We start from the raw sequence: 57,671 nt of genomic DNA on the forward strand, positions 1-57,671 counted from the left end.
GATCATGTGGTCGAACTGCTCGTCAGGCACCAGAAAGGCATAGTGCTGCGACTGGATCGGCTCGTCGCGCTTCTCGTAGTAGTCGAGTGTCACGCCGTTGCCGAGGTCGACGGGTAGGAACGGCCCGAAGGGAGCGCCGACCTTCAAGCCCAGGATCACGGCCATGAACTCGGCCGACAGTTGACGGTCCCTGGCGTAGACGACGGTGTGGTTCAACTGGACGGAAGTCGTCGGCAGTTCGGATTCATACGGGTGCTGCTGTTGGTTCGGCATGTGTGGTGTGTCTCCGGGTCTTGGGATCCGCTGGGATGGGCGCCCGCATGCGGGTGCCATTCGGAAGGACTCGGAGGGGGGCGGGGCTCTTGCCCGCCGCGCGCTCACGCCGAGACCGGGAACCTCACTCGTGAATGGCCCATGGCCGACCCGGCAGTCACCCGGACGACTTTACGCGATCGGGTGCTGTCAGCGGTGCGTCAGTCCGGCGTCAGTTGCCCTCGGGAGAATCCGGGATGTCCTGACGAATGCATTCATCTGGAGGCGATATGACCAACGCGGTCACCATCACCGGCGAAGGGCAGTCTGCGGCATTCCATTCCGGTTCTTGAGCATGGTGGCCCCCACCGTCCTGCCCAGGTGTGCATCAGACGAGAGGGAATGACCGTGTCCCAGGAGACCCTCCAGCACGGCACAGCACCCGTCGCCATCCGCAGCGCCGCCTGGTATCTGCCCGAGCACACCCTGCCGATCACCGAGGTACGGACGCTAGACGAGACCGAGCGCGCCACACGCGACGGTCTGGGCATCGAGACGGTCCGGGCGGACGACCGGCTGAACTCCGTCACTCTCGCGGAACGCGCCGCGCGCCGGGCGCTCGAACAGGCGGGCATCGAGGCCCGGGACCTGGGCGCCCTGGTGATGGTGGAGTCGCGGGTCCAGGAGACGTTCCTCAGCTCCGAGGTGACCAGGCTCCAGCACCTGCTCGGCGCCGACAACGCCACCACCTTCTCGGTGGGCGGGCTCGGCTGCGTCTCGATCACGCCGGCCCTGCTGACGGCCCGAGGGCTGCTCGCCGCAGACCCTGCCCTGGACCATGTCCTCGTCGTGCACGGCAGCAAGCCGGCCGCCGCCCTGCGCTACCGCCACCCCGTCACGGTGAACGGCGACGCCGGGCAGGCACTGCTGCTCTCCCGCAGCGGGAGGACACGGGTACTCGACATCGCGCAGCTGACCAACGGGCGCTACTGGGACCTCTTCCACATCGACTACCGGGACCGCCCCACCGCTCAGTGGCGCGAACAGTGCACGGAGCCCCGCACCTACTCCTTCCGCCTGGCCATGGAGACGCGCAACCGCCTCTCCGCGATGTTGGGCGACCTGCTGCGGCGCAACGGAATCGGCCGGGGGGACGTCGCCGGCTTCGTCAGCCAGAACCTGTCCGCCGGGAGCTTCACCTTCCTCGAGGACTCCCTGGACATCGAGCTGCTGCCGGCGTGCCGGGAGAACCTCCGTCGTTACGGACACCTCGGTCCCAATGACGTCTTCCTCAATCTCCGCACGGCACTCGATCGCAAGGAGCTGGCCCCCGGCGACCTTGCCGTCCTGATCAACGTGAGCCCGGTGGCTGCCTGGAGTCTGCTGCTGGTCGAGGCAGGTTCACAGGAGGAATCGGCATGAACGACATCACCTCGGAGATCACCGGGTTTCTGAGCGCGGCTCTTCGTCGGCAGGTGGAGCCGGACGACGACTACTTCGCACAGGGCCTCGCCGACTCACTGTTCGCTCTGGAGCTGGTGACCTTCGTCGAGAGCCGCTTCGCCCTCACCGTCCAGGTCGAGGACCTGGATCTGGACAGCTTCAGGACCGCCAACCGCATCACGGAGTTCGTCCGGAGCAAGACCGGAGCGACCGAGTCGGGAGAGGCACATGGCGAGGGTTCCTGAAGGCGGCCCCGACGCTGCGACGACGGATCCGCCGCCGGTGGAGCCCGTGGAGCCCGTGGACCTGTCCCGGGTCGCGGCCGATCTGGCGGCCAACGCACATGACCGCGCTGCTCGTTGGGACCAGGACGGCGGACTGCCCGATGCGGTGCGCAAGGAGGTCGCGGCGTCGGGACTGCTCGCCGCGGACCTGCCCGCGCGGTACGGGGGCGCCGGCCTCCATCCGCTCACCCTCGGGGAGATCACCGCACGGATCGGTGCCGAGTGCAGCGCCCTGCGCGGGTTGTTGACCGTACAAGGCATGGTCGCGGCGGCGCTGCTGCGCTGGGGCACCGAGGCACAGCGGGCCGACTGGCTGCCCAGGCTGGCCGCCGGCGAGCTGACCGCCGGCTTCGCGGCGACCGAGCAGGGCGCCGGCAGCGCGCTGGGGTCGGTGGAAACCCGTATCGAGGCGTCGGGCCGGTCGGACCACCAGGAACTGGTCGTGAGCGGCCACAAGAGGTGGGTCACCTTCGGTGCGGTCGCCGACGTGCTCTTGGTTCTCGGCAAGTACGAGGGAAAGCCGGCCGCCGTGCTCGTGGACGCGGACCGCGCCGGTGTCGAGCGGGAGCCGGTGAACGGCCAGCTCGGCATGCGCGGCGCCCGGATCGCCCATCTGTCCTTCAACGGTGTGCGGGTGCCCCGGCATCAGCTCGTCGCCCCTCCCGGCCTCGGGCTCTCCCATGTCGCCGGCACCGCGCTAGACCACGGCCGGTTCACGGTCGCCTGGGGATGCGTGGGCATGGCGGAGGCATGCGTCGAGGACGCCGCCACCCACGCCGCGGTCCGTCGGCAGGGCGACATCCCCCTGGGCGACCACCAGTCGGTCCGGTCGCTGCTGGCCAGGGCGGCGGTGGACGCCGCCGGGGCTCGACAACTCGCCCGCGCGGCTGCGGAGGCACGGGCCCCGGGCCCGGGTCACGGGGTGTCGGAGACGCTCATGGCCAAGTACGCGGCGGCTTCCGCGGCGGCGGAGAGCAGCCGCGCCGCCGTACAGGTGCTCGGCTCGGCCGGCTGCGCGCCCGACAGCAGGGCGGGCCGTCACTTCCGGGACGCCAAGGTCATGGAGATCATCGAAGGAGCACAGGAAGTGTCCGAACTTCACATAGCCGAGCGGTTGTTACGCCGCTTCGGTGATGCGGCGCACGGCACGGACCGCCCCGTCGGGCCCCGACTTCCCGGAGAGTCGCCGTGACGGCGGCAGCGGGCGCGCCCACCGTCAAGTGCCTGGTCTGGGACTTGGACGACACCCTGTGGGACGGGGTGGTGCTGGAGGGCGACGATCCCGCCCCCTTCCCCTCGGCGCTGGAGACCCTGGCCGAGCTGGACCGTCGCGGCATCCTGCATGCCGCCGCCAGCCGTGGCGAACACCAGGTCACACACCGCCATCTGACGGAACGCCGACTCGCCGACTGGTTCTGCGCGACAGAGGTGGGCTGGGGAACAAAGTCCGCCGCGGTGCGCCGGATCGCGAAGGCCCTCAACATCGGTCTGGACACCATCGCGTTCGTCGACAACGACCCGGTGGAGCGGGCGGAGGTCGCGAGCGAACTCCCCATGGTCCGCTGCTACCCGGCGGAAGAGGTCGAACAGCTCCCGGAGTACCAGGAGTTCCAGCCTGAGCACGTCACCGCGGAGGCCACCGGGCGACGCCGGCTCTACCAGGCCGAATGGCAACGCCAACAGGCCGAAGAGGAGTTCACCGAAGGACGCCAGGCATTCCTCGACTCGCTCGACCTGGTCATGGAGCTGCGCCCGGCCACCGAGGCGGACCTGTCCCGGGCCAGCGAGCTGACCGTCCGCACGCACCAGCTCAACAGCACAGGACTGACCTACGACATCGACGAACTGCGCGAGTTGAGCTCCGCACCGGACCATCAGGTGCTGCTGGCCACGCTCCGTGACCGCTTCGGTGACTACGGGATCATCGGCCTGGCTGTCACCGAACTCGTCGGGCGGGACTCGGTTCTGCGGCTGATGCTGATGTCCTGCCGAGTCGCCTCGCGTGGTGCGGGGAGCGTGTTGCTGCACCATCTGATCCAGCAGGCCCTGGCGGCCGGCCGGCGCCCCGTCGCGCACTTCATCCCGACCGAGGCCAACCGGAACTTGCTGGTCACGATGCGTTTCGCCGGCTACGAGGCGACGGTGACCGACGAGAACCGCCTCGTGCTCACCGTGGACCCGGAGCGCCCGCTGCCCAAGGCCCCCGGCCACACGCGCGTGATCGCCGGTGCGGCATGAACGGCACAGGAAGCGAGGCCGAGATGACCCGACGTCCCGGTGGCACCGATGAGTTCGCCCCCGCCGACGCCCCCGCGCAGGTACGGCCGGTGTGGGCCACCTTCCGCAGTCAGGTGGTCAGGGCGCCCGAGGCGACCGCGCTCATCATCGGCGGGGTCTCGCTGACGTACCGCGAGCTCGACCATGCCTCGGCCGGTCTCGCGCGACTGCTGTGGCAGCACGGGCTGCGACCGGGGCGGGTCGTCTGCGTCCGGACGCAGCAGAGCGCCCTGTCCGTGATCGCCATGCTCGCCGCACTGCGCACCGGTGCCACCTGGGCGGTCCTGGAGCCGGACCTGCCCGTCACGAGGTTCGAGGCACTGTGCCGGGACGTCGACTGCGCGGTGGTGCTGAGCGAGGGCGGCGACGCCGTGCCCGCCTCCGCGCTCTCGGCGATGCCCGCCCCACCGACGGTCCTGGACGCGGCGGACCTCCACCTGACACGGCTCGTCGAGGCGGGTCAGGAGCTGCATACCGACCCGTACCCACCGGTCCCAGAGCAGAGCCCCGCCTACGTCGCCTACACCTCGGGATCCACCGGTGTGCCCAAAGGCGTCATGGTCAGCCGGGGCCAGCTCGCGGCGTCCATCAGCTGCCGGGGGCCGGTGTACGGCACCGAGCGCTCCGTCTTCCTGATCGCGTTGCGGCTGTCCTTCGACGGGATTCTCGGCGGCATGTTCTGGTCGCTCACCGACGGTCACACGCTGGTGCTCCCCGACCCCCGACAGCTCGTGCAGGTGGCGGAGTTCACCCGGCTGGCCAGGGAACACGGTGTGACACACCTGTTCAACATCCCCTCCTACTACCGGGCGGTGCTCCAGGATCCCGGCGGTCTGCCCGACACACTGCGGATGGTGGTCGTGGGGGGCGAGGCCTGCACCCCCCAGCTGGTGGGCGCGCACCACGAGCGACTGCCGGGGATCCGGTTCGTCAACGAGTACGGGCCCACCGAGACGACCATCGCCTGCACGGTGGAGATCGATCCGGACCCGACCCGGGACCGTATCCCCATCGGGCGGCCCTGGCCGGGAACGCAGACCCTGGTACTGGACGAGCGGCTGCGTGAAGTCCCAGCCGGGGAGCGGGGCGAGCTCTACGTCGGTGGCTCCCTCGTGGCACATGGCTACGCGAATCAGCCGGCCCACACGGCCGAGCGATTCGTCGCGGACCCGTACGGGCGGCCGGGCGGGCGCCTCTACCGCACCGGGGACATCGCCAGCGTCGATGAGCGGGGCGCGCTGCACTACCACGGCAGATCGGACGACCAGGCCAAGATCCGCGGTACGAGGATCGAACTCGGCGAGATCGAAAGCGTGCTGGAGCGCCACGCGGGCGTGGAGCAGGCCGTGGTGCTCTGCGAACGTGCCGGGCAGGACGAGCCGCAGGTGATCGCCTTTGTCCTGCCGACGCCCGGCAGCGGGCCGCCGGACGCCTCGAAACTGCGCGAACACTGTCGAGGCCGACTGATGGAACAGGCCACACCGACCCTGTTCGTACCGGTCGACCACATGCCGCTCGACCGCAGCACCAAGGTGGACCGGGCCAGGCTCCGCACGTTGATCCCGACAGACCGGCAGGCGCCCGGGGGCACTACGGGCGGGGACTGGAGCGGGCACCGGCTCACTGTCGGCCGGATCTGGGCGGAGGTCCTCGGGCACTCCGGCTCGGCCCCGGACGACAACTTCTTCGCCGTAGGCGGGAGTTCACTCAAGGTCGTCGACCTGCACGACAGGCTGGACAAGCGATGGCCCGACGCGCTGCGGGTGGGCGAACTGTTCGACTACATCACCATCGCCACCCAGGCGCAGCTCATCGCCGACCGCCTGGGCGAGCGCGCGCAAGGCGACGAACACGCCCCACCGGCCACATACGAACTCTGACACGCGTGAACGGAGAGGTGAGGTGACATGAGCGGCACGGGCGTGACCCACGGCAGGCCGGCCGTCGCGGTGATCGGCATCGCCACGAGATTCCCGCAGGCGGATTCCCTCGCCGCCTTCCGGGCGAACCTGCGGGCAGGGAGGGACTCGGTGCGCCCGATCCCTCCGGAACGGATCCACAGCACCGGGCTCGATCCCCGGCAGGACTATCCGGAGCAGGGCTACCTCGACCGGATCGACCTCTTCGACCACCAGCGCTTCGGGATGTCCCGTCGCGAGGCGGAGGTGACCGACCCGCAGCACCGGCTGGCACTCCAACTTACCCAGGAAGCGCTGGAGAACGCCGGATACGCCCCGGCCGGGCTCCGGGACAGCCGAACAGCAGTGATCTTCAGTTCGCCGAACAACGGCTACGCACCGCTGGTGCGCGAGCAGGGCACGCTCAGCATGAACGGGAACATCCCCTGCGCCCTGCCGGCCAGGATCTCCCACGTCTTCGGTTTCACCGGCCCCTGCTACGGCGTGGACACCGGCTGCAACGGCTCACTCGTCGCCGTCCACCAGGCGTGCCGTGAACTCGGCGACGGCGACGCGGACCACGCCGTCGTGGGCGGCGTGAGCCTGCGCCACATCGTGCCGCCGGCGGGCACGATGACCGGCTTCCCCGGCATCCTCTCGACCACCGCCCGGTCCCGCGCGTTCGACCGTGCCGCGGACGGTGCGGGCTGGGGCGAGGGCGGTGCGGTGGTGGTCCTCACCACGCTGGAACGGGCGTTGGCGGAGGGTGCGTTCATCCACGCCGTGATCCGCGGCAGCGCCGTGGTGCACAACGGTCGGCACTCCGCGACCGTCAGCACACCGAGTGCCCGCTCCCAGGCCCAAGTCATCACCAAGGCGTGGGGCAACGCCTCGCTGGACCCGGCGACCGCCGGATACATCGAGACGCACGGTTCGGGCACCCGGCTCGGCGACGCGGTCGAGGCCGAGGGCCTGGCCCTCGCCCGTCCCGACGGCGACCGTACGGTGAAAGTGGGCTCGGTCAAGACCAACATCGGGCACCTGGACCACGCCGCGGGAATCGCCGGGCTGGTCAAGGCGGTACTCAGCGTGCACCACGGTGAGCTGTATCCCTCGCTGCACTTCGAGGAGCCCGCCGACGAGGTCGATCTCGAAGGCGCCCGCCTCGAGGTCGTCACCTCGCTGGAGCAGTGGGACGACGAGACACGCCGGGCGGGCGTGAGCTCGTTCAGCCTCGGCGGTGTCAACGCGCACTGCGTGGTGGAGCAACCCCCGGTGACCGCCCCGGCACGCCCCGCCGCCGGCACTCCGCAGCTGGTCGCGGTGTCCGCCCGTAGCCGGGCGGACCTGCTCTCCCAGTGCGAGAAGCTGTCGCTCGAACTGCGTCACACCGCTCACCCACTGGCCGACGTCGCGCGCACGCTGAACGAGGGCAGGGACCACGACGCCCACCGTGCGTCCGTGGTCGCCCGGGACACCTCCGAGCTCGCGGCACGCCTGGCCGCCGAGGTCACCTGGCGTCGGCTTGAGGCGGGAGAGGCGGGCGAGACGGCTGCCACCGACTCCATGGCCGCACCCCGGGTGGTCTTCCTGCTCTCCGCGGACGCCACTCCCGCCGAGCCACGCGATCAGCTGCCGGACGAGTTGCCCGTGCCGGACGACCGCGCCGCGATGGTCGGCGGACAGCTCGCGACGTACCAGAGACTGGTCCGGGCCGGCGTCTCGCCGGACGGGCTGATGAGTTCGGGGATCTCCCGCTACACCGCCCGGTATCTGCGGGGCGATCTCAGCGCCGAGGACACCGCCACTCTGCGGCGCGCACGCAGCGGGCAGGACCCCGCGGTGGCGGGCAACCCACTGCGGGTGGAGCAGCTTCACGCGGCGGCGGACGAGCAACTCTCGGACGGCCCCGTGGTGTTCGTGGAGCTGGCCTCCCGTGGCGAGATCAGCGACCGGCTGACGGTCCACCTCCACGACCGCGCGGACGCCCGCGTGTTCCGTCTACGGCCCGATGCCGCCGACGCCGCCGTCCTGGAGCTGCTGGGCAGGTTGTACGAGGAGGGCGTCGACCTGGACTGGTCGATGCTGCGGGCCGACCCGTCGGCGGGCCGGATTCCGCTGCCGGGACATCCGTTCACCGGCGTTCGCTGCTGGGCCCGGCCACTGGGTGAGGTGCTGTCCTTCGACGAAGCGCTCCATCGGCCCGCTGCCCCGGCTCACAGTCCGGCGCCCGTCCCGGCGCCCAGTCCGGCCCCCGTTCCGGCTACGGTGGCCGCACCCGCACCCGCACCCGCACCCGCACCCGCACCCGCACCCGCACCCGCACCTGCTGCCGAGGAACCCGTCCGCGCCCCCGGCGAGCAAGTGACCGAAGAATCCCGGACCGTACTGGACTGGCTGCGGGACACCCTCGTCGAGCTGCTGCACGCGGAGGAGATCCCGGCCGACGCGGACTACTTCTCCATCGGCGGCAACTCCGTCATCGCTCTCCAACTCCTGGAGCGCGTACGAGTGCGGCACGGGGTCCGGCTCAAGCTGGCGGACATCTACGACCACCCCGTCGTCAGCTCGCTCGCGAAGGCCATTCACGACCGGGCGCCGCACCCGCCCACTCCGGAACCGCCGAAGGCCGCCGTCGCGCCGACGGCCCCGGCCGTCCCCGAGGTGCCCGACGCCGAGTTGCCGCCGATCGTCCCGGGCGGCGAGCCGGTGCTGTCGTACGGGCAGGAGCGCATGTGGTTCCACCACCAGCTCGACCCGACGACCACGCTCTACAACCTCCCCGGCGCCTCCCGCTACCGCGGTCCCCTGGACGTCGAACGGTTCAGGCTCGCCTGGGAGGACCTGGCGCGGCGCCACGAGGTGCTGCGGTCCAACTTCGTCGAGGCCGACGGCAGGCCCGAGCTGGTGATCAGGCCCGAACTGGGCGACTTCTTCACGTACTTGGATGTCTCGGGCGAGGACGACCCGGACACCGCGGCGGGTGCGGTCATCACCGCCGCCACGCGCTGGGTCTTCGACATCGCCGACGAACCGCTCGTACGCGTCACCCTCGTGCGGCTCGGCGATGACGACCACATCGTCTGCTGGTGCATGCACCATGCGGTGAACGACGGCTGGGCTCCGCAGATCCAGATGCGGGACCTGCTGGAGTTCTACACGGCCCGCCTGGAGAACCGAGCCCCCGACATCGAGCCGCTGCCGGTGCAGTACGCGGACTACGCGCGTTGGCAGCGCAAGCTGATGGCCGACTCCCGCCTCGACGGTGAACTGAGCTACTGGCGCGAACGGCTGAGCGACCCGCCCGCGCTGGAGCTGCCCACCGACCGGCCGCGTCCCGGCCGGATGGACTTCGCGGGTGCGACCCACGGGTTCACCATCCCGGGCGCACTGGTGCAGCGGCTGCGCGAGGTGGGCGCCCAGGAGACGGCCACCCTGTTCATGGTGCTGCTCACCGCGCTGAAAGTGCTGCTCGCACGCTGGTCGGGCCAGCGGGACATCGTCGTCGGCACCTCGACCATCGGTCGCAGCCGGCCCGAACTGTGGAACCTGCTCGGCTTCTTCAACAACACCATCGCGCTGCGCTCGGACCTGTCGGGCGACCCGACCTTCCGCGAGCTGCTGCGCCAGGTGCGCGGGGTGGTGCTCGGCGCCCTCGACCACCAGGAGATCCCGTTCGACAAGGTCGTGCGCGAGGTCGAGATCGACCGTGATCCGAGTCGTAACCCGCTCTTCGACGTGATGTACGTGCACCAGACGCTGCCACCGGCCGCCGCCTTCGGCGAGGTCGTCACCGGACCGGCGCACGACCCGGAGGTCATCCCGCATTTCCCCGGGCTGCCCCCCGGCACCGCCAAGTTCGACCTCTCGATGGTCGTCGGCGAGCTGGCGGACCAGGACGAGATCGTGATCATGATGGAGTACGCGACGCAGCTCTTCGACGCCGACACGATCGCCGCCATGTCCGAGGCGTTCATGGAGCTGCTGCACGCCGTCGGGGACAACGAGGACACGAGCTACAGCGACCTCCCCGGCGGTCCTCCCTCGGCGACCGGACCGGTCGCGGACCGAGCTGAGACGCCGCCTGCGCCGGTGGTCCCGGTCGCCAGCCCCGTCGTCAGCTGCCTCGAACTGCGCGGCGAGGTGCGGCTCCCCGCGCTGCGCGCGGCGCTGGAGGAACTGGCGGAGCGGCACGAGGTGTTGCGTGCCAGGACGGTCGAAGCCGTGGGGCACGGCTCGTTGCTCGGCGACGGCTTCCTCACCACCGCGGATGTCTCCGGCGAGAGTGAGCCCCTCTTCGCGGCGAGGGAGATCGCGCAGGCCGAGGCCGCACTCGTCCTCGATCCGGCATCGGGTCGCCGGCTCCACGCACTCCTCGCGACGACGGGCCCGGCCCGGCACGTCCTGCTGGTGACCACCCATCGGCAGGCTTACGACGGTGGGCAGCCGGAGGTGTTCTTCCGGGACCTGCTCGCTTTGTACGGCGCCCGCCTGGACGGACGCCGGGCCGAGCTGCCCGAGCTTCCCGCGCTGTCCGGCGAGCACACCGAGCCCGGGACAGGCCCCCAGAGGGAGGACCAACTCGCCTACTGGAGAAGGACACTGGCGGGACTGGCCGACGGCGCGCCGCCGCTGGACCGGGCCCGGCCTGCGCACGGCACCCGCGCCACCGCCACCGTCGGGTCCCGGATTCCCGACGACCTCGCCCAGGCGGTGGGGCGTTCCGGGACCAGGGAGAGCGTGCTGGCGGTCCTCACCGCCCTGCTCGCCCTGCACACGGAGGCGGACGAGGCGCTCATCGGGCTGACCGGCACGGCGCTTCCCCTCTCGGCGGCCCGCACTCGGGTGGGGGCCTTCGCGCGGAGCCTGCCGCTGCGTCTGGACGTGGCCGACGACCCGTCCTTCGAGCAGCTCACCGACCGGGTGCGGAGCGCCGTCACCGGCGCGGAACAGCACCGGGATGTGCCGCTCGCTGACATCGTGCGCGCGGCCGGGCTGCCCGACGAGCCCGGCAGGGCACCGCTGTTCGACGTGGCGTACTCCTACCAAGCGCTGCCGGCGACACCCGGCTCGGCGGGAGGGGTGGAAGCGGCCCCCGTGCGGTGGCCCGACACGGACGCGGGACGGCTCACGCTGCCACCCGGCCGCAGCGAGGTGGACCTGTCCTGGTCGGTCGTCGAAGGGCCGGGGCGGGACGAGGTGTCCATCTCGTTGGACTACCGCACCGAGCTCTTCGACCGGTCGAGTGCCCGGGCCCTCGTCGAAGGAGTGATCGCGATGCTGCGTGCGGCCACCCGCGCCCCCGGTGCACCCCTGTCCAGCCTGTGGCCCATCCGCACGACGGCCGGCGCATGCACACCTGCGGAGCCGGCCACGGCACGGCCCGCACACACCGACTGACGCGGCTCGGCCGACGAAGGAGACCTGCAACAGTGGGCGATCAGAAAGACGTTCAGCAGACCGAGCAGACCGAGCACGCTGCGCAAGCCGAGCACGCCGCGCGGACCGTTCCGGCCGGGTCCCTGGTGGGCATCGTCGGCGCGGGCACGATGGGGATCGGTGTGGCGCAGTGCTTCGCCGAGGCCGGCCACCCCGTGGTCGTCGTCGACAACGATCCCGGGGCGCTGGCCTCGGGGCCGGCTCGGCTCCGCGCCGGGATCAGGACGGCCACGCTGCTGCGCCGGAGGTCCCGGCAGGCGCAGGCGGGCGCGACCGCATCCCGCACCGAGTCCCTCGTGACCTGGTCCGCGGAGCTCGCCGACATGGCGGCCGCCCTTCTGGTGGTGGAGTGCGCCCGGGAGGACGAGGACATCAAGGAGGGGATCCTCCGCCAGCTGGACCGGATCTGCGGGGCCGAGGCGATCTTCGCGTCCAACACCTCGTGCATTCCGGTCAGTCGCCTCGGGTCCTTCACCGCCCGCCCCGACCGGGTCATCGGCACCCACTTCATGAACCCGGCGCCGCTCAAGGACGCCGTCGAGGTGATCTGTGCGCCGGAGACCAGCGGTCTCACCCTGGAGCGGACGAAGACATTCCTCGACCGCGCCGGAAAGCACGCCCTCGTGGTGCGTGACGCCCCCGGCTTCGTCACCAACCGGGTGCTGATGCTGACGCTCAACGAGGCGGCCGCCGTGCTGGGCGAGGGAACCGCCGACGCCGAGACCGTGGACCGCATCTTCCAGGACTGCTTCGGTCACCCCATGGGGCCGTTGCGCACGGCCGACCTCATCGGTCTCGACACCATCGCCGACTCACTGGAGGTGCTGCGCCGGCATACCGGCGAGGACCGCTTCCGGCCCTGCCCCCTGCTGGCCCGTCTCGTCGCCGAAGGCAACGTGGGACGCAAGTCGGGCAGTGGCTTCTACCAGTACTCGCCACAGCAGCTCGTCGCGCGGGGAGGAACCGACCGTGGCTGACCGCCAGGGCGCGCCCAGCAGCCACGTCGCCCAGCTCGTGGAGATCCGCGGCGATCTGGACCTCACCACGCTGAGCAAGGCGGTCGCCCAGGTCGTGGCCGAGACCACCGCAGGGCGGGCGCGCTTCGCCGACGAGGGACCGGACGGACCGTCCGTCCCGGAGGTCTCGGACAGATCGCCGCTGTCCGTGGTGGACCTGAGCACGGAGGCGGAACCGCAGGGCGCGGCGGACGCGTGGACACGCGCGGCACTGGAGCGGGGAGCAGAGCCCGCCCGGGGCGGCGAGGAGCCCGGGCAGCACTGGTCCACCCAGGCGTTGCTGCGGCTCGGCCCGGACCGCCACCACTGGTTCCACCAACACCACCGGGCCGTTGTCGACCGCTTCGGCTGTGCGCTGATCACCCGTCGGGTCTCCGAGGTGTACACGGCGCTCGCCGAGGGCCGCTCGACCGCTGACGGCGCCCTGGCCACCCGGGCCCAGTCGGCCTCCGCAGCGCCCGGGTACCCCGGATCTCCCGCGCAGCAGGCGGACCGCGACCACTGGCGTCGGCGGTTCGCCGACCTCCCCGAGCCGGTGACCTTCGCGTCCGCTCCCGCCCGGGACGCCGACGTGCTGCGAGCACCGGTCAACTCACACCCGGTGACGCTCGGCACCACCGACACCGAACGCGTCCGTGCCACCGCCCGCTACGGCGGTGTGCCGGCCCGGGCGGTGCTGTGCGCCGCCGTGGCGGCCTACGCCCACCGGCTGAGCGGCGCCACGGACGTGGTGATCGGCATGCCGGTGGACGGTCGGCCGAGCCGTGTGAGCAGGCGTGTTCCGGATACGAGCGAGTACATCGTGCCGCTCCGGCTGACGGTACGGTCCGCCGCCACCTTCGCCGAGCTCGTACAGGACGCCGCCCGGGAATCGCGCGAGGCGGTCAGGCACCAGCGGCTGGGCCACCGGGAGTTGTGTCGCGAGGCCGGGGCACAGGACGATCGGCCCCGGCTGTTCGGGCCGATCGCCGACATCCGCACCCCCGGGACTCTCGTGCGGTTCGGTGAACTGTCCGCGGTGGTCCACGACCTGGTGCCCGACCCGGTCCACGACATATGCGTCGTACTCGACGACGACCCCGTGGACCAACGTCTGCGGGTCGTCTTCAGTGGTGCGGCGGATCGCTATTCCGCCGCCGAACTCGACGCGCACGCCAGGCGTTTCGGGCGTCTGCTGTCACTGGCCGTGGCCGACCCGGGGCACCCGCTGGGCACCTTCGACCTGCCGGCGGCGGACGCGTGGGCGGCCGTTCACTCCCGGACGAGCGGCACGGCCTCCGGAGCACCCCGCGAAACGCTCACCGACCTGCTGGAGAGCGCCGCCCGGAGCCACTCCGACGCGGTCGCCGTCATCGGCGCCGACGACCATCTCACCTACGCGGAACTCCACGAGCGTGCCAACCGGCTGGCCCGGCTCCTGCTCGACCGGGGTGCCGGGCCGGAGTCCGTCGTCGGTCTGCTGCTCCCACGGTGCGCCGGGACACTCGTGGCGATGCTCGCGGTGCTCAAGACCGGCGCCGCGTACCTGCCGCTCGACCCCGGATACCCGGCCGAGCGGCTCCGCTTCATGGTCGAGGACGCGGAACCCGTCTGTGTGCTGACCGACGCTGCCACCGACTCGTACGTCGCCGACGTCGCGAGCCGGTCGACCACGACCATCCGGCTCGACGACCCCGCGATCGTAGGGGAGTTGGAGCACCTCTCACCCACGGCACCGTCCGACGCCGAACGCCCCGAGCCGCTGCGGCCCTCGCACCCCGCGTACGTCATCTACACCTCGGGCTCCACCGGCACGCCCAAGGGGGTCGTGGTGCCGCACCGCGGTGCGGTCGCGCTGGTGGACTGGGCGGCCGCCGAGTTCGACGCCGAGTCGTTGGCACACGTGCTGGCGGCGAGCTCCTTCAGCTTCGACGTGTCGGTGGCCGAGATCTTCCCGGCGCTGGCGGGCGGCGGCAGCGTCGAGGTGGTCGACAGTCTCCTGTCGCTGCTCGACGGCGACCCGCCACGCTGGTCGGGCGGTCTGCTGTGCGCCATCCCTTCAGTGTTCTCCAAACTGGTGGGGACCGGCGGTCTCGAGGTGTCGGCCAAGACGCTCGCGATGACCGGTGAGGCACTCCCCGCGACCTTCGCCGCGCGGATCCGGGAGATCATGCCCGGCACCCGGGTGCTCAACATGTACGGGCCCACCGAAGCCACCGTCTTCGCCACCGCGGCCATCGTCCATGCCACCCGCTCGGCGGGCGACGGTCCTGTGCCGGAGGGCGCACCGCCCATCGGACGGCCGCTGGGCCACGTACGCGCCTACGTGCTCGACAGCTCACTGCGCCCGGTGGAGGCCGACCGCCAGGGCGAGTTGTACCTGGCGGGAGACGGCCTTGCCCGGGGATATCTGCGTCGGCCCGGGCTGACCGCGGAGCGTTTCGTCGCCGACCCCTTCGGCCTGCCCGGCGAGCGGATGTACCGGACCGGTGATCTGGCCCGCCGGCGCCCCGACGGGCAACTCGACTTCCTCGGCCGCGCCGATGCCCAGGTCAAGGTCAACGGCTTCCGCATCGAACTCGGCGAGGTGGAGGCGGTGATCGCCCGGCACCCCGCTGTCACCGAGGTCATGGCCTGTGTCCGGAAGGGGACGAGTGGCGACCCCCGGCTCGTGGCCTACCTGGTGCCCGCGGTGGGCGCCCGCATCCCCGGCCGTCACGCGCTGCGGGACTGGGCGGCCGAGCGGCTGCCGGCGCATCTGGTCCCGGCCGACCTGAAGGCCGCCTCCGCGCTGCCGCGTACGGGCAGCGGCAAGCTCGACCGCGAGAAGCCGCCGACGGGCGTACGGCCGCTGGAGGCCGGCCCGTCGACCGCCGGCGAAGCGCGGGAGGAGTACGCGGCGGGGGAGCAGCACGTGGCGCGGGTGTTCCGCGAGGTGCTCCGGCTCCCCGAAGTCGCCACGGACGCAAGCTTCTTCGACCTCGGCGGCGACAGCATGATGTCGATCCAGCTGCTGAGCCGACTGCGTCGGGTGGGTCTTGTCCTCACACCGCAGGACATCCTCGAGCACAAGACGGTCAGAGCGCTGGCCCGGGTCGCGCGCGGGAGCACCACCACCGAAGTGGCGCCCGAGGAGGGTTCCGAGGAACCGCCGGCCCCAAGGGGCACCCAGGAGGCACCCGAGAGCAACACCGGAGTCCTGTTGCCGCTGCGGGAGTCGGGCGACAAGGCGCCGCTGTTCTGCGTGCACGCGGCGGCGGGCTTCTCCTGGGGCTACGCGGGACTCACCTCGCCGCTCGGCGCCGAGCGGCCGGTGTACGGCCTGCAGGCCCGGGGCCTGGACGGCGGCCATGTTCTTCCGGCGTCCATGCGGGAGATGGCGGCGGACTACGTCGACCATGTCAGGTCCGTCCAGCCCACGGGCCCCTACCACCTCCTCGGCTGGTCCTTCGGGGGAGTGGTCGCCCACGAGATGGCGGTGCAACTGGAGGAGAGCGGCGAGTCGGTGGAGACGCTGGCGATCCTGGATGCCCACCCCACGGGCCCGGGCGTCGCCGATGCCGACGCCGTGGCCTCGGCCGAGGCGGGGTCGGTCGCCGGCCGGGATGTCCTCGGGCTGCTCCTGGAATTCTTCGGCTACGACCCCTCCCTGTGGGCGGGCGAGTCGCTGACGTATCCGCGGTTCGTGGAGATCACCCGTGCGCAGGACGGAGCGCTGGCCGTGTTCGACGAGCAGCAGATCGCCGTGCTGGCCCGGATCATCACCAACAACGCGCGGCTCACCGTCCTGCACGAGCCTCGCCCGTTCGGCGGGAACACCGTGATGTTCACCTCGCACGAGCACTCGTCCGAGACCACGCTCGACCTCTGGCGCCCGCTGATCAAGGGGTCGCTCGAGGTCCTGCCGGTCGACTGCACGCACATGGAGATGGGACGCCCCGCCGCGCTCGGCCACGTCGGCCGCGTCCTCGTCGAACGGTGGGCCGGAAAGGCACCACAGGAGGGGCCGGTGAACACTCCGTGAGGAACGAGCCGGAGCAGGTGCACTCGGCGGATCAGCCGTCGATGCCGCTCACCACGATGCAGCAGGGGATCTGGATGGCGCAGCAGCTGGCGCCTCCGGTCCGGTACCAACTGGCGAGTGCGTTCGAGATTGCCGGAGATCTCGACCCGGAGCTGTACGAGGCGGCCTTCCGGTTCGCCGTGACGGAGACCGAGCCGTTCAGGTCCCGGTTCACCGTCACGGCCTCCGGGGAGCCGAGGCAGTGGGTCGGCCCCCTCCCCACCTGGCACATACCGGTCGTCGACCTCCAGCGGGAACCCGCACCGATGGCCGCCGCGCTGGACTGGATGCGGGCGGACATCCCCCGCCGGCTCGACCTGGAGAACGGCCCGGCCTTCAGGACCGCGTTCCTGCGCCTCTCCGAGGACCGGATCTGCTGGTACCTCCTCGTCCACCACCTGGTGGTGGACGGTTTCGGCCTGGCGCTGTTCGCCCGACGGCTCGGCGAGATCTACGCGGCGTTGGAGCGCGGCGAGTCCCCGCGGCCCGGCCACCAGGTGCCGTTGGACACCCTGCTCGACGCCGAGCGGGCCTACCGCTCCACGCCCGACTTCGAAGCCGACCGCGAGTTCTGGACGGCGAAGATGGCCGGTTGGCCGGGAGCCGTCCGGCCGGGTATGTCCCGGCCCGCCGCACCTGGCCCGGACACACCCGGCCGGACGGGCATCGGCCGGACGGGCGGGGCCCCGGTGCGCTGTGCGTCGCGGATACCCGAGGACCGGGTGGCCGCCCTCCGCGCCCGCGCCCGCGAACTCGACGTCCCCTGGACGGTGGTGGCGACCGCCTCCGCGGTCCTGCTGGACCATGTCCACAGCGGCGGGGGCGATGAGGTCGTCGTGGGGTTCCCGGTCGCGGGCCGCACCTCGAAGACGGCGGGCGCCGTGGCCGGTGCGGCGTCCAACGTGCTCCCGCTGCGGGTACCGGTCGACCTGCGCCGGCCGGCCGCCGAACTGATCCGGACCGTCGGCGAGGCGACCACCCTCGCCCTCGACCACCAGCGCTATCGGTACGAGGACCTCCGCCGTGACCTCGGCTTCACCGGGTCCGCGCACGCGCCGTACCAACTGACCGCGAACATCGTCCCCTTCAGCTTCGGCCGCAGTTTCGCCGGGCGGCCGATGACCCTCAGACAGCTCAACACCGGCGTGGTGGAGGACCTCTCCGTCATGATCAGGCCGGAACGCGGCCGGGCCGGCCTGATGCTGGAGGCGCACGCCGAGGCCGGGCGATACGAGCCCGAGGAGGTCGCCGCCGAGGCCGACCGCTGCGTACGCCTGCTCGACCAGCTGATCGACGAACCCCGACGCCCCGTCGGCGAGCTGGATCTGCTGGCACCGGAAGAGCGCAGGCTGCTCGTACCGGGTATCGGCACACCCGAACCCCCCTCGCCCCGTACGCTCCCCGAGCTGTTCGAACACTGGGCCGCACTGACTCCGCACGCCCCGGCGGTCGGCCACGGCGACCGGCAGCTCACCTATGCCGAGCTCAACGCGCGCGCCAATCGGCTGGCCAGGACGCTGATCCGGCGCGGCGCGGGACCCGAACGCACCGTCGCCGTCCTGCTCCCTCGCTCCGAGGACGTGGTAACCGCGATCCTGGCCGTGTCCAAGACCGGCGCGGCCTACCTCCCGCTCGACACGGGATGGCCGCCGGAGCACACGGAGCGGATCCTCGCCGACGCCCAGCCGGTGTGCGTTCTCTCCGAGACGGACCCGACGGGAGCTGCCGCGACCGAGTCGGCGACGAGCGACGCCGACTCGACGGACAGCGACGCCAACCTGACCGACGCGGACCGTACGGGCCCGCTGACGCCCGACCATGCCGCATACGTCATCTACACCTCGGGATCCACCGGCCGCCCCAAGGGCGTCGTGGTCCCGCACCGCGGTCCGGTGGCACTGCTGCAGGAGGGGGCCGCCGAGTTCGGCTTCGGCCCCGACGACACCTGGACGATGTTCCACTCCTGTGCCTTCGACTTCTCCGTGTGGGAGATGTGGGGCGCTCTCGCGCACGGCGGCCGACTGGTGGTCGTCCCCCGCGAGGTGAGCCGCTCTCCTGCCGCCTTTCTCGACCTGCTGGTGCGGGAGCGTGTGACGGTGCTCAATCAGACGCCCTCCGCCTTCCGGTCGCTGGATCAGGCCGACGCCGAAGAGCCGGAGCGGGGGCGGGAATTGGCTCTGCGCTGGGTCATCTTCTGTGGTGAGGCACTCTCCCCAGCCGTCGTGCGTTCCTGGTACGGACGGCACCAGGACTCCGCGCCCGTCCTGGTCAACATGTACGGCATCACCGAGACCGCGGTCCTGTCGACCCGGCTCGACCTGGACCGCGACCACGGCACGGCGCGGGCCGTCCCGATCGGCATGGCCATCGCCGGCACCCGGCTGTATGTGCTGGACTGCCGGCTGCGCCCGGTGCCGCCCGGGGTGGCCGGTGAGCTGTATGTCGCGGGTTCCGGTGTGGCCAGGGGCTATCTGCACCGTTCCGCGTTGACGGCGCAGCGCTTCGTGGCCGACCCCTTCGGCCCCGCCGGGTCCCGGCTGTACCGCTCGGGCGACCTTGTATGCGCCCGTCAGGACGGCTCGGTGGAGTACCTCGGCAGGGCGGACGACCAGGTCAAGATCCGCGGCTTCCGGATCGAACCGGCCGAGGTCGAGGCGGCGCTGCTGGCCGCCCCCGGCGTGGCGGGCGGGGCAGTGCTGGCGGCTTCCGGTGCTCCGCACGGTCCGGCCCGCACGAAGGCGGACGGCGGTCAGGGAGCTGACGGGGCCGCACGGTTGGTGGCCTACGTCGTCCCCACCCGCGAGGCGGCGGCGGACGATCCCGGACCGGCTCTTGCTCGGCTGCGGGAATGGCTTCGCACGCGGCTTCCGGCGCATCTCGTCCCGTCCCTGTTCGTCCCGCTCGACAGGCTGCCGCTCACCCCCAACGGGAAGCTGGACCGGGCGGCGCTCCCCGCCCCCCACGCCCGCGCGCACACACCGTCACGCGCCCCGGACACGCCGCTGGAAGCCGAACTGGCCGGGCTGTACGCCGACCTGCTCGCCGTGGAACAGGTGGGCGCCGACGACGACTTCTTCGACCTCGGGGGCGACAGCCTGCGGGCGACACGGCTGGTCACCATGGTGCGCCGAGCCGGCCTCGGCGCCCGGGCGGAGCTGGACGTCCGGGACGTCTTCGCCCACCCGACCGTCGCGGGGCTCGCCGCTCATCTGGGCGAGACGACTCATCCCGGCGACACCTCCTTGGTGCCGGAGGCCCCGCCCGTCCCTCGGCTCCCGTCGGCCGAGGACCGCGGTGCCGAGCCGGTCCCGCTCTCCTTCGGCCAACGGCGCTTCTGGTTCCTGCACAGGCTCGCCGGCCCCGACAGCACCTACAACGTTCCCCTGGTGCTGCGCGCGGACGGCGAGTTGGACCAGGAGGCGCTCCGTGCCGCCCTGGGCGACCTCACGGCCCGGCACGAAACCCTGCGTACCCTCGTCCAGCAGCGGGACGGCCAGGCGGTCCAGCACATCCTGCCGGTCACGGCCGCGCGCCCGGCACTCACGGTCGAACCCGTCGCCCCGGACCAGCTGCCGGAGGCGTTGAACGCCGCGGCCGGCCGCCCCTTCCGCCTGGAAAGCGAACTCCCCCTGCGTGCGGTCCTCTTCACCACCGAGACCTCACACGGGCAGACGTTGCTCCTGCTGCTCCACCACATCGCCTGCGACCGCGCCTCGCTGCCGCGGTTGCTGGACGACCTCGGCACCGCGTACCGGGCCCGTGTCAGCGGTGACGCCCCGGACTGGTCGCCGTTGCCCATCCAGTACGCCGACTTCACCCTGTGGCAGCGTGAACTGCTCGGCACGGACGACGAGCCCAGCGCCCTGCGATCCGGTCAACTCGCCTACTGGAACAAGACCTTGACCGGTCTGCCGGAACGCATCCCGCTACCCGCGGACCGTACGGAGCAGGCGCCGTCCGGGCGCCCGGTCCACAGCGCCGGCGACACGGTGGCTTTCACCGTCCCCGCAGACGTACATGGGCAGCTCCTGGAGCTGGCCGCGGACGAGCAGGCCAGCCTCTTCCTGGTGGCACACGCCGGACTGGCCGCGCTGCTCACCCGCCTCGGCGCGGGTACGGACATCCCGATCGGCACGGCGGTGTCCGACCGCGCGGACGCGGAACTCGACGGCCTCGTCGGCTTCTTCGTGAACACGCTCGTCCTGCGCACCGACACCTCGGGAGAGCCGACCTTCCGTGAGCTGCTCGGCCGGGTCACGGAAGCCGATCTGGGGGCCTTCGCCCACCAGGATGTGCCCTTCGACCTGGTCGTGGAGGCGCAGGCACCACGGCGGGCGGCGACCGGCCAGGCCGTGTTCGGCCGGGCCTTGTTCCAGGTGATGCTGGTTCTCACACCGTCCCTCCCCGAAAGGCTGGTGCTACCGGGCGTGTCCGCCACGGTGGACCTGGTCGGCAGAGGCTCCGCCGGGTTCGACCTCACCTTCGGCCTGTTCGAGCGCCGAGACGCCGACGGCACCTGCCACGGCCTCGACGGCGTCGTCGAGTACCGGACCGAGCTGTTCGACCGGACCACCGTCGAGTCCCTCTGCACCCGCTTCGCACGGCTGCTGCGTGTGGTCGCCGCCACCCCGGACATCCCGGTCCACGACATCGACCTGTAAGGCCCGAAGGAACCCTGACGGCTGCTCACCCGGGGAAGGGCGGTCCGACGGCCTCGGCGCACAGGAGGAATGCGAACCGAGGCCGTCGGCAGGGGAGTTGGCTCGTCAGGCTTTGCCCTGAAGACGCCAGATCTGGTTCTTCTTGGTGCCGAGGGCACTGGCGGGGTCGCAGGTCCACTGGTGGACCAGGGCCCGGGGCTGGGTGGAGACGTTGGAGACGTCGACGCACTTGCCGCTGTGTACGGCGACCAGCTGGTAGTCGTGGCTGTTGCCGAGCGCGGAGACGGGATTGAGGGTGAACATCTGGTTGGTCTGGCCGTTGCAGGTGTACTGGGTGACGGCGGCGCCGTCGGCGGAGGAGACGCCGGCTATGTCCAGGCACTTGCCGCTGTGCTGGTTGACGACGGTGTACGTGTTCGCCCGGCCGGCGACCGGCTTGAGGTCGAGCATCTGCTGGTAGCCGCCCTCGCAGTCGTACTGCTGGTACTGCGTGCCGTTGGCGGTGCTGAGGTCGGTGTCGTCCAGGCACTGACCGCTGTTCTGGCTGACGGCCACCGTGGACACGGCGGTGTTGGACGGCGGCAACAGGGTGACGGTGTAGCCGTCATTGGCGTTGGACCAGGGGAGGGCCAGCGAGGCGGCGTTGCCGTTGACCGCCAGGGTGGTGTCGGAGATCGTCTCGGGCCCGGTCACCGCGGTCCCGTTGTTGTGGGGGACACGCTGGACTACTGCACGGACCCTGCCGCTCTCCACCACCGACGTCGTGTTCAGGCCGGTGAGGTTGACGGTGACCGTGCCGGTGTTGCCGTTGCTGCCGAGGAGGACCTTGGCGTTCTTGGCGGCGTTGTCCTTGGTGGCCAGGCCGTCGGTGCCGGTGCCGGGGATCAGGTTGACGATGTTTCCGCTCTGGGAGCCGTAGTAGCGGTATATGAACCACTCACCGAGCGGCAGGTACCTGCCGGCGCTGTTCTTCGTGATCAGGTTGGCCGCGTAGTCATGGAGGTTCGTGCCCGAGGCCCAGTTGGCGCGCAGGCCGTCGGCACCGGCCCGCTCCAGACGGCCGATGTACCAGGCGCCGCCGCCGGGGGTCTGCTCGGACGGGGCACCGTATTCGTTGATCTGGTACGGCCGGGAGTTGGTCAACCCCGCTGCGGCGAGCGTCGAGTTGGCTCGTCCGACGTCGGTGACCGGGTCGCCCGGCAGATCGTGCCAGCTCCAGATGTCCGGAGCCACGTTGTCGCTCTTGGCGTGGCTGAGGAACGTCGTCCACCAGGCGTTGGAGGCGTTCGGCCGGCTCGCGAGACTGGGCCCGACGATGAGCTGGTTCGGGAACGCGGCCCGCACACGGGCGTGGAAGCGTGACCACATCTGCAGGTACTGGGTCCGTGAGGCGCCCCAGAAGTTGATGCCGTCGGGCTCGTTCCACAGGTCCCACTGGACGGTCATGTTGTTGGCGCGTACGTCGCCGATGAGCTGGGTGACGAAGTTGTCGAACTGTGTCCAGTCACCGTTGTCGCCCGGCCAGCCCTGGCTGGTGGTGCCGTCGGCGCCCCACAGGTCGTGGGGGAGCAGGACGAAGGTGCCGCCGAGGGCGACGGTGCGCTTGTACTGGGCCAGGGTGGTGTTCCAGCGGGTCTGGTAGGCGGCGAGGCTGGTGGCGTAGCCGCCGTTGTTGAGCTGCGCGCCACCGGCTCTCATGTAGTGCCACTTGATGTCCCTGAAGAAGTGGTCCTGGGGCAGCGAGCCGTTCGGGGACATCCCGTAGATGATTCCGGAGGCGCGGTAGCCGGGGGCGCCACCGGCGGTTGCGAAGTCCACCGTGACGCTCGTGTCGGCGGCATGGGACGTGGTGGCCGGCAGCAGACTCGCCGTCAGGGCTGTCAACAGGACGGCGGTTCTGGACGACAGGCGTGCTGTACGCAGGTTCATGAGCGGCTCTCCCTGATGTCGGGGCTACTTCTGCGCGAGCGGGGTGACGGCGATCCGGTCGATGACCGGGGCGTACGGGGAGCGCTGGTCGTACTGGTTGTAGGTGTCACCGTTGAAGTCCGGCAGCTCCTGCGCGGTGAAGGTGAGCCGGTTCGTGCCCTTCTTGAGAGTGACGGGGACGGTCAGCTCCCAGAAGTTGTTGAAGTTGAAGGTGGTCGGGAACAGCACCCGGCGAGCCGGTCCGCCGTTCACGGAGAGGTCGGCGTGGCGGGCGATCGGGTCGGGGTTGTAGTGGGTGGCCGGGGCCTGTTCGGCGTTGGAGTAGCGGATGGTCACCGCGTGCCGCCCGGGCCGAGCGGCGATGACGTCGAAGGCGAGGGCGTTGTCCTTGCCGTCACCGATGTCGGTGACCGCCTTGCCGCCGGACGCGAAGATGTAGGCGTCGGTCACCTTGGCGGCGCCGCTCAGATGGCCGTCCTCCGCCTGGTAGACCGTCGGCACCAGGGCGCCGTGGGACGGAGTCACCCGCAGCCGGTCGAGGGCCAGTTCGCCCGAGGCTCCGGTGACGGTGATCTTGTTGATGCCGCCGGACAGGAACACCCGGACGCCGTCCTGGCCCTTCTTGCCGCCTCCGACCGCGGGTACGTCGAGCTTCTCGCCGTTGAGGGAGAGGCCCGCCCGTCCGCCGCCCAAGTGGTCGACGGAGACGGTCGATTCGCCGTCGGTGCGGGCGTGGACCCAGAAGGTCGCGGAGTCGCCCTTGCCCAGGGGCACCGTGCCGGGGCCCGAGGTACCGGCGTCCGTGTAGCGCGGCCGGGTTCCCGTGAGGGTGGCGTACTCGGCCTCGTAGATCGCGGGTGCGGTCACGTGCTCATCGCGCAGGGCGAGGTCGATCTTGTCGATGATGGCGTCGCCCTTGGTGACACCCAGGTCCGGGTCCTTCGCGGCGAGCGTGATGCGGTGCTTGCCGGCCGTGAGCTTCACCGTGGTGTCGGTGTGGCCCCAGACCACCCACTTGTAGCCGAGCGGCAGCCGCAGTTCCTGCGGGTCCTTGCCGTCGACGCGCAGGAAGACGTTGGTTGGTCCCTGCTCCTTCACCAGGTCGTACAGGTTGAAGGAGTTGGCGAACACACTCAGGTCGTACGTCCCGTCCTGCGGGACCTCGACGTCGAAGGCGAGGACGCCGTCGGAACCGGTGCGCAGGCCGCCGACGTTGTAGGTGCCCGACGTCGCGAACTTCCCGACCTGGGAGGGCGATCCTTCGGGGCCGTTCTTGGAGTAGCCGCCGCCGGTGTAGGTGGCGTTCTCCGCCTCGTACGTCTTGCGCCAGCCGACGGAGGGTTCGGCCGGTGTGCCGCCGTTCCCGCCGGGGGCGAGGATGACCTGGTAGGCGGACATCTCGTTCATGCCGGTCATCGGCAGCGTCACGGTGCCGTCCGCCCCGACCGCGAGTTTCCGGTCGGCCAGGCGCAGTGGCTGGGGCGAGTCGCCGACCTGTCCGGTCCAGGGGATCTCCTGCACGGTGGCGTGCACGGTCGTACCGAACAGCTCGGAGTCGATGTTCTTGAAGACGACGTCCGCGTCACCGCTCTTGCCGCCGAAGATCGCCCGGGACTGCTTCTTGTCCTCGTCGAGGGTGGCCACGCCCTGGAGGGTGTACTGCTGGTTGGGGTGCGGGGCGGTCACCTGGACGGTGTGCCCGGACATCTGGCCGTAGGCGTTGAACAGCCACCACTGGCCGTTGCCCTTGTTGGCCTCCACGGCCGAGTCGTTGAGATTGCCGTCGATGTTCCAGTACGCCAGATCGGCGTCGATCTTGGACTCCTCGATGGCGGAGACCCACTGCACGACCTGGCCGGGCACGGAGAGGTGGTAGTTGTGGCCGTACTCGTTGACGTTGATCGGCAGCGGGTCGATCCCGACGTCCTTCTCCATCTGCCGGTACTTCGCCACGTTCGTGCGGACCGCGGCGGGGCTGGACAGCTCGTGCCAGGTCATCACGTCCGGGACGACGTCGTTGGCCTTGGCGTACTGCAGGAAGCCCTTGACCTGGTCGTAGAGCACGCTGGTGTTGGGGCCGGCGATGCGGGCGTCCGGGTCCAGGCTCTTGATCAGGTGGTAGACCTCCTTCCACGCGGCGAGGAAGTACTGCGGGTCGTTCAGCCAGGAGATCTTGTTGTAGCTCCACTCGCCCGTGCCGAACATGTTCCCCTCGGGCTCGTTGAAGGGGACGTAGACGACGTTGTCCTGGTAGTCGCCCATGGTCAGCACCTGCTGGACCTGTTTCCTGATCTTCTCCTTGAAGTCGGCCAGCCGCGCCGGACCGTCCGCGCCCGGCCACTGGTACGGGAAGCCGCGGTAGATGTCGGTCATGTAGAGGTAGACGTCCTTGCCGCCGGAGTCCACGAAGGGCGGCAGCATCTCCAGGGCGTCCGCGCCCGGATGCTGCGGACCGTCCTGGGCCTTCGTCGACACCGTGCGGACGTGCATGCCTTCGAGGACGTTGCGGCTGGGCACACCGTCGCCGTAGACGCCGTACAGCGAGCCGGAGGCGCCGCCGTGGAAGGCGCCGGTGTCGGTGGCGAGGTCGATGGTCAGTTGCTCGGGTTCCGCCGCGCCGGCCGTGCCGGCGGTGGGTACGGCCAGGAGGGCGGCGAGGGCTGTGACGGCGGTGGCGCCGGCGCCCGCTCTCTTTCTGCTGGGTGTGCGTCGCACTGAGGTCTCCAGTGAGGTGGTCTGTCCCGTGAGTCGTGAGTCGAACCGGTTCGATGCAGATAGAGGTGTGCGGACCCAGAATTTCTGGGCCCGATGCCGGGGGGAAGCTGGGGTTGGTGCGGCTCACTCGAACCGGTTCGCCGGAAGCTAGCACTCCCCGAAAAGAGCCAGCAATACTTCTGACATGGATTGAACGGCGGTTCCAGGAAGTCTGCGCAAGGTGTTGACAGCGGGCTCGACCGCTCCTAGCTTCCCTGGCAGCGAACCGGTTCGACACCCGGCTCGCTTCGGAACCGGTTCGACGAAGGAGTGCCGTGAACATCGGTGAGATCGCCAAGCGGGCCGGTGTCTCGCGGAGCACCGTGTCGTACGCGCTGAGCGGCAAGCGCCCGGTGTCCGACGAGACCCGGCAGAAGATCCAGCGGGTCATCGACGAACTGGGATACCGCCCGAACGCCAGCGCCCGTGCCCTGGCCAACGGCCGGACCAGCACCCTCGGCCTGGTCTTTCCGCCGGCCGGCAACCACTACACCGGCATGCAACTCGACTTCATCGGCAGCGTGGTGGAGGCCGCCGCGGCCTACGACTACGACGTGCTGCTCTCCCCGAGCGGCGTGGACAGCGACCGCTCCTTCCAGCGGCTGCTGGCCGAGCGGCGGGTCGACGGCGCGATCCTCATGGAGATCAGGCTCCAGGACGACCGGATCGACCACCTCGTCGCCGAGAACTTCCCCGCCGTCTGCATCGGTCGCACCGCGCAGCCGGACGGAGACTGGTGGGTCGGGCTGGATCACACCGCGCTGACCGCCGCCTGCGTTCACCACCTCGCGGACCTGGGTCATCGCAGGATCGCCTTCGTGAACCGGCCCGAGCACCTGCTGCGCGCCGGCTACGAGTCGGCGCACCGAGGCCTCGACGGCTTCACCAAGGCGGCGGCCGAGCGCGGGCTCACCGTGCGGACGTACTGCTGCGGTGACGACGCCGCCTCCGGCCAGGCGTGCGTGGAGCGGATCCTGCACGACGATCCGGCCGCCACGGCGCTGGTCACCCTGAACGAGGCCGCTCTGGGTGGTCTGTACCGGGGTCTGGCCGTGGCGGGCCTCCATGTGCCGCGTGATTTCTCCATCACGGGAGTGGTGGCGGGCCGGTGGGCGGAGACGGTGACCCCGCAGCTCACGGCGGCCGACGTGCCGGCGGAGCAGATGGGGCGCCTCGCCGTCGAACTGCTCGTCGAGCGGCTCGATCACCCCGACGCTGCACCGCGCCACCACCTGCTCGCGCCGCCCATCTCGCTCCGCTCCAGCACCGCACCCGCCTACCGGCATCCGGCCTCCGACACCGACCTCAACCACTGAGAGCCGTCCTTCTCGTCCCCGCGCTCGACAGCCGTCGTAGGTAAGCACCTTTCATTCACCGGCCACGCTCGGCCGGCAGTCCTCCCGAGGCCTTCTTCGGCATGCCCTCTCCTCGGTGTGCCGTGCCCACATCTTTAAGGAAAGCGCCATGAACAGATCCACCGGACGGCGGCTCACCGCCGTCGCCCTGACCGTCGTCGCCCTCACCACCTCCATCACCGCCTGCTCGTCCGGCGGCAGCACGAGCACACAGGGCGACGACAGCGGCACCTACACCATCTGGGACCCGTACCCGCAGTTCGCCAAGGACTCGGCGTGGGTGAAGCTGCTCGACGGCTGCGGCACCAAGGCGGGCGTGAAGATCAAACGGACCGCCTTCGACACCGGCGACCTGACGAACAAGGTGCTCCTGGCGGCCCAGCAGGACAACTCCCCGGACGTGCTCATCGTCGACAACCCGGTCGTCTCCACGCTGGCGGAGGCCGGCGTACTCACCACGACCGACGAGAACAAGGTGGACGTCTCGAAGGTGAGCCCCAACCTGCTCGCGGCCGGCCAGTCGAGCGGGAAGACGTACGGCACCCCGATCGGCGCCAATACCCTCGCGCTCTACTACAACAAGGAGGTCCTGAAGGCCGCTGGTGTCGATATCGCCTCGATCAAGGACTGGCCGTCGCTGACGGCAGCACTGGAGAAGGCGAAGAAGGCGGGCAAGAAGGGCATCACGTTCTCGGCGATCGGGACGGAGGAGGGCAGCTTCCAGTTCCTTCCGTGGTTCTGGGGTTCGGGTGCGAAGCTCACCGAACTCGACTCCGCCCAGGGCGTGTCGGCGCTGGCGCTGTGGACCGACTGGCTGGAGAGGGGGTACGCGCCCAACTCGGTCATCAACAACACCCAGACGACCAGCTGGCAGGAGTTCGCGAGCGGCGACTACGCCTTCGCCGAGAACGGCACCTGGCAGCTCGCCAATGCCGAGAAGGCGGGCTTCGACTACGGCGTCCTGCCCATACCCGCCGCCGGCGGGGGTAACGCCGCGGCCCCCACGGGCGGGGAGTTCGTCACCGTTCCCGTCCAGGGCGACACCGGCCGCTACACCACCGCACAGAAGCTCGTGGCCTGCCTGACCAGCACCGAGAACCTCTACGCCACCGACACCACACTCTCCTACGTGGCCCCCACCACCGAGGTGCAGGACAAGCAGGTGGCGTCCGACGCCAAGCTGAAGCCCTGGGTCGATGCGGTCGGTGCGGCCAAGGGCCGTACCAGCGACGACCTCGGCACCAAGTACCCCAAGATCTCCGAACAGATGTGGAAGGCGGTCCAGACCGCCCTCAGCGGGGCCAAGTCCCCCAAGGACGCGCTCACTTCGGCGCAGAGCGCGGTCAAGTGATGTGCGGCCGATGAAGCAGACGACACACCCGCCCCGACATCACCCCGGGGCCGACCGGAAGGGGGCGGCCGACGCGGCCCCGCTCCCGCCCCGTCCCGCCTTCCCCCGCCGCCGCCCCGGTTCGCAGCAGTGGGCCGCGTGGGCCTTCCTCGCCCCGGTCACCCTCTACCTCGGCCTGTTCTACGCCTATCCGCTCTACCGCAACCTCGATCTGAGTCTGCGCAACTACACGGTCCGCTCCTTCGTCCAGGGCGACGCGCCGTTCACCGGCCTCGCCAACTACCGGACCGTCTTCGACGACCCGACCTTCGCCCCCGCGCTGGTGCACACGATCGTGTTCACCACGGTCTGTCTCTTCTTCCAGTACGCCATCGGCCTGGCCCTCGCGGTCTTCTTCAACCAGCACTTCCGGCTCTCGGCGACCCTGCGCGCCCTGTTCCTCGTCCCGTGGCTGCTGCCGCTCATCGTGTCGGCCTCCACCTGGTCGTGGATGCTGAACAGCGACTCGGGTCTCGTCAACGCCGTGCTGGGCGCGGTCGGAGCCGATCCGGTGAACTGGCTGACCTCGCCGTCCTGGTCGCTGACCTCGGTGATGATCGCCAACATCTGGATCGGTGTCCCGTTCAACCTGGTCGTGCTCTACAGCGGTCTGCAGTCGATCCCCGGCAGCCTGTACGAGGCCGCCGCCCTCGACGGCGCGAGCGCGTGGCGGCGCTTCAGGAGCATCACCTTCCCCCTGCTGCGTCCGGTGTCCGCCATCACCCTGCTGCTGGGTCTGGTCTACACGCTCAAGGTCTTCGACATCATCTGGATCATGACCAAGGGCGGCCCGGCGGATTCGTCCACCACCTTCGCCACCTGGTCGTACCGACTCGGCTTCGGCAATCTGCTGCCCGCCTTCGGCCCCGGTGCGGCTGTCGGGAACCTGCTCGTCGTCGCCGCCCTGGTCTTCGGCCTGGTGTATCTGAGGGTCCAGAGAAAGCAGGCACTGGCATGAACTCCCTGCACCGGCGCCGCCGTACGGGGTGGAAGACGGCCCTCGGCCTGGCGCTCACCGCGGTCATGCTCTTCCCGGTGTACTGGATGCTCAACGTGTCCTTCACCCGCGACCAGGACATGCGCAAGAGCCCGCCCGACCTGTTCCCCGTCCAAGGCACTCTCGAGGGCTACCGTGCCGTCTTCGACCAGCAGTTGCCCTACCTCGGCACCAGTCTCGTCATCGGTCTGGGCACCGTGGCCCTGACCGTGCTGCTGGCCGCGCCCGCCGGCTACGCGCTCGCCAAACTGCGCCCGCGCGGCGGCGGTGTGCTCAGCTTCCTCTTCCTGGTCGCCCAGATGATCCCCGGCATCATCATGGCGATGGGCTTCTACGCCATCTACCTCAGCCTCGGGCTGCTCCAGTCGGTACCGGGCCTGATCGTGGCGGACTCAACCCTGGCCGTCCCCTTCGCCGTACTCATCTTCACCGCGTTCATGTCCGGCATCCCGGAGGAACTGCTCCAGGCCGCCAAGACGGACGGGGCCGGGCCCCTGCGCACGTTCGGGTCGATCGTGCTGCCCATGAGCCGCAATGCCGTCGTCACCGTGTCGCTGTTCGCGTTCCTCTGGTCCTGGTCCGACTTCGTCTTCGCCAGCACCCTCGCGGGCGGTGGTGCCCACGAGCCGATCACCCTCGGCATCTACCACTACATCGGCAACAACAACCAGGAGTGGAACGCCATCATGGCCACCGCCGTCGTGGCCTCCCTGCCCGCCGCGGTCATCCTCGTCCTCGCCCAGCGCTACGTGGCCGCCGGCGTCACCGCCGGAGCGGTGAAGGACTGACCCCGAGCCGACCTCGGCGCTGCCCCTCGCCGGCTGCCGGCCTCTGCCCAAGAAATGAGTATCGCCTGATGACCGCCGCCCGATCCGGCCCGGCCTTCTCCATCCATGACATTCCGTTCAGTACACACGGCTCCTGGTTCGGCGTCTCTCCCGTGCTCGCCGAGCGGACCCGCGCCGAGGACCTGCACCTCGTGTCGCACCAGAACGGCATGCACGCCGTCCTGCGTTTCGTCCCCCTCGACGCCACGACGGGCGACCGGGCCGACACCCGGGTCGAGTCGACGCCCAGCCTGCTCAGCTGGGCCCGCGACGGCGGGCGCATCGACCTCACCTACGAATCACCGGACACCGTCCGCCTGCGCGGCGAGGGGCTGGGCCTGCGCATCACCGCGGCGGACCGGGCGCTGACCCCCTTCACGGGCACGTACTTCTACCGTGACCCGGCGGACGGCGCGCACGTGTTCACCTCGTACGAGACCGGGCGCCGCTACCGGATCACCGTACTGTCCGGCGCAGCCGTCGAAGAAGCCGGTGGCCAGGCCCTCGGCAGCAGCGACCGCGGACTCACGATCAGCGCGGACGCCGGAGCGGTCTGGGAAGCTGCCGTCGAAGAGCTGGACAGTGCCCGGCGTCCCTACGCCTCCTCGGCCAGGTTCAGCGAGGTCGTGGCGGCGGCGGAGCGGGACTTCGCCGCCTTCGTGGACGCGGTGGCCCCCTGGCGCTCGCCGGGCACCCCGGCCGCCGAACTCGCCGCGTACGTCCTGTGGTCGGCGACCGTCCGCCCGGCATCTCTCGTCACGCGGCCCGCGGTGCTGATGTCCAAGCACTGGATGGACAAGGTCTGGAGCTGGGACCACTGCTTCAACGCCCTGGCCCTGGCGCCCGGAGCACCCGACCTGGCCTGGGACCAGTTCTCGCTGCCGTTCGACCACCAGGACGAGAGCGGGGCACTGCCCGACTCGGTGACCCACTCCGAGGTCCTCTACAACTTCGTCAAACCACCCATCCACGGCTGGACCCTGTCCCGCCTGCGCCGACGGCTCCCCGATCCCCTCGGCCGGACGCAACTCGCCGAGACATACGGCCGATTGAGCCGCTGGACCGACTTCTGGCTCACCGCGCGCCGCGCACCGGATGGCGACCTGCCCCACTACCAGCACGGCAACGACAGCGGCTGGGACAACGCCACGACCTTCGACCCCGAGCGCGTGGTCGTCACCGCCGACCTGGCCGCCTTCCTCATCCTCCAACTCCACGAACTCGCTTATCTGGCAGCCGAGTTGGGCCTTACCGGCGAGGCCGGCCGATGGAGCCGTACCGCCGAAGTGACGCAGGCCGCGATGCTCGACCAACTGTGGACGGGGGAACGGTTCGTCGCACGCGGCGTCGACACCGGGGAGACCTGGAGCACGTCCAGTCTGCTGGACCTGATGCCGATGGTACTGGGGGAGCACCTGCCCGAGAACGTCGCCAAGGCCCTGGCCGCCAGGATCGACACCCACCTCACCCCGTACGGACTGGCCACCGAACTGCCCACCTCACCCCACTACCGATCCGACGGCTACTGGCGCGGCCCGATCTGGGCACCCTCCACCGTCCTCATCGAGGACGGCCTGCGCCGCGCCGGCCACCACCGTCTCGCGGACGAGATCAGCGCCCGTTTCCGCGCCCTGTGCGAGATCTCCGGCTTCGCCGAGAACTTCGACGCCCTGACCGGAACGGGCCTGCGCGACCGCGCCTACACCTGGACCGCCGCCGGCTACCTCCTCCTCGCCGAGGCCCATGAACTCCGGCGCGCCACGCGGTCAACGGTGGCGGTGCGCGGAGCGGACCGGTGACCGTCTCCGACCGGCTTCTGACGGTCAGCGGCAACTCGGCCTCGGTGAACGTGCCGTGGAAAGACGCCGCCGACGGCTGCACGTGGCGATCCTGCGAGCGCGCTGAACACCAAGAGGAGCCAGATCTGGCGCCTCCAGGGAATGGGGTGGCCTGGCAGACCTGACGCGGGTGCTGCGCCCATCGGCGGAGCGAGCTCACCTCCTGGGCGTGGGTCATACCGCCTCGGCCTCCGCACGAGTGGGGGCCGGGCGGGCCGGCCGCACGATACCGGCGAGGCAGGCGGCGACGACACAGCACGCCACAGGAAGGAAGAAGGTGAGGTTGAGCGGTACGACGTGGGTCAGCGGGCCGATGACGGCGGGACCGGCGAGCATGCCGAGGTAGCCGAGTCCGGCGACGCGGGAGACGTTGACGCCGGCGGCGTTCTGGTCGGAATGGCCTGCGGCGCTGAGGAGTTGGGGAACGCAGCCGGACAGTCCTGCCCCGAACACGGCCCAGCCGGCCAGGGCCAGGGGAATCCAGGGCGAGAGCGCCGCCGCGGTCAGGCCGAATGCGGCGACGGACGCGCCGTAGCGGAGGATGGCCACGGGGCCGAGGCGCGCGGCGGCCCGGTCGGCGAGCAGTCGTCCGACCGTCATGGCGGTGGCGAAGGCTCCGTAGGCGAGGGCGGCGGTGGCGGCGGTTGCGTCGAGGACCTGGCGCAGATGGAGGGTGCTCCAGTCGTTCGCCACGCCTTCGCAGAGCATGATCATCAGTGCCAGGGTCGCCAGCATCCAGATGCGCCGGGGTGCCCTGTGCCGGGACTTCGTGGCAGGGGCGAGGTCATCCAAGGCACGGGTGGCGTCGTGGCGCAGCAGTGCCGGGGCCGCGAGCGCGGCGACGGCCAGGCCGCCGAGCGCCACCACGCCGAGAGTCACCGCGGGGCTCCAGCCCATGCTGAGCGTGCGGGATCCCGCCAGCGCGGCGAGAACACCGCCGATGGAGAAGGCGGCGTGGAAGGCGGACATGACGGGCCGCCGGTAACCGCGCTCGACCTGGACGGCATGGGCGTTCATGCTGACGTCCAGGCAGCCGTTGCCGACGCCGAGTGCCAGGAGAGCGGCCCCCAGCGTCCAGACGCTCGTCGCCAGGCCGGGCAGGACCACGGCCGCGCTGCACAGCGCCGCGCTCACCGGGACGACGGTGCGGGCCCCGAAGCGGTCGGTGAGGGGGCCGACGGCCTGCATACCGGCGAATGCTCCCGCACCGAGGAGCAGCAGGAGCCAGCCGAGCACCGCATGGCTGATTCCCGCTCGGTGCTCGATGCCGGGGATGTGGACGACCCACATCCCCATGAGGAAGCCGTTCAGAGAGAAGTAGGCGAAGGTGGCCAGCCGGCCGGCCCGCAGGTCTTGTTCCATGGATCGAACATATCGAACGTAATTCTCTTTCGAAAGATTGCCTTTCGAACAGCACTGATGTTCAATCTGGCTATGGCTGGTACAGATCGACTCAGGCAGATCACCGACGCCGTACGGGAAGCCGGCAGCATCGGCGTCGCGGAACTGGCCGGGCTCACCGGCGCCTCGGAGATGACCGTCCGTCGCGACCTCGAAGTCCTGGCCGCGCAGGGGGTGCTCGAACGCTATCGAGGGGGAGCCAGGAGCCTGCTGCTGCGCGGCGAGGAGCCGCCCTTCGCGCTGCGGGCCCAGGACGGGCTGGAGGCCAAGCGGCGCATCGCCGCCGAGGCCGCCCGGCTGATCTCCGATGGCGAGTCCGTCGTCCTCGACAGCGGCACCACGTGCCTGGAAGTTGCCCGCGCCCTGGAACACCGACGGCTGACCGTGCTGCCGCTGTCCCTGCACGCCGTGAACGCGCTGGCCGGAGCCCCGCAGCTGACCCTGCTGGTCCCCGGCGGCCGACCACGGCCGGGCGAGCTGGCGTTGACCGGCCCACTCACTACGGCGTCGCTGACCGCCCTGCGTTTCGACACCGCGATCATCGGCTGCTGCGGACTGGACGCGGACAACGGCCTGACCGCCTATGACCTGGACGACGCCGCCGTCAAACGTGCGGCGATCGCCTCCTCCCGCCGGATCATCGCGGTCGCGGAAGCCGCCAAGTTCTCACGCACCGCCCTCGGCTTCGTCGCCCCGGCCTCCGCCTTGCACGCCGTCATCACGGACGAGTCCGCCACCGACGACCAGACCGACCGGCTGAGCGCGGCGGGCGTGACCGTACGGAAGGTGTGACCTCATGACCGGCACCGTGCTTCTCTTCGATCTCTTCGGCGTCATCGCGCGCCACCAGTCCACCGAGGGCAAGGACCGGATCGTCCGGACGGCGGGCATACCCGCGCCCGATTTCTGGGACGCCTACTGGACCCTGCGTCCGCCATACGACCGCGGTCAGGTGAACGGCCCCGGCTACTGGCGCAGGGTGGCCAGGACACTGGGCACCCACTTCGACGACCACCTGATCGAGCGCCTCGTCGCGGCCGACATCGCCAGTTGGAGCGGTGTCGACGACACGATGGTCGACCTCATCGAGGAACTCGCCGCGCAGGACCGGCGGATCGCGCTCCTGTCCAACATCCCCGAAGAGTTGGCCGGCCACTACGAAGCACACCACGCATGGCTCGAACGCTTCGAGGTATGCGCCCTGTCCTGTCACACCGGCCGGGCCAAACCCGACCCGGAGGCCTACCGGTGGTGCCAACGTGCCCTGCGTGTGCCACCGGATCGCGTCCTTTTCGTCGACGACCGTCAGGACAACATCGGGGCGGCCGAGGCCGTCGGTATGCGAGGGCACCTCTTCACCGCCGCGGCCGGGCTGCGAGAACACCTCGCCCAGAGTGACGCCGAGTAGGTCTCACTGAGGGCGACACTCGCGCCCTCAGAGCTGCGCAGCGCGGGCAGGCCAGCCCGCGTATCACTGACCGGAAGGCCGAGAGGTACACGCGTGCGGATCTACATCAGTGCCGACATGGAAGGCGTGACCGGACTCGTAGACGCCGCCGACGTCCAACCCGACGGGCGGGACTACGAACGCGGGCGTCTGCTCATGGCCGAGGACGTCAACGCCGCCGTGCGGGGCGCGCTCGCAGCCGGGGCAACCGACATCCTCGTCAACGACGCACACGGCCCGATGCGCAATCTCCGCCCGGAGTCCCTGCATCCGGCGGCACGCCTGCTGCGGGGCAAACCCAAGACCATGGGCATGCTGGCCAGCCTCGAACCCGAGCACGATGCCATGGTCTGCGTCGGCTATCACTCCCGCGCGGGAACCCCTGGCGTGCTGAGCCACAGCTTCATGGGCCACGAGATCGAGGACATCTGGCTCAACGACCGGCCCGTAGGAGAAATCGGGCTCGCCCAGGCCACAGCGGCAGCACTCGGCGTTCCGCTGGTAGCGCTCACCGGTGACGACATCGCCTGCGCGGAAGCGGTGGCGTGGGACGACTCGATCACCACCGTGACCGTGAAGCGCGCACACGGTCGCTTCGCGGCAGACCTCCGCCCCATGGCACAGGCGCAGCAGGACATCGAAGCGGCCGTCGCCGCCGCACTCTCGACACGGCCGCGAGCAGCCGCAGCCACCAGGAAGCAGTCCACCCTGTCCGTGCGATGGCAGTCGGCATCCGTGGCAACCACCCTGGCAGGAATCCCCGGGGTCACCACGACAGACAGCAGAACCAACCAGGCAACAGGCGAACTGCCCGCCCTGTACCGCCTCTTCGGCATATGGATGCGGGTAGCAGCCTCTCTCACCAACCAAGCGCCCTACTGCTGAAGCCCTCCGTCCTCGCCGGCGCGTACCTACCTCGACAGACACGGGTGATAGCCGTCGCCTATACGGGCATAGCGAGGAACGCTTTGACCAGGTCGAACGGCGGCGAGGATCGTGAACTGCACCTAGTCCGAGCCAAGTTGAGGAGCCGCGACATGGCCAAGGTGCTCTGCGTCCTGTACGACGACCCCACCGACGGATACCCGACCACATACGCGCGCGACGACCTCCCCGCCATCGACCACTACCCCGGCGGCCAGACCACCCCCACCCCCGAGGCCGTCGACTTCACCCCCGGCCACCTGCTGGGCAGCGTCTCCGGCGAACTCGGCCTGCGCAGCTTCCTGGAGAAGGCGGGCCACACCCTCGTCGTCACCTCCGACAAGGACGGCGACGGCTCCGTCTTCGACCGTGAGCTGGCCGACGCGGACGTCGTCATCTCCCAGCCGTTCTGGCCGGCGTACCTCACCCCGGAGCGCGTCGCCGCCGCCAAGAACCTCAAACTGGCCATCACCGCGGGCATCGGCTCCGACCACGTCGACCTCGACGCCGCGATCGCGCACGGTGTGACGGTCGCCGAGGTGACGTACTGCAACAGCATCAGCGTCGCCGAACACGTGGTGATGATGACGCTGTCCCTCGTCCGCAACTACCTGCCCTCCCACCAGGTGGTGCTCGACGGCGGCTGGAACATCGCCGACTGCGTGGCCCGTTCGTACGACCTGGAGGGCATGCACGTCGGCACGGTGGCCGCCGGACGCATCGGCCTCGCGGTCCTGCGCCGGCTAGCACCCTTCGACGTGGAGCTGCACTACACCGACCGCCACCGCCTGCCCGAGGACGTCGAGCGCGAGCTGGGGCTGGTCTTCCACGAAAGCGCCGCCGACATGGTGCCGCACTGCGACGTCGTCACCATCAACGCGCCGCTGCACCCGGAGACCGAGGGCCTGTTCGGCTACGAACTCCTGGCCACGATGAAGCGCGGCGCGTACCTGATCAACACCGCCCGGGCGAAGATCGTCGACCGGGACGCCGTCGAACGCGCCCTGAGGAGCGGCCGGTTGGCGGGCTACGCGGGCGACGTCTGGTACCCCCAGCCCGCCCCCGCCGACCACCCCTGGCGCACCATGCCCCACCACGGCATGACCCCGCACATCTCCGGCTCCTCGCTCTCGGCGCAAGCCCGGTACGCGGCCGGCACGCGCGAGATCCTGGAGTCCTGGCTCGTGGGCCGGCCGATCCGAGACGACTACCTGATCGTGGACGGCGGCGCCCTGGCCGGAACCGGAGCCCACTCCTACTCGGTCACCAAGTGAGGTGCTGAGGCCACCACCCGGCCCGCTACGACGTGGCCGGTGTGCACGTTCGTCGACTTCACCCGGGCGGTGGCCTCCATACCGACCTCCAGGCCGAGTTCCTCCGCAGCCTCCCCTCCGGGATCCGACGGGGGATTCGCAGGCGTCAGAGCATCAGCAGCAGCCGCGTGTTCGGTACGAGCTTCCGGTTCACGCTGGTGCTCTGCACGAAGATGGTGAAGTCGTCGTTGTGGTCCGGCTTGACGCGGATTTCCACGTCCGGCAGGCCGAGCAGGGCTCGGGCCTCGGGCCCCGTGTACACCCGGTCCGTCTTCTTCTCCAGCACCGCGATCTGCTTCTGCGCCTGGACCTTCTCCGACTTGCTCAGCTGGTAGAACGCACCACCGGTGCGGTAGGTGTGCCCGCATTCGACGACCCAGTCCCGGATCCCGGCGTCACGAGCCACCGGGATCAGCTGGTACTGCGACGGGTCCACCGGGGTGAGGCCGGCTGCCTTGATGGTCTTCTTGTTGACCGCCTCCGCACCGGTGGAGAACACGGCCCGTGATCCGCGGATGCCCTGGGCGCGGCCCACCATGAACTTCTCGGTGGCCTGCTGGATGACCTGACCGGCCTCCTCCAGGCCCTGCGTGCTCGTGGCGTCCCAGATGGCGATGTTGTCCTTCGGGAACCCGCCCTGCATGGCCTCGCGCTTGCCCATCTGGTCCGGCACAAGGACGGCCAGGGTCCAGTTGTCCTGCTGTGTTGCGATCATCTCGGCCACGGCCGCCACCAGTTCACGCGGATTCCTGGCCGGCGCATCGGGGCAGCGATGACTTGCGTTCTCCTGCCCGTCGGTGAGGACGAACGTCAGGAAGCTGTGGTCGCCGTACAGTTGAGCGGTCTGCGCCAGCTCCTGCTGCGACTTGAGCGTGGCCGCGAGCAGTGCCGTCATGCCACCGACCCGGTACAGCTGCTTCAGGGACGGCATCCGCAGCACGTCCTTGTCGTAGATGACGCATTCCACCTTGTCTGCGAAGACGTACACCGTGACGCGGGTTTCCTGGTCCAACTCCTGTGATCGGCGGGCCAGATAGGCGATCTGCTGGTCGGCGACTTCGACGACCTTGCGGCTCAGGTGCGACATGGACGAACTCGCATCCAGCACAAGAGCGACGTGATTGATGTAGTTCTGGTTTCCGGACATGAGACAGCTCCCCCTGCTTCCGACTGGATGCTCCAATCGTCTCACCCACCACTGACAATCGATCTTGGTCTGCGGGGCGCCGGTCCTGGGATGGGGGCGCCGCAGGAGAAGATGACCTCGGCCAGGCTCTGCGACGAAGGAGGATCTGGTGCGGCGCTTCAAGGCGGGACAGACGGCCGTACGACGCGACGTGTATCGCAGCCGCCGGGTGTGGAGCGAGCAGGCCCTCCGTGTCGTCGCCGACACACCCGAGGCCCTGGTGGCCGCCTGCGCTCCCGGCGCCGAAGCCCGCCGGCCCGCTCTGTATGCCAAGGCCCGTGCCGACGGCAACCGTTCGGTGCGTACCGAGGCCTTTGACGCGTTGGCGGCGGGGGAGTGGGAGCTCGCGCCCGGGGTGTGGCAGGACACCGAGCTGCTGCTGTGGAAGCCGTCGACCGCCTGGTTCAGTATCAACGCCTTCTACACGAGCGCCGGGATGCGCAACTGGTACGTGAACTTCGAACACCCCACCCGTCGCACGCGGGACGGGTTCGACACCTTCGACCTCGCGGTGGACCTCGCCGTCGCACCTGACCTCAGCCGCCTCACGTGGAAGGACGAAGACGAGTACGCCCACGTGCGACGGCTCGGCATCATCACCGACGCCGAGCATCAGGCCGTCGACGACGCCCGCGCCCAGGTCTTGGCGATGCTCGAGCAACGCACCGGCCCATTCGCCGAATCAGCCGCGTGGATGTCCTGGCGGTGGGCGGCGGGCTGGCCCGCGCCGCGCCTGCCGGCGGTTCCCGAGCGGTGAGGCGGCCGCCCGTCAATCAGCCGCATCACCGGTGCGGAAGATTCGGTTCAGGTGGTGGTCCAGGACCGCGGTGGCGGACTCCGGGCTGCGCTGGCCGACGAGGATGCTGGTGCCGAGTCCCGCGGACATGGCCAGCAGACCGGCTGCCTCCAACTGCGCGTCCACGCCGGGCTCCAGCAGAGTTGCTTCTTGCGCCTGCCGGAGGAGTCCGGCAAGGGCGTCTTCGGCGGCATCGGGGTTCTTGATGAAGGGCTGGGCCGCGAGCGCCCGGTCGGTCACGGCCAGAACGGCGTATGAGGTGTAGAGGTGGTGGAAGATGCGGCTCTCGTCGTCTGTCGGCAGCGCCGCCATCAGCAGCGCCTCGACCGTAGTACGCGGACCAGGGCTGTCCCCGGCGGCCCGTACTCGGGCGGAGACCCGCTCCCCGAATCTCTCCGCCAGATGCTCGAGCCCGAAGAGCAGCAGTTTCTCCTTGGTCTGGAAGTAGTACTGCACCAGCCGCAGTGATACGCCCGCCTCCGCTGCCACATCGCGCATCCCCACGGCGTGCAGCCCGCGTCGTCCGGCGACCCGGACGAGCGCCTCGGCGATCTCGGTGCGCCGTTCTGCGTGGTCCACGCGCTTGGGCATCGGCCGGTTCTCCGCTCGTCGTTCCTGGTGTCGCTACCCGTGAGCCTTTGATGATACAGCTGTACCAACATCGTGGTACGTTCGTATCACGAAACCGAGACGCCGGAGGTGGCCATGCCCGAGACCGCTGCCCGCACCCAGGCCGATGTCGGCCGCTACGTGAGCGATGCCTGGCGGGAGCGCTACTTCGCGGCCTGCGACGCGGTCTACGCACTGGGAGCGCCCGCGTGCGCGGAGGAGGATGTGGAGACGTCCTTCGGCACCACGCACGTCTACCGCTACGGCCCCACGGACGAGGCCGCCTCAGCCCGCACCCCCGTCGTCCTGGTGCACGGGGCGGGCTCCTGCTCCGCCATGTGGTACCCGAACACGGCCGCCCTCAGCGCGGACCGCCCGGTCTACGCGATCGACACCCCGGGTGATCCCGGCCGCAGCGTGCAGCGCGGGCCGATCCACCAACCCGAACACGCCGCGCAATGGCTGGACGAGACGCTCGCCGGGCTCGGGCTCGACCGCGTACACCTCGTGGGCGCCTCGTACGGCGGATGGCTCGCCCTGAACCAGACGCACCGCAGGCCCGGCCGCCTCGCCTCGGTCACACTGCTCGACCCCGGAGGCCTCGAGAAGGTGGGGCTGCGCTTCTTCGTCTGGATCTTCGCCGGACTCTTCGCGACCTTCGCGCCCAAGGCGCTCCGCCCGCGGCTGGCGGCCTGGCTGGAACAGCCGGTCCTCGTCGTGCCGGAACTGCGCACGATGATCAGAACAGCGGTGCGCGCCTACCGCATACGCCGCCCGTCGCCTCTTCCCCTGTCCGAAGCGGAGCTGTCCACCGTCCGGACTCCGCTCTATCTGGTGCTCGGCAAGCGAAGCCTCCTCGTGCACCCGCAGCAGCAAGTGGAACGTGTGCCGCGCCTTGTCCCCGGTGCCCGAGCCGAGATCATCTCCAACACGGGCCACGGGCCGTGGCTTGACCATGCGGAGGAGACCAACCGGAGGATGCTGGACTTCATGGCCTCCGTCGAGTGACACCCCCCCACGTCGGCGGGCCAGGAAGGTGCCGATGAGGCTGCGTCAGCCGACCATGTCGAAGCAGGCACGGGCTCGGGTGAAGCGGCCGGCGGCCAGGTCCTCCCGGCGAATCACCCAGTAGACGATGCCCAGTTCACCTTCGGTCAGATCCTCGCCGCCGACCTCCGCGAGCAGTACCCAGTCGCCCGGGCCGTGGTCGTGCTCTGTGAGGGGATCCGTGTTCCAGACCCAGGGGTAGCCGCCTATCTGCACCGGTCCGTCCGTCTGCATCTCGCCGCAGGTTTCCCACCACACCGAGCCCAGCTCGCCGCCGTGCGGGAACTCCTCCGTGTCCGAGCCGCGATTGGGCAGCGAGGGCTCGGTCGTCAGACGGAGATCCTGGGCCGGGTGGACCTGCGGCGGCCACTCGCCGCCCGGACCGCGTTCGGAGACGGGTGTGCCGGCCGGGACGTAGATGAGCCGGGACCAGTCGTCGTCGCTCCACGGGTCCTCCGTGTCCGCGAAGAAGAGCAGCGTGCCGTCCTTGGGCAGCGGGAGGTCCGTCGCGCCCGCCGGGATGGCCCCGAGGTCGATCGAGGCGAGGAACGGCAAGTCCGGAACGGGCTCGTCCTCGGGCATCGGCGGCAGTCCGCCGAGCCGCCCGGCCACCGGGCCGTCGGGCGCCGCCTGACCAGCGGGGCTCAACATCGCGCAGAGACGGACGGTACCGAGCCAGTGCTCGACCTCGTTCTCCGGTATGCCACGGCTGCGGGCTTCGTCGCGGAACGGATCCATCGAACTCATTTCGCAGAGTATGCCAGGGGCGATCATGACAACTACCACCCCGCTACTCCCGCTGAATGGAGCAGCCCCGCCAGAGTTGCGTAGGAGTGGTCCCAGGTCCATGCCGTTTGGACCCATTGACGGCCCTTCTCGCCCATGTCGTGGGCGAGTTCGGGGTTGCGGAGGAGTCTGGTCAGGCGGTCCGCCGTCGCCGCCACCGAGCGGCCGTCGACGATGTGGCCGGTCTCGCCGTCGCGTATCGCGTCGGGGGCGCCGCCCGAGTCGCCTGCCAGAACGGGGAGTCCGGACGCCGCGGCCTCCAGGTAGACGATGCCCAGGCCCTCCACCTCCAGGCCGCGTCTGCGGGTGCGGCAGGGCATGGCGAAGGCGTCGGCGGCGGCGTAGAAGGAGGGGAGGGTGTGGTGGGGGTGGCCGCCTGCGAAGACAACCGAGTCCAAGACGCCTTCGGCCACGGCAAGTTGGCGTAGCGCGGGGGCGTAAGGGCCGTCGCCGACCAGGAGGAGCATGGCGTCCGGGACCGCCCTGCGGATCCAGGGCAGTGCCCTGATCAGGGTGTCCTGGCCCTTGCGCGGGACCAGCCGGGCCGTGCACAGGATCACCGGGCGGCGGCCCAGGCCGTAGCGGGCCCGCACCGGGCTTCCGTCCAGGAAGGGGTGGAAGGCCGCGGTGTCCACGCCGGGGACCAGACGTGCGGTGCGGGTCCCGGGAGCGAGGGCCGCCTCGATCGGACGGCGGGTGCTCGTGCCCAGCCAGGTCAGGGCGTCGACCTCCGCGCCGATGCGGCGTAGCAGGGCCCTGGCCCCCGGGGTGCGGGCCCACCACACCTCGTGGCCGTGCGTGGTGGCGACGGCGGTACGTATGTCCGTCGTCTGCCGCAGTCGGCCCGCCATCAGGCCGAGCGGCGCCGCCGCGCCGAACCACACCCGGTCGCAGCCGTACCGGCGGGCCACGGATGCGGCGTGCGCGGTGGCCCGGGGGGTGGGCAGGAGGGTGCGTACCCGGTGGCGGATCACCGGGTACGGAAAGGACTCGTAGGGTGCCCACTCCGCCGAGGCCGGACTCGACGCCGAGGTGAAGACGACCACACCGTCGGGTGGGAAACGGTCGGCCAGTTCACGGACGAACGTCTCGATGCCGCCCTGCCTGGGCGGGAAGTCATTGGTGACGATCAGCGTGCGGGGGCGGGAGTTGTCCGTCATACGAGGGCCTTCTCCCTGGAAGGGGCGACAGGGGTGACAGTGGTGCTGCCGCGCTGCGACATCCGGTACGCCAGCGAGCCGAGCACCAGCGGATAGACCAGGTAGCCGAAACGGGTCGCGGGCATCAGGGCCATCGCCAGGCCCAGACCGAACGCGAGCCGGGCGGCTGTCGCCCGTGCCGTCCGCGGCGGCCGCATCACCAGCGACACCGCGATCAGCAGCGCGCTCACCGCGAGGAGCACGAGCGCGATCACCCTGCCGCCGGGGACGTATGTCGCGAGGAGATGGCCGGGCAGTGGGCTCGCGGCCGGCGACGTGGTGTCGGTGAGGCCCAGCGGGAAGGCGATGACGCTCCCGTAGAAGCCGGAGGGATTGGCGAGGGCGAAGGGCAGCACCGCCGCCGTCGCGGTGGGCAGGGCCACGGCCGCGTACCGCAGCGCGGGTCGGCGGCCCCGGCGTACCGCGATCAGCGCCAACGCCACGGGCAGCGCGGGCCACGCCGTCCACTTGAGCGCGGCGGCGGCGCCGAGCACCAGTCCCGCCCGGCCCGGCCGCCCCTGCCCGGCGAATACGACGCCGAGGCACATCAGGCCGACGACCGGAAGGTCGATCCCGCCCACCGCGAGGGGCAGCGCGACCGGAGGGCAGGCGAGAAGCCAGGCTCGGTGCAGGTCGGCCGCGGCGAGGGCCGCCACGAAGGCGCTGCCCAGCCACCAGCGTGCATCCCCGGGCAGCACACCGAAGAGCGCCATCCCGGGCAGGTAGGGGTTGAAGTCGGCGACGGCCGTGGCGTCGGCGACGTACGGGCTGCCGGTCGTGACCAGAAGCTGCCCCGACCGCTCTACGACCGTGACCTCCAACTGCCCGAGCCCGGCCGTCACCAGCGAGACGAGCGGCACCACGACGGCCCCCGCCACCGCGACCACCGGTGCGGCGGGACGGGAGCGCGCACCGCACGCCAGGACCGCCGCGACCGCGTAGCCCGCCCCCGCCGTCACTCCCCACACCCGGTGCGGCCCCAGATCCGAGGCCAGGGCGAGCCCCAGCGCGACGACCGCGCAGCCGGCCCACGCGTACCGCTCGTGACGTATGTTCTGGATGTGCCGCACGTACCGTTCAAGACTCTTCCTCATGTCCATCGACGGTAGGAATCCGCAGGTCGGAGGACGTCAACCGAGGCTCCGGACCTGGGACTCAACCCGTGGCATGACATCCGGCCGCAGGCTCAACCCGTGCGGCGACGCGCGCACCCGCTTCGGCACGGAACCATGGATGCATGAGTACGCCCCTTCAGCAGCGGTTCCACGCCTGGATCGCCGCGCCCGCCTACCCCTGGGTCACCGGCGGTGCCCTGACCGTCGGTGCCGTGGCGGAGCTGATCGCCATTCCCGGATCCGTGACCACCACGATCGGGGTCCTCGTCTCCTCCGCCTCGCTGATGTGGCGGCGGTCGTTCCCGCCCGTCGCGGTGCTCACGGTCGCCGCGGGGCTGCTCGGGTTCGCCGGGGACATCAACCTGTACGTCTCGATCATGGCGAGCGGGCTGATCGGCTGCTACACCCTGGGCCGCAACCGGGTACTGCACCCCGCGGTGACCGTCGCGGGCGCCGCGCTCGGGGCCCTGTGCGTGAACCTGGTGCACATCAACACCTGGTCGCGGATGGACCTGCCGGTGCCCGCGCTCTGGGAGAAGGGCTCGCTCAGTCTGTTCGCCGAGTCGTTCCTGCTGACCGTGGTCATCTTCGGGGCCGTGATGATGGGTGACGCGGTACGTTCCCGGGACGAGACCCGCAAGGAACGGAACCTGGCCCAGGCCCAGTTGATCGCCCTGGAGCGGCAGCAGGCCGCCGAGGCCGAGCGGGCCGCCATCGCCCGTGAGCTGCACGACATCGTCTCGCACTCGGTGTCGATGATCGCCGTGCAGGCCGAGAGCGCCACGTACACCACCCCCGGACTCACCCCCGAGGCCCGCGACGGCTTCCAGCAGATCGCGGGCACCGCCCGCTCCTCGATGGCCGAACTGCGCCGCCTCCTCGGTGTCCTGCGCACCCCCCAGGGCCAGGGGGACGTGGCCCTCACCGCCCCGCAACCGACTCTCGACCATCTCGCCGAACTGGTCGAGCAGCACCGGACGGTGGGCGGCGAGGCCGAGCTGAGGGTCACCGGGGAGCGGGTGTCGCTGCCCGCCGCGTGGGAGCTGTCCGCCTACCGGATCACCCAGGAGGCGCTGACCAACGCGCGCAAGCATGCGCCCGGCGCCCGTACCGTTGTGGAGATCGACTACGGCGCCGACCGGCTGCTCACACTGCGCATCCACGACGACGGCCCGGGCCCGGGTTCCGTTCCAGGATCCGGCGCGGGCCACGGCCTGACCGGGATGCGGGAGCGGGCGGCCCTGGTCGGCGGCCGGCTCAGCGCGGGTGCGGGCCCGGACGGAGGTTTCCTGGTGGAGGCGGAGCTTCCCTGGGGGACCGGGTGATCGGCATGGAAAGGGAGTTGGGTGTGATCAGGGCACTGGTCGCCGACGATCAAGCGGTCGTCCGCACCGGCTTCGTGAGCCTCCTCAACACTCAGGAGGACATCGAGGTCGTGGGCGAGGCCGAGGACGGTGTGCAGGCGGTACGCATCGCCGCCGAGACCCGGCCCGATCTCGCGCTCCTCGACATCCGGATGCCGCACAAGAACGGCATCGAGGCGGCCCGCGAGATCCTGTCCGGGTCCGGGGGCACGACGAAGGTCCTGATGCTGACCACCTTCGGCCTCGACGAGTATGTGTACGACGCGCTCGCGGCCGGGGCGGGCGGCTTTCTGCTCAAGGACGCCACCTTTCCCGAACTGCTGCACGCGGTGCGCGTGGTGGCGGCCGGGAACGCACTGCTCTCGCCCGAGATCACCAAGCGGGTGATCGGCGAGTTCGTGCATGCGCGGACATCGCGGCTGCCGGTTCACTCCGTGGGAGAGCTCACTGCGCGTGAGGCGGAGGTGCTCACCTTGATCGCTCGGGGGCTGTCCAACGCGGAGATCGCGAGCCGGCTCACGATCACGGATCACACCGTGAAGACCCATATCAACCGGCTGTTCGCGAAGCTGGAGCTGCGGGATCGGGCGCAGGCCGTGATCATGGCTTATGAGTTGGGGCTGGTGCGGGTGGGAGGCGGGGCCGGCTGAGGGATCTCTTGCCCCGTTCCACTGGGCCTCCACAGCGGCCCACCCACCACCCGGCCCGGACATCGGTGAGCATGTCCAGGCTCACGTCATGGGCATGAACTCGGGCAGGGTGAGGGCCGAATGGGCCGGTCGCCCCTCCGCGGAGGGCACGGCGCTGAGATTGCGCAGCATGTCGTTGCGCTGCTTCAGGGCCCGAGCGGTGGTCGGGAAGAGCGCGGCATCGCCCTCGCCGACCTGCTCCTGGTTCACGGTCACGAACGCACGGGTGCTGTGTTCGTAGGCGGTGAAGCCCGCGGCGTGGTCCCGGTCGGCCAGGGAACCGGCGAGCATGTACGCGCCGACGAGCGCGAGGCTGGAGCCTTGTCCGGTGAGGAACGAGGGTGCGTACGCGGCGTCGCCCACCAGCGCGATCCTGCCGCTGGACCAGCGGGGCATGCGGATCTGGCTGACCCCGTCGAAGAACAGGTCATCCGCGTCGCGCATGGCGGCGAGCATGCCCGGGACCTCCCATCCCGCGTCGGCGAAGACCGCGGTGACCAGGTCCCGTTGGGCTTCGGGGTTCCGGAACGCGGCGAACGGCGCCTCCGGGCGGGCGAAGTTCAGCAACGCGTGCACGTCGTCGTTGTCTCCCACCGCGTAGAGCGCCGCGGCCCTGCCCGGGGTGTTCCACATCATGAGCTCGCGGGAGAGCCCGAAGGTGTTGCGCAGGGTGAATCCGGCGAAGCAGTAGCCGAGGTATCGGTGGAACTGCCCTTCGGGGCCGAACAGCAACTCGCGGGTACGTGAGTGCAGACCGTCCGCGCCGAACACCATGTCGAACGTACGACTGCTGCCCCCGCGGAAGGTGACGTCGACCCCGTGGCCGGACGACTGGTCGAGAGTGTCGATGGAGTCGTTGAACAAGAACTCCACGTCGTCACGGACCGCCGCGTAAAGCGCGTCGGTCAGCTCCCCGCGCCGCACCTCGAGGTCCCGTCCAGGGACACCGCCGGTGAGGGTGTGCGGGTTCACCGAGGCCACCTCTTTGCCGTCCCCGTCGAGGAAGGTCAGCCGGCGCAGGTCGATGTGCGCGTCCTGCAGCCGCGGAAGAATTCCCATCCTCCGGACGACTTCAAGTGCGGTGCCGCGTACGTCGATGGGATAGCCACCGCCACGAAGCGCGTCAGCCTTCTCGACCACCGTGACCGCGAATCCGTAGCGGTTCAGCCAGAACGCGAGGGCGGGCCCCGCGACACCGGCCCCGGAAATCAGGACCTTGCGCCCCGGCGTCGTACGGATATCCCTCGACAGACCGGTGCGGGTCATTCCTTGACTCCTTTGCTCATGGTGCGGGCGACCAGCAGGGACAGCGCCGTGACGGCGCCGGCTATGACGAAGCCGGTGACGAAGGCCGATTCGGCCGGGACATCCGACCCGGAAGGGGTCCCGGCGGTGAGGATCGCGCCACTGACCTGCACGCCAACGGCGTAGCCGATCACGCGAGTCACCAGGACCAGGCTGGTGGCGATGCCGGTGTCACCTTGATCGACGGAGGTGGCGGTGCTGGTCACCAACGCCGTAACGCACAGGCCGTTGGCGAGCGCGATCATCATCTTGCCGATGACGAGGTGCCACACCTCGGTGTGCACGGCTGCCAGGGAGATCAGGGCGGCGACCATGATGACGATCCCGGCGGTGACCACGGCACGTGAGCCGAAACGCCGCGCCCCGATCCCGCTGATCGGTCCGGCCAGCGCCGCGGCCACGGCGCCCGGCAGCAGGAAGAAGCCGATCTCGGTGGCGCCGGCCCCGAAGCCGTACTCGTCGGCGGACACCGCGAACAGCTGCGGGACGAGATAGACCGCCACCGACGTACCGACGCAGATCACGAACGTCAGCACGCACGACCTCCACACCGCAGGCCGTGCCAGCATGCGCAGATCGACCATCGGCGAGGCCGCACGACGCTCCACGGCCGTCCATCCGGTCGCGAAGGCGGCCAGAACCACGATGAGGGCGCCGAGCACGAGTGGCTGCGAGCCGAGGTCGGGCGCCAGGGCGAGCACGAGCATGAGCGTGATCAGTGTCCCGCTCAGGAGAACCAGGCCGGGCCAGTCGACCCCGGCGTCGTCGTCGGACCGCCCCGGCGGATCATGCGGCATCAGCCTGTTCACCAGGACGGTGGCCCCGATGACCGCGATCGTCGGCAGCGCGAACATCCAGTGCCGGGACAGCCCTTCCGCCACGGGCCCGGCCGACAGCGTTCCCGCCATCCCGCCCCCGACGAACAACCCGCTGACCACCCCGATGGCCACCTTCGACTCTCCTGCGGGGAGGTGTGCGCGCACCAGGATGAACGACAGGGGCAGCGCGCCCACCATCGCCCCCTGCAGTACCTGACCGAGCAGCAGCACCGGCAGGTTCGGCGCCAGGGCCGACACCAGACCACCGGCCGAGACCACCGCCATCAGCCGGATCAGGACCCGTTTTCCGCCGTAGCGGTCGCCTAACTTGCCTGCGACCGGAGTGACGAGCGCGCCGGTGATGAGGAGCATGATGCTGAGTAACGCCCCTTCGGCGGGACTCATCTCCAGATCGCGTTGCAGGAGCGGAAGCGTCGGTGTCACCACCGACTCCAAGGCACCGGTGGCGACTGCCAGCATGCCGAGGGCCCCGACAGCCGCCCTCCCGATGCGGACCGGGGGAGCCAGAGTTGTGGTCATGGACGTACGTCCCTTCCGTCATTGCCGGGCGAGCAGGGGTCGGCCGTACCCCTAGCCCTGCCGACGTCCTGCCGGGTGGTCCGGCGCGGACACAGCGGCGTTCATGCAGGGCGCGGTGTGCATGGTGCTGTTGGCGCTTGCGCGGCTCCGCCGGGCGGAGCGGGTGTGCGAGTGCGGCGCGCGCCATGAGCCGGACACTACACTACACCGTGCAGTGTAGAACGGTTAAGATGTGCCCATGCCGACCACCAAGAGCCTGCGCGAGGGATCCACGCCGAAGCGGGCAGCCATCCTCTCGGCGGCCCGGGAACTGTTCCTCGCCGACGGCTTCGACCGGACCAGCGTCGACGCGGTCGCAGCCCGGGCCGAGGTGTCCAAGCGGACGGTCTACGACTACTTCGGCGACAAGCAGACGCTGCTGCAGGCAGTCGTCGACGCCATCGGCCACTCAATGATCACCACGATCCGGCGCACCCTCGACGACACCCTCACCGACCTCACCGAGGCCGCCGACCTCGAGGACGCCCTGGTCACGTTCTCGATGCGCATCTCGACCGACATGCTCGACTCGGCGGAGTACGCAACGCTGCAACGACTGGTCCGGGCGGAATCCGGCCATCTGCCGCACCGGGGCTACAACTCCATGGCCGACACCCCCGACGAGGCCCTCGCCGAACGGCTCGCCGCCTTCGCCGCGGCCGGCCTGCTCGACGTCCCCGACCCCCGACTCGCGGCCGACCAGTTCATCGCGCTGACCTTCGGTGTCGCGCTGGACAGGCTCGGTTCCGCGAATGCCGCGGAGGACAGCCGCGTCCGGCCGCTCATCGTGGAGGGAGTGCGGACCTTTCTCCGGGCGTACCGAACCGTGTAGGGCTGAGGACCAGGACGTCGATACGGTCAGGCGACCGGCGGAGCGTCCGGGCAGGCCGGACGTGTGTCCTCACTTCCGGAGGCAGGTTGACGATGCGTCTGCATCCAGGCGAGACCGAGGCCGTTGACTGGCGGGTGGTGACCGTGGTCGACGCCGTCCGGCATCTGCGCGACGCCTCACCCGACGTCACCGGACGTCCGCGGGTGATCGCGATCGACGGCCGGGGCGGCGCCGGCAAGACGACCCTGGCCGAGCGCCTGCGCAGGGTGGTGCCCAACTCCGCCACCCTGCACACCGACGACATCGCCTGGAATCACGCCTACTTCGACTGGGGCGCCGTACTCGTCGAGAACATCCTGCAACCCCTGCACCGGGGAGAGGCGGTGGACTTCCGCCCCGATGCCTGGATCATCCACGACCGGCCCGGATCGATCACCATCCCAGCTCGTACCGACTTCATCTGGGTCGAGGGAACCGGCATCATCCGCGAAGAGCTTGCCCCGTGGCTGGACGCCTCGGTGTGGATGCAGGGTGACCTCGATGAGCAGGAGCGCTTGTTGGTCGTCCGCGACGGTGACTCGCCCGAGCAGCGGGAGCATGTGGCGAACTGGCTGCTGGAAGAAGTGCCGTTCATGCTGCGAGAACGGCCATGGGCCAGAGCCGCCATGATCGTCGCCGGCCCACCGCAGATCGACCACGACCCGGACACCGAGTTGGTCGTCGCCCCGCCGACCAGCCCGTAGAGGGCGTTTTCCCTCAATGGTTGGTCCCGAGACAGGGCTTTGACGAGGTACCAGCTACGTCTCGAGACCTCCGGTCAGGCCCCGGGCGCTGCGGCCGGCCGTGGAGCGGGCCGCTGCCGTGCCACCGTCGTCCTGATTGGCCTCAACTCCTGCCAACTGTCGCTCACCACCGACGATGTGGTGATCCGTGGAGCCAGGCGAAACCGCGCTCCACGACCCGCCGGTGGGTGCCCAGGTGGGTGCCGTGCGCGTGGGACCCCTCCCGGAAGGGTCTCCTTACGCTCCCGGCAGGTCTTCGTGGCCGGTGACCGAGTCGTTGGGCAGGGTCGGACGGGGAGGGTGTCGTATGGGACAGCGGTTGAGGTTTGGCGCAGTGGTGGCCGCCGGGGCTGCGGTGCTGGTGCTCGCGGGGTGTGGCTCGCCACCGACGGACTACAGCGAGGTCGTCACGTTCACCGACGAGCACGGCCGCGCCTGCACCGCGACGGTGGTCGTCGACCAGGAGCAGAACGAGGGCAATGACTACGAGGTCACCAGCCTCGACTGCGAATACCCACCGGAGGGCAAGACGCCGGGGCTCACCCGCTACCGGCCCATGCCGGAGCGGGGTTCGAACTGACGAGGTCCGCGGACGAGGACGTTTCTGGTGACAACCGGTGCGGGCGCGGGCGCCGGTGTTCCCCGGTGGTACCCCAGATCGTCGCTGCCGAGCTGGTCGATGGCCCGGCTGGATCGGTCGGTGACATAGCCCTCCTGCGTGGCCGGCCGGACCGCCCCGTTCGCTTGGCACTGGCCGAAGTCGGGGGTGCCGGGACGCTTGGGTGGGCGGTAAAGGATCATTCAACACATGTCTCACACATCTCGACGAAGGCTCCTCGCGGCCTTCGCGGCCTCTGCCGCCGCTGCCCCGCTCACCGGTCTGGCCGCCGCCCCGGCGCGTGCCGCCGCGGCGGCGGACGTGCCGGCCTTCCCGGGGCCGGGTGGCCTGTCCTCGGCCCGTTCGTGGGTGACCATGGCGCCGCTGGGCGCCGCGTACTTCACTCCGGTGGCCCTCACCACCCCACTCACCGCCACCGTGCTCTCCAGCACCCCGACCCGTACCGAGGTCACCTCCGGCGGCAAGCGCGTCGCGCTGCTGACGCACGGCGCGCGAACCGTCGTACTGCCCGGACCACAGCGGACCTTCGCGGAGAACAAGCGGCCCTTCGTGGACGACTTCCAGCGGACGCTGCCGGACCTCGCACTGGACGAGGAGGACCGGGTGTACTGGGGCACCTCGCCGGGCGGCGGCAGGTGGGTCACGTCCGAAACCCTCAAGACCGACTTCTCGGTGGTGCCGGGCACCGGAATCATCGACCTCACGACCGCCGGGTACAGCCGGCACGCCAGCCTGCGCGATGACGAGATCACCGACGTCGACGTGCGCTGCACGGCCAGGTTCGACAAGATCCCCATAGGTCAGGCCTGTTCGTTCGCGCTGACCTTCGGCTACGGCAGCACCCAGAACCACTACCGGGCCCGGCTGTCCTTCCTCACCTCCGGCGCGGTCGAGATGCGGTTGGAGAAGGAGGTCAACAACGACGTGACCCCGCTGGAAACGGCGGTCACACTGGCCACGGGTGTGCCGGCGGGGACCGACTGGACGATCCGGGTGCGGCGGGATGGCGCCCGCATCCGGGCGAAGGCCTGGCAGTCCGCGTCGGCGGAACCGTCTTCGTGGGCCTTCGACGTCACCGACTCCACGCCCACGTTGACCAAGGGCCGGGTGGGCCTGCGCGCCTTGGCCAACGACGGTTGCACCAACCTGCCGGTCCGACTGTCCGTGAGCCGCCTCGAGGTGGACGCCGCGAACTGGGCGGCCCTGCCGACCGTCACCCACGGCGACTGGGTGCGGCTGCTGCCCGAGCCGTTCGACGGCACCTGGACGGCCGATCTGGAGCAGATGATCCGAGGCTGGGCCGGATCCACCGTCCCGGACGTACTCGCGTACGCTGCGATGTTCCTCGGCGGCGCTCCGGCGGTCACGGCCGGCGCCGGACCGGCCCAGGGCAGGCAAGTGCTGGGCGAGGCCGGGTACGGCTATCTCGACGCGCAGGGTTACCGGCTCGAAGGCGCCGACTTCCATGAGTACATGAAGGTGGGCTGGACCTTCCCGGACGGCACGTACAAGGGGCCATCCAGCAAGCAGGTCGGCAACCTCGACTGCTCCGGCTATACGCGCATGGTCTACGGCTACCACCTGAGCGTCCCGCTGGCCGCCGAGGAGGACACCTCGGGCACCCGGATCCCGCGCAAGTCCCGGCACATAGCAGACCACGCGCCAGGCGTGGTCGTCGACCGCGCCACCGGGACCACCCCGCCCGCCGCGGCCCTGCTCCAGCCGGGCGACCTGGTGCTGTTCAACGCCGACTCCAGTGACGACGGCGTCAGCCTGACCGTCGATCACGTCGGCATCTATGTGGGTCTCGACGGCGGCGGCAAACGCCGCTTCCTCTCCAGCCGCAAGACGGTCAACGGGCCCACCATGTCCGACCTGGGCGGCGCGTCCCTGCTCGACGGTTCGGGGACGTACGCCAAGACACTGCACACCGTACGCCGAATCTGAGCCGCGTCAGGAGCCGTCCAGCCGCCGTCCCACCAGAACCGGTGGTGTGGATCCCGAAGTTCGGGAACGACTGCACCTGCCGGACATCCTCGCCTCTTCCCGCCCCAGGGCGACGTCCTCCGACGCCGAGTCGGCGTACGCCGCCCGTGACGTTCCCGGCCATGGAAGCGGGGGAGAAGGTCGTCGACGAGGCGGACGCAGCGGGGTTGGGTTCCTTCAGATCGAGGTAGCTCGGGGCCCGGAAGGTCTGGAAGACACCTCGTGTCTTGTCCCGGGCGCGGGCAGGAGCCGTTCGGTGACGAGCTGGTGGGCGGGCGGGGTGTCGCCGAGATCGAGGAGGGCCTGGCCTACTGGTGAAGAGGAGATGTTCGAACCCTGTGCTATTCGGTGTCTCTGAGTGCGGCGAGGTAGTCAGCCCAGCTGCTTTGGGTGAGCACGGACCAGGTCTGGGTGGTGTTTCGATGAACGCCGAAGAGGTCACTGATGATGACCGGCGGGAGGTCTTCAGCCATCCCCATCACGGCCGTGTTCCGGGCGCCGCGTTGGTGGGCAGGCCTACCTCTCTGAGCCGGGTGGCGAGCCCCTGAGGACTCCGGGGACGACTCGTCGGCCGACCGGGCACAAGAAACGGGATTTGCCCGTCACGAGGTTCCGGCGCGCGGGCGGCAGGTACCGCCCCGACGCCCTCGACGGCTTCCTCGCCGGGACAGGACTCGCCATCGACCTCCCGCCACCATCACCTTGAAGCGCCTGGTCAGTTATTCGGTTGCACACCACCGAGACGGGGTGTCTGATCCCGGCTATGACGATTGTGCTGAGGACGCCGACGGCCGACGGAGTGCGCGAGGCCATTGCGGCGCTGCGGGAGTGGCAGCACGACGAAACGCCCATGCAGCTGCATCCCGGGGACATCGGCTGGAACTACCGGTTCGGAACGGCCGAGGCGGCCGCGGCGGTGCGGACCTGGAGCCGGAACGGACGGATCCTCGCCGTCGGGATGCTGGATTCGCCGACGCTCGTGCGGATGACGGTCGCTTCCGACGCTTTCCATGACGAGGACTTGGCGCGGCGACTCGTCGAGGACTTCTCGCTGCCCGAGCGCGGCGTGCTGCCGGAAGGAGCGGTGTCCATCGAGGCGCCGCAGGGCCTGCTGCTCCACGACCTGTTGACCAAGGAGGGCTGGGGCGCCGACGAGCCGTGGACACCGCTCTTCCGCGACCTCGCCGAAGCGGTGGAGGACCCCGGCGTGCCGATCAAGGAGATCGGCCTGGAGCAGGCACAGGACTTCGCCGACGTGCTGCGGTCCGCGTTCAACACCACGAAGCCCACGCGCGAGTACCGGCACAAGATGTCCGCGGCACCGTTCTACGCCGACGCCCGCTGCCTGGGTGCTTACGACGACCAGGGCAACCCCGCGGCGATGGTGACGGTCTGGTCGGCCGGCCCGGGGAAACCAGGACTGATCGAGCCGATGGGTGTCCACACGGACCACCGCGGCCGCGGCTATGGCCGGGCGATCACCGTCGCCGGGGCGGCCGCACTGCGGGAGATGGGCTCGTCAAGCGTGCGCGTGTGCACACCGAGCTCCAACCTCGGCGGCGTCGCCACGTACAAGGCGGCCGGGCTCGCGGCGAGGCCGGAGATCGCCGACCGGATCCGGAAGGTCTGACGTCGGGGTCTGCGGACCTTCTCACCGTGCCGCAGCACCTCGTACGGCGGCCATGCGCGCCAGAGCCTCGTGCGGCAGCCGTACGAGGCTCTGCTCTCGGCTCGATCGGACATCCACTGCTCCAACTCCGAGGGAGCCTGGCTGACGAGGGCGGTTCATCCGTGTGCTCTGCCTTGCGTGCAACCACCACGTGCCGTTGATCCCACCACAGGCAGACCCCCGGGGCCATTCGAGGACGTCCAAAGGTCATGACCAAGGCACCAGGCGACCGTGCGACACGATCTGTATGCGCGACGCAGTCGTGGTGACCGGCACGGCCAGAGTCGTGACCTACACCGCGCACACTCCGGCGACAATGACCCGACCGCACCGGACGTAACGTGCGACGGTCCAGGGACTCTGCAAGAGCTGGAGCCGACTGGGCCGGTCCAATCCTCACCCGGTCACATTCCGGGCAGGAGTCCTGCGCGCGGCCGTCAGCGGATGGCGGACGGGATGTCAGGCACCGCAACGGGGCGGAGTACCAGAAGAGACTCTTCCTGGAGAGCCACCATCGCAAAGGGGAACCGGTCGACTTCCAAGCAGAGATCGACATCGTCCCGGTGGTATCCGCTGCGCAGCCCACCGGCGAGGTCTGCCGCAGCACGAGACGTCCTCGCGCGGTGGATATACGGGGCCGCCTCGGCATCGCCCCCGGCCATACACTGACCAATGTATTCAGCGCAGGCCAGGTCCTCGTCCGCCTTGCCTTCCTCGCCGGTGACAACGAACGTCACCGGGCCGGAATCCGCGGTCTGCAGGTACCGCGCGGTCGGGCCGGCCACCACAAAGCTCGCGCACAAGACCAGCGGTGCGCTTGCAACGGCCAGCGCGCCCACGGTTCCTGCCGTCGTCTTCTGCACCAGCGTGCGACCGGTGAAGTCACATGACCTGAGCAGGCCAGGTGAGTTCACCGCGTCGAAGCCCGCTGCTGGAGCTCCGTCCTTCAAAGCCAGCCAACCCGGGTGGCTCTCCTTCAAGGCAAGTGCCTCACTCTCCGTCGAGGCCAGGACGATCCTCTCGACCCCGCGCGAGAAGGCCCAGGCAGCGACGGTGAAGGCGCGCATGACATCGATGACGACTGCAACACGGGGAACGCCAGTCAACTCTGGTATGCCAACGAAGTGGTGGTCCATCACACCATTCTGACGCCTCTGGATCATCAGAAGAACACGGCAGATCCAGCTGCCACCGGAATGACGGTCGGCGGAGCAGTTCCGGTGTCGGCCGGATTCCGGTGGATCGGGCGATCAACCGGAAGGAGCATCAGCCCTTGCCGCAGAGCGCGAATGCACCGTTGCCCCGGCTGAGCGTCGGCGTCGTAGCGGGACGAACACGTGGGTCGTGCGCTGCCGTGAGCAGAGCCGCCGCAGCCCCCTGGGAGGTGCCCAGATTCCCGGGGACTGACCCGGACCGCCGAACCAGCGGATTGCTACGGCCGTCATGCCCTGCGGGGCCTACGCTCGCGTGAACCCGTGGCTCCGCTCCACCTTGGCCACATGCAGCGTGTAGCTCTCGTACCACTCGACCTGCCCGCGCTTTTGCGCCGCGCGGTGCTCGGCATTGCTCCGCCACTCCGTGAGGGCGTCGGCGTCGCGGAAGTACCCGACGGTGATGCCCAGCCCGCCGGGAGTCTGGGCATGCTCCATCCCCAGGAATCCAGGGACGTCCTTCACCAGGTCTTCCATGCGTGCGGCGGTCTCGCTGTAGCCGCTCTGGTCCTGGGTTCGCACCGTGGTGAAGACAGTCACGTAGTAAGGGGGTTCAAAGGCCTCGACGGGCGTGACAGGCGCTTCGGAGTGATTGCTCATGGCGCCACTGTAAGACGGGATGCGCACAACGATCCGGCGTCTTTCCTGAACGGGATACATAAGCGATCCCGCTCACGACCTGCGTCAGCGGAGCCGCCAGGTCGGGACGGCGCGGTTCGAGACGGTTCGGTTCTGACATGCCGTCCCATCGATGGGGTAGGGAACTGCCGTGGCAGGTGTCGCGAAGGGGGAAGCATGACGTTCCTGGTCGAGTTGCCTGTGTCCGGGGCGGGCGACGCGAGAACCGGTGGCGAGGGGGCGGGATCCGCTCCGTCGGACGCGACCGGCATCGTCAAGGTCCAGATCGACGAGGTCGCGGACGGGCTGGTGCAGGTCGCGCGTCCCGGGCAGGTCGTGGCGCGGGCGACCCGGTCGCTGAACGACATGCTCGCCGGGATCCGTCCGGTCGCGGAGAACTTCGTCGACGGATTCCGTGACATGGCACGGCAACCCGACGAGATCGGCGTCGAGTTCGGCCTGTCCCTGTCGGCTGAGGCGGACGTGGTGATCTCCCGGACGACCGGTCAGGCCAACTTCAAGGTCACCCTGACCTGGCGCAATCCATCGTCCGGTGAACCGGCACCGACACCGGCACCGGCAGCGGACGCGGCGGGATGACACTGCCCGCGTTACCGCCCGAGCGGACGGGGGGCCCGGGCCTGCAGTCCCTGGACGCGGCCGTACTGCGTGTCCGCGACGGCCGCGGGGACCCCGTCGGCGTTGCCTTCCTGGTCTCCGACACGCTCGCCTTGACCTGCGCGCACGTGGTCCATGCGGCCCTGGGTACGACGGGGGAAGCGGCACCTCCCGCTTCCGCACGGATCCAGGTCGACCTTCCCCTCGTGCCCGCCCCGCAGCGCGACGGCGGTGCGCCTGCGACGACGGCCGGTGTCGAGCACTGGGTGCCGCCGAGGGCGCCCGACGGCGGGTCCTCGGTGTCCTCTGCGCGCGACGACGCCGATGTCGTCGGGCCCGCCGATGTCGCCGTGCTT

42 protein-coding genes and 1 pseudogene (2 of these 43 running past the window's edge) are annotated in these 57,671 nt (G+C 70.1%); 29 read left to right on the top strand and 14 right to left on the bottom strand.

Features of this window, described 5'->3' with window-relative positions:
- Window positions 1-273, bottom strand: the 5' portion of a protein-coding gene (locus BLU79_RS31055) for a VOC family protein (RefSeq protein WP_093909258.1). 156 nt of this gene lie to the left of the window's left edge; the window shows 273 of its 429 coding nt (coding positions 1-273); the start codon lies at window positions 271-273; its stop codon lies off the left edge, out of view.
- Window positions 274-654: 381 nt separating this feature from the next.
- Here BLU79_RS31055 and BLU79_RS31060 point away from each other — a divergent pair, with 381 nt between their 5' ends.
- Genes BLU79_RS31060 through BLU79_RS31100 form a run of 9 tightly spaced genes read left to right on the top strand, consistent with a single transcriptional unit; the run spans window position 655 to window position 21,312 of the window.
- Window positions 655-1,674 carry a 3-oxoacyl-ACP synthase gene (locus BLU79_RS31060; RefSeq protein WP_093909259.1) on the top strand — a complete coding sequence of 340 codons (1,020 nt, stop codon included), beginning with the start codon at window positions 655-657 and terminating at the stop codon, window positions 1,672-1,674.
- Window positions 1,671-1,940, top strand: coding sequence for an acyl carrier protein (locus BLU79_RS31065; protein ID WP_093909260.1), 270 nt, complete (start codon window positions 1,671-1,673; stop codon window positions 1,938-1,940). Before BLU79_RS31060 ends, BLU79_RS31065 begins: the two co-directional genes overlap by 4 nt.
- Window positions 1,924-3,171, top strand: a complete 1,248-nt coding sequence (locus BLU79_RS31070) for an acyl-CoA dehydrogenase family protein (RefSeq protein ID WP_093909261.1) — start codon at window positions 1,924-1,926, stop codon at window positions 3,169-3,171. The genes BLU79_RS31065 and BLU79_RS31070 overlap by 17 nt, the downstream gene beginning before the upstream one ends.
- Window positions 3,168-4,217 (top strand): HAD-IIIC family phosphatase, encoded by a 1,050-nt coding sequence (locus BLU79_RS31075; protein ID WP_093909262.1) that lies wholly within the window; start codon window positions 3,168-3,170, stop codon window positions 4,215-4,217. Before BLU79_RS31070 ends, BLU79_RS31075 begins: the two co-directional genes overlap by 4 nt.
- 23 nt (window positions 4,218-4,240) lie before the next feature.
- On the top strand, window positions 4,241-6,136 hold the full coding sequence (locus BLU79_RS31080; protein WP_177001247.1) for a non-ribosomal peptide synthetase: 1,896 nt from the start codon (window positions 4,241-4,243) through the stop codon (window positions 6,134-6,136).
- A 27-nt stretch (window positions 6,137-6,163) separates the two neighbouring features.
- The gene (locus BLU79_RS31085) at window positions 6,164-11,554 is read left to right on the top strand and encodes a condensation domain-containing protein (RefSeq protein WP_093909264.1); all 5,391 of its coding nucleotides are present in this window, start codon (window positions 6,164-6,166) and stop codon (window positions 11,552-11,554) included.
- Window positions 11,555-11,586: 32 nt separating this feature from the next.
- The gene (locus BLU79_RS31090) at window positions 11,587-12,570 is read left to right on the top strand and encodes a 3-hydroxyacyl-CoA dehydrogenase family protein (protein ID WP_256333517.1); all 984 of its coding nucleotides are present in this window, start codon (window positions 11,587-11,589) and stop codon (window positions 12,568-12,570) included.
- Window positions 12,563-16,612, top strand: coding sequence for a non-ribosomal peptide synthetase (locus BLU79_RS31095; protein ID WP_143052537.1), 4,050 nt, complete (start codon window positions 12,563-12,565; stop codon window positions 16,610-16,612). Before BLU79_RS31090 ends, BLU79_RS31095 begins: the two co-directional genes overlap by 8 nt.
- Window positions 16,609-21,312, top strand: coding sequence for a non-ribosomal peptide synthetase (locus tag BLU79_RS31100; protein WP_093909266.1), 4,704 nt, complete (start codon window positions 16,609-16,611; stop codon window positions 21,310-21,312). Before BLU79_RS31095 ends, BLU79_RS31100 begins: the two co-directional genes overlap by 4 nt.
- A gap of 105 nt (window positions 21,313-21,417) precedes the next feature.
- Here BLU79_RS31100 and BLU79_RS31105 read toward each other — a convergent pair whose 3' ends face one another.
- Window positions 21,418-23,241 carry an RICIN domain-containing protein gene (locus tag BLU79_RS31105; RefSeq protein WP_093909267.1) on the bottom strand — a complete coding sequence of 608 codons (1,824 nt, stop codon included), beginning with the start codon at window positions 23,239-23,241 and terminating at the stop codon, window positions 21,418-21,420.
- Window positions 23,242-23,265: 24 nt separating this feature from the next.
- Window positions 23,266-25,956 (bottom strand): carbohydrate-binding protein, encoded by a 2,691-nt coding sequence (locus BLU79_RS31110; protein ID WP_093909268.1) that lies wholly within the window; start codon window positions 25,954-25,956, stop codon window positions 23,266-23,268.
- A 314-nt stretch (window positions 25,957-26,270) separates the two neighbouring features.
- Between BLU79_RS31110 and BLU79_RS31115 the strand changes: the two genes are divergently transcribed.
- From BLU79_RS31115 to BLU79_RS31135, 5 genes are all read left to right on the top strand, one after another.
- The gene (locus BLU79_RS31115) at window positions 26,271-27,311 is read left to right on the top strand and encodes a LacI family DNA-binding transcriptional regulator (RefSeq protein WP_093909269.1); all 1,041 of its coding nucleotides are present in this window, start codon (window positions 26,271-26,273) and stop codon (window positions 27,309-27,311) included.
- A 148-nt stretch (window positions 27,312-27,459) separates the two neighbouring features.
- Window positions 27,460-28,701, top strand: coding sequence for a sugar ABC transporter substrate-binding protein (locus BLU79_RS31120; RefSeq protein ID WP_093909270.1), 1,242 nt, complete (start codon window positions 27,460-27,462; stop codon window positions 28,699-28,701).
- Between the two features lie 10 nt (window positions 28,702-28,711).
- A complete protein-coding gene (locus tag BLU79_RS31125) occupies window positions 28,712-29,698 on the top strand; it encodes a carbohydrate ABC transporter permease (RefSeq protein WP_093909349.1) in 987 nt (328 codons plus the stop codon).
- The gene (locus BLU79_RS31130; protein WP_093909271.1) at window positions 29,695-30,525 is read left to right on the top strand and encodes a carbohydrate ABC transporter permease; all 831 of its coding nucleotides are present in this window, start codon (window positions 29,695-29,697) and stop codon (window positions 30,523-30,525) included. The genes BLU79_RS31125 and BLU79_RS31130 overlap by 4 nt, the downstream gene beginning before the upstream one ends.
- Window positions 30,526-30,593: 68 nt before the next feature.
- Entirely contained in the window at window positions 30,594-32,363 is a 1,770-nt protein-coding gene (locus BLU79_RS31135) for an amylo-alpha-1,6-glucosidase (RefSeq protein ID WP_093909272.1), read from the top strand.
- A 213-nt stretch (window positions 32,364-32,576) separates the two neighbouring features.
- Here the strand turns inward: BLU79_RS31135 and BLU79_RS31140 are convergent, their stop codons facing one another.
- On the bottom strand, window positions 32,577-33,764 hold the full coding sequence (locus tag BLU79_RS31140; protein ID WP_093909273.1) for an MFS transporter: 1,188 nt from the start codon (window positions 33,762-33,764) through the stop codon (window positions 32,577-32,579).
- A 72-nt stretch (window positions 33,765-33,836) separates the two neighbouring features.
- Here BLU79_RS31140 and BLU79_RS31145 point away from each other — a divergent pair, with 72 nt between their 5' ends.
- From BLU79_RS31145 to BLU79_RS31160, 4 genes are all read left to right on the top strand, one after another.
- The gene (locus BLU79_RS31145) at window positions 33,837-34,595 is read left to right on the top strand and encodes a DeoR/GlpR family DNA-binding transcription regulator (protein WP_093909274.1); all 759 of its coding nucleotides are present in this window, start codon (window positions 33,837-33,839) and stop codon (window positions 34,593-34,595) included.
- A gap of 4 nt (window positions 34,596-34,599) precedes the next feature.
- On the top strand, window positions 34,600-35,211 hold the full coding sequence (locus BLU79_RS31150) for an HAD family hydrolase (RefSeq protein ID WP_093909275.1): 612 nt from the start codon (window positions 34,600-34,602) through the stop codon (window positions 35,209-35,211).
- A 93-nt stretch (window positions 35,212-35,304) separates the two neighbouring features.
- Window positions 35,305-36,135 carry a M55 family metallopeptidase gene (locus BLU79_RS31155; RefSeq protein WP_093909276.1) on the top strand — a complete coding sequence of 277 codons (831 nt, stop codon included), beginning with the start codon at window positions 35,305-35,307 and terminating at the stop codon, window positions 36,133-36,135.
- 152 nt (window positions 36,136-36,287) lie between these two features.
- Entirely contained in the window at window positions 36,288-37,448 is a 1,161-nt protein-coding gene (locus BLU79_RS31160) for an NAD-dependent formate dehydrogenase (protein ID WP_093909277.1), read from the top strand.
- On the opposite strand, the pseudogene BLU79_RS49290 reads toward BLU79_RS31160, so the two are convergent.
- Window positions 37,430-37,561, bottom strand: a pseudogene (locus BLU79_RS49290) (TOBE domain-containing protein); the annotation flags it as partial. The gene BLU79_RS31160 and the pseudogene BLU79_RS49290 overlap by 19 nt on opposite strands.
- A gap of 32 nt (window positions 37,562-37,593) precedes the next feature.
- Window positions 37,594-38,634, bottom strand: a complete 1,041-nt coding sequence (locus BLU79_RS31165) for a vWA domain-containing protein (protein ID WP_093909278.1) — start codon at window positions 38,632-38,634, stop codon at window positions 37,594-37,596.
- Between the two features lie 148 nt (window positions 38,635-38,782).
- On the opposite strand from BLU79_RS31165, the gene BLU79_RS31170 reads away from it, so the two are divergent.
- On the top strand, window positions 38,783-39,430 hold the full coding sequence (locus tag BLU79_RS31170) for a ribonuclease FAU-1 family protein (protein WP_093909279.1): 648 nt from the start codon (window positions 38,783-38,785) through the stop codon (window positions 39,428-39,430).
- Window positions 39,431-39,442: 12 nt separating this feature from the next.
- On the opposite strand, the gene BLU79_RS31175 is transcribed toward BLU79_RS31170, so the two are convergent.
- On the bottom strand, window positions 39,443-40,060 hold the full coding sequence (locus BLU79_RS31175; RefSeq protein WP_093909280.1) for a TetR/AcrR family transcriptional regulator: 618 nt from the start codon (window positions 40,058-40,060) through the stop codon (window positions 39,443-39,445).
- A 114-nt stretch (window positions 40,061-40,174) separates the two neighbouring features.
- Here BLU79_RS31175 and BLU79_RS31180 point away from each other — a divergent pair, with 114 nt between their 5' ends.
- Window positions 40,175-41,086: an alpha/beta fold hydrolase gene (locus tag BLU79_RS31180; protein WP_093909281.1), complete on the top strand. Its 912-nt coding sequence runs from the start codon at window positions 40,175-40,177 to the stop codon at window positions 41,084-41,086.
- A gap of 45 nt (window positions 41,087-41,131) precedes the next feature.
- On the opposite strand, the gene BLU79_RS31185 is transcribed toward BLU79_RS31180, so the two are convergent.
- Genes BLU79_RS31185 through BLU79_RS31195 form a run of 3 tightly spaced genes read right to left on the bottom strand, consistent with a single transcriptional unit; the run spans window position 41,132 to window position 44,204 of the window.
- Window positions 41,132-41,872, bottom strand: a complete 741-nt coding sequence (locus BLU79_RS31185) for a DUF1963 domain-containing protein (protein WP_177001248.1) — start codon at window positions 41,870-41,872, stop codon at window positions 41,132-41,134.
- A gap of 32 nt (window positions 41,873-41,904) precedes the next feature.
- Window positions 41,905-43,071 (bottom strand): glycosyltransferase family 4 protein, encoded by a 1,167-nt coding sequence (locus BLU79_RS31190; protein WP_093909283.1) that lies wholly within the window; start codon window positions 43,069-43,071, stop codon window positions 41,905-41,907.
- Complete coding sequence (locus BLU79_RS31195; protein ID WP_093909350.1) at window positions 43,068-44,204, bottom strand: glycosyltransferase 87 family protein; 1,137 nt, start codon at window positions 44,202-44,204, stop codon at window positions 43,068-43,070. The genes BLU79_RS31190 and BLU79_RS31195 overlap by 4 nt, the downstream gene beginning before the upstream one ends.
- A gap of 143 nt (window positions 44,205-44,347) precedes the next feature.
- On the opposite strand from BLU79_RS31195, the gene BLU79_RS31200 reads away from it, so the two are divergent.
- Both BLU79_RS31200 and BLU79_RS31205 read left to right on the top strand, forming a co-directional pair.
- The gene (locus tag BLU79_RS31200) at window positions 44,348-45,550 is read left to right on the top strand and encodes a sensor histidine kinase (protein WP_093909284.1); all 1,203 of its coding nucleotides are present in this window, start codon (window positions 44,348-44,350) and stop codon (window positions 45,548-45,550) included.
- 5 nt (window positions 45,551-45,555) lie between these two features.
- Complete coding sequence (locus BLU79_RS31205) at window positions 45,556-46,239, top strand: response regulator (RefSeq protein WP_093909351.1); 684 nt, start codon at window positions 45,556-45,558, stop codon at window positions 46,237-46,239.
- 81 nt (window positions 46,240-46,320) lie between these two features.
- Here BLU79_RS31205 and BLU79_RS31210 read toward each other — a convergent pair whose 3' ends face one another.
- Window positions 46,321-47,544: an FAD-dependent monooxygenase gene (locus BLU79_RS31210; RefSeq protein WP_093909285.1), complete on the bottom strand. Its 1,224-nt coding sequence runs from the start codon at window positions 47,542-47,544 to the stop codon at window positions 46,321-46,323.
- Window positions 47,541-48,941, bottom strand: coding sequence for an MFS transporter (locus BLU79_RS31215; protein WP_093909286.1), 1,401 nt, complete (start codon window positions 48,939-48,941; stop codon window positions 47,541-47,543). Before BLU79_RS31215 ends, BLU79_RS31210 begins: the two co-directional genes overlap by 4 nt.
- Window positions 48,942-49,179: 238 nt before the next feature.
- Here BLU79_RS31215 and BLU79_RS31220 point away from each other — a divergent pair, with 238 nt between their 5' ends.
- The 5 genes from BLU79_RS31220 to BLU79_RS31240 all read left to right on the top strand — a co-directional run bounded on the left by BLU79_RS31220 (window position 49,180) and on the right by BLU79_RS31240 (window position 54,829).
- Window positions 49,180-49,812, top strand: a complete 633-nt coding sequence (locus tag BLU79_RS31220) for a TetR/AcrR family transcriptional regulator (protein WP_093909287.1) — start codon at window positions 49,180-49,182, stop codon at window positions 49,810-49,812.
- A 92-nt stretch (window positions 49,813-49,904) separates the two neighbouring features.
- Window positions 49,905-50,555, top strand: a complete 651-nt coding sequence (locus BLU79_RS31225; protein WP_093909288.1) for a uridine kinase family protein — start codon at window positions 49,905-49,907, stop codon at window positions 50,553-50,555.
- A gap of 346 nt (window positions 50,556-50,901) precedes the next feature.
- The gene (locus BLU79_RS31230) at window positions 50,902-51,174 is read left to right on the top strand and encodes a hypothetical protein (RefSeq protein ID WP_256333518.1); all 273 of its coding nucleotides are present in this window, start codon (window positions 50,902-50,904) and stop codon (window positions 51,172-51,174) included.
- Window positions 51,175-51,402: 228 nt separating this feature from the next.
- On the top strand, window positions 51,403-53,160 hold the full coding sequence (locus tag BLU79_RS31235; protein WP_093909290.1) for an NlpC/P60 family protein: 1,758 nt from the start codon (window positions 51,403-51,405) through the stop codon (window positions 53,158-53,160).
- Window positions 53,161-53,962: 802 nt separating this feature from the next.
- Window positions 53,963-54,829 carry a GNAT family N-acetyltransferase gene (locus BLU79_RS31240; protein WP_093909291.1) on the top strand — a complete coding sequence of 289 codons (867 nt, stop codon included), beginning with the start codon at window positions 53,963-53,965 and terminating at the stop codon, window positions 54,827-54,829.
- 476 nt (window positions 54,830-55,305) lie between these two features.
- Here the strand turns inward: BLU79_RS31240 and BLU79_RS31245 are convergent, their stop codons facing one another.
- Both BLU79_RS31245 and BLU79_RS31250 read right to left on the bottom strand, forming a co-directional pair.
- Window positions 55,306-56,004, bottom strand: coding sequence for a 2-phosphosulfolactate phosphatase (locus BLU79_RS31245; RefSeq protein ID WP_093909352.1), 699 nt, complete (start codon window positions 56,002-56,004; stop codon window positions 55,306-55,308).
- 321 nt (window positions 56,005-56,325) lie between these two features.
- Window positions 56,326-56,679, bottom strand: a complete 354-nt coding sequence (locus BLU79_RS31250; protein ID WP_093909353.1) for an antibiotic biosynthesis monooxygenase family protein — start codon at window positions 56,677-56,679, stop codon at window positions 56,326-56,328.
- A gap of 195 nt (window positions 56,680-56,874) precedes the next feature.
- Between BLU79_RS31250 and BLU79_RS31255 the strand changes: the two genes are divergently transcribed.
- Both BLU79_RS31255 and BLU79_RS31260 read left to right on the top strand, forming a co-directional pair.
- Window positions 56,875-57,297 (top strand): CU044_2847 family protein, encoded by a 423-nt coding sequence (locus BLU79_RS31255; protein ID WP_256333519.1) that lies wholly within the window; start codon window positions 56,875-56,877, stop codon window positions 57,295-57,297.
- Window positions 57,294-57,671 carry the start of an nSTAND1 domain-containing NTPase gene (locus BLU79_RS31260; protein ID WP_093909292.1) on the top strand. Its footprint extends 3,975 nt past the window's final position, so only the first 378 of its 4,353 coding nucleotides appear in the window; the start codon lies at window positions 57,294-57,296; the stop codon falls past the right edge of the window. Before BLU79_RS31255 ends, BLU79_RS31260 begins: the two co-directional genes overlap by 4 nt.

Source organism: Streptomyces sp. cf386, from assembly GCF_900103585.1.
Taxonomy (GTDB): Bacteria; Actinomycetota; Actinomycetes; order Streptomycetales; family Streptomycetaceae; genus Streptomyces.

Bases quoted from the DNA above. Each gene is read 5' to 3' on its own strand.
- BLU79_RS31060 (WP_093909259.1), top strand. From the start codon at position 655: ATGACCGTGTCCCAGGAGACCCTCCAGCACGGCACAGCACCCGTCGCC.
- BLU79_RS31065 (WP_093909260.1), top strand. From the start codon at position 1,671: ATGAACGACATCACCTCGGAGATCACCGGGTTTCTGAGCGCGGCTCTT.
- BLU79_RS31070 (WP_093909261.1), top strand. From the start codon at position 1,924: ATGGCGAGGGTTCCTGAAGGCGGCCCCGACGCTGCGACGACGGATCCG.
- BLU79_RS31080 (WP_177001247.1), top strand. From the start codon at position 4,241: ATGACCCGACGTCCCGGTGGCACCGATGAGTTCGCCCCCGCCGACGCC.
- BLU79_RS31085 (WP_093909264.1), top strand. From the start codon at position 6,164: ATGAGCGGCACGGGCGTGACCCACGGCAGGCCGGCCGTCGCGGTGATC.
- BLU79_RS31105 (WP_093909267.1), bottom strand. From the start codon at position 23,241: ATGAACCTGCGTACAGCACGCCTGTCGTCCAGAACCGCCGTCCTGTTG.
- BLU79_RS31120 (WP_093909270.1), top strand. From the start codon at position 27,460: ATGAACAGATCCACCGGACGGCGGCTCACCGCCGTCGCCCTGACCGTC.
- BLU79_RS31125 (WP_093909349.1), top strand. From the start codon at position 28,712: ATGAAGCAGACGACACACCCGCCCCGACATCACCCCGGGGCCGACCGG.
- BLU79_RS31130 (WP_093909271.1), top strand. From the start codon at position 29,695: ATGAACTCCCTGCACCGGCGCCGCCGTACGGGGTGGAAGACGGCCCTC.
- BLU79_RS31135 (WP_093909272.1), top strand. From the start codon at position 30,594: ATGACCGCCGCCCGATCCGGCCCGGCCTTCTCCATCCATGACATTCCG.
- BLU79_RS31140 (WP_093909273.1), bottom strand. From the start codon at position 33,764: ATGGAACAAGACCTGCGGGCCGGCCGGCTGGCCACCTTCGCCTACTTC.
- BLU79_RS31145 (WP_093909274.1), top strand. From the start codon at position 33,837: ATGGCTGGTACAGATCGACTCAGGCAGATCACCGACGCCGTACGGGAA.
- BLU79_RS31150 (WP_093909275.1), top strand. From the start codon at position 34,600: ATGACCGGCACCGTGCTTCTCTTCGATCTCTTCGGCGTCATCGCGCGC.
- BLU79_RS31160 (WP_093909277.1), top strand. From the start codon at position 36,288: ATGGCCAAGGTGCTCTGCGTCCTGTACGACGACCCCACCGACGGATAC.
- BLU79_RS31165 (WP_093909278.1), bottom strand. From the start codon at position 38,634: ATGTCCGGAAACCAGAACTACATCAATCACGTCGCTCTTGTGCTGGAT.
- BLU79_RS31175 (WP_093909280.1), bottom strand. From the start codon at position 40,060: ATGCCCAAGCGCGTGGACCACGCAGAACGGCGCACCGAGATCGCCGAG.
- BLU79_RS31180 (WP_093909281.1), top strand. From the start codon at position 40,175: ATGCCCGAGACCGCTGCCCGCACCCAGGCCGATGTCGGCCGCTACGTG.
- BLU79_RS31185 (WP_177001248.1), bottom strand. From the start codon at position 41,872: ATGAGTTCGATGGATCCGTTCCGCGACGAAGCCCGCAGCCGTGGCATA.
- BLU79_RS31190 (WP_093909283.1), bottom strand. From the start codon at position 43,071: ATGACGGACAACTCCCGCCCCCGCACGCTGATCGTCACCAATGACTTC.
- BLU79_RS31195 (WP_093909350.1), bottom strand. From the start codon at position 44,204: ATGAGGAAGAGTCTTGAACGGTACGTGCGGCACATCCAGAACATACGT.
- BLU79_RS31200 (WP_093909284.1), top strand. From the start codon at position 44,348: ATGAGTACGCCCCTTCAGCAGCGGTTCCACGCCTGGATCGCCGCGCCC.
- BLU79_RS31205 (WP_093909351.1), top strand. From the start codon at position 45,556: ATGGAAAGGGAGTTGGGTGTGATCAGGGCACTGGTCGCCGACGATCAA.
- BLU79_RS31210 (WP_093909285.1), bottom strand. From the start codon at position 47,544: ATGACCCGCACCGGTCTGTCGAGGGATATCCGTACGACGCCGGGGCGC.
- BLU79_RS31215 (WP_093909286.1), bottom strand. From the start codon at position 48,941: ATGACCACAACTCTGGCTCCCCCGGTCCGCATCGGGAGGGCGGCTGTC.
- BLU79_RS31220 (WP_093909287.1), top strand. From the start codon at position 49,180: ATGCCGACCACCAAGAGCCTGCGCGAGGGATCCACGCCGAAGCGGGCA.
- BLU79_RS31225 (WP_093909288.1), top strand. From the start codon at position 49,905: ATGCGTCTGCATCCAGGCGAGACCGAGGCCGTTGACTGGCGGGTGGTG.
- BLU79_RS31230 (WP_256333518.1), top strand. From the start codon at position 50,902: ATGGGACAGCGGTTGAGGTTTGGCGCAGTGGTGGCCGCCGGGGCTGCG.
- BLU79_RS31235 (WP_093909290.1), top strand. From the start codon at position 51,403: ATGTCTCACACATCTCGACGAAGGCTCCTCGCGGCCTTCGCGGCCTCT.
- BLU79_RS31240 (WP_093909291.1), top strand. From the start codon at position 53,963: ATGACGATTGTGCTGAGGACGCCGACGGCCGACGGAGTGCGCGAGGCC.
- BLU79_RS31245 (WP_093909352.1), bottom strand. From the start codon at position 56,004: ATGGACCACCACTTCGTTGGCATACCAGAGTTGACTGGCGTTCCCCGT.
- BLU79_RS31250 (WP_093909353.1), bottom strand. From the start codon at position 56,679: ATGAGCAATCACTCCGAAGCGCCTGTCACGCCCGTCGAGGCCTTTGAA.
- BLU79_RS31255 (WP_256333519.1), top strand. From the start codon at position 56,875: ATGACGTTCCTGGTCGAGTTGCCTGTGTCCGGGGCGGGCGACGCGAGA.